57 protein-coding genes, 1 tRNA gene and 2 pseudogenes (1 of these 60 running past the window's edge) are annotated in these 57,671 nt (G+C 39.1%); 51 read left to right on the forward strand and 9 right to left on the reverse strand.

The genetic code is table 11. The features are described 5' to 3' along the window. Together EWM59_RS28285 and EWM59_RS19330 are read left to right on the forward strand one after the other, a co-directional pair. Positions 1-294 (forward strand): annotated as a pseudogene (locus EWM59_RS28285) (hypothetical protein); the annotation flags it as partial. 110 nt (positions 295-404) lie between these two features. Further along, on the forward strand, positions 405-821 hold the full coding sequence (locus EWM59_RS19330; protein WP_262709290.1) for an IS1 family transposase: 417 nt from the start codon (positions 405-407) through the stop codon (positions 819-821). A 105-nt stretch (positions 822-926) separates the two neighbouring features. On the opposite strand, the gene EWM59_RS19335 is transcribed toward EWM59_RS19330, so the two are convergent. From EWM59_RS19335 to EWM59_RS19345, 3 genes are all read right to left on the reverse strand, one after another. Further along, positions 927-1,000 (reverse strand) — tRNA-Ala (locus EWM59_RS19335). 104 nt (positions 1,001-1,104) lie between these two features. Beyond that, the gene (locus tag EWM59_RS19340; RefSeq protein WP_130022903.1) at positions 1,105-4,230 is read right to left on the reverse strand and encodes a PD40 domain-containing protein; all 3,126 of its coding nucleotides are present in this window, start codon (positions 4,228-4,230) and stop codon (positions 1,105-1,107) included. Positions 4,231-4,322: 92 nt separating this feature from the next. Next, a complete protein-coding gene (locus tag EWM59_RS19345; protein ID WP_229239395.1) occupies positions 4,323-4,916 on the reverse strand; it encodes a C40 family peptidase in 594 nt (197 codons plus the stop codon). Between the two features lie 212 nt (positions 4,917-5,128). On the opposite strand from EWM59_RS19345, the gene msrB reads away from it, so the two are divergent. The 8 genes from msrB (at position 5,129) to EWM59_RS19385 (ending at position 13,537) form a co-directional block, all read left to right on the forward strand. Then, positions 5,129-5,632 carry a peptide-methionine (R)-S-oxide reductase MsrB gene (msrB, locus tag EWM59_RS19350; RefSeq protein WP_130022904.1) on the forward strand — a complete coding sequence of 168 codons (504 nt, stop codon included), beginning with the start codon at positions 5,129-5,131 and terminating at the stop codon, positions 5,630-5,632. Positions 5,633-5,783: 151 nt separating this feature from the next. Beyond that, entirely contained in the window at positions 5,784-7,334 is a 1,551-nt protein-coding gene (locus EWM59_RS19355; protein ID WP_130022905.1) for an SBBP repeat-containing protein, read from the forward strand. A 724-nt stretch (positions 7,335-8,058) separates the two neighbouring features. Further along, positions 8,059-9,717, forward strand: coding sequence for a DNA repair protein RecN (gene recN, locus EWM59_RS19360; RefSeq protein WP_130022906.1), 1,659 nt, complete (start codon positions 8,059-8,061; stop codon positions 9,715-9,717). 30 nt (positions 9,718-9,747) lie between these two features. Then, the gene (locus tag EWM59_RS19365) at positions 9,748-10,140 is read left to right on the forward strand and encodes a hypothetical protein (RefSeq protein ID WP_130022907.1); all 393 of its coding nucleotides are present in this window, start codon (positions 9,748-9,750) and stop codon (positions 10,138-10,140) included. A gap of 67 nt (positions 10,141-10,207) precedes the next feature. After that, the gene (locus tag EWM59_RS19370) at positions 10,208-10,816 is read left to right on the forward strand and encodes an SCO family protein (protein WP_130022908.1); all 609 of its coding nucleotides are present in this window, start codon (positions 10,208-10,210) and stop codon (positions 10,814-10,816) included. An 80-nt stretch (positions 10,817-10,896) separates the two neighbouring features. After that, on the forward strand, positions 10,897-11,301 hold the full coding sequence (locus EWM59_RS19375; RefSeq protein WP_130022909.1) for a c-type cytochrome: 405 nt from the start codon (positions 10,897-10,899) through the stop codon (positions 11,299-11,301). A 235-nt stretch (positions 11,302-11,536) separates the two neighbouring features. After that, positions 11,537-12,706, forward strand: coding sequence for an FG-GAP repeat domain-containing protein (locus tag EWM59_RS19380; protein WP_130022910.1), 1,170 nt, complete (start codon positions 11,537-11,539; stop codon positions 12,704-12,706). Positions 12,707-12,847: 141 nt separating this feature from the next. Then, the gene (locus EWM59_RS19385) at positions 12,848-13,537 is read left to right on the forward strand and encodes a 3-keto-disaccharide hydrolase (protein ID WP_130022911.1); all 690 of its coding nucleotides are present in this window, start codon (positions 12,848-12,850) and stop codon (positions 13,535-13,537) included. Between the two features lie 92 nt (positions 13,538-13,629). On the opposite strand, the gene mnmE is transcribed toward EWM59_RS19385, so the two are convergent. After that, positions 13,630-15,555, reverse strand: a complete 1,926-nt coding sequence (mnmE, locus tag EWM59_RS19390) for a tRNA uridine-5-carboxymethylaminomethyl(34) synthesis GTPase MnmE (protein ID WP_130022912.1) — start codon at positions 15,553-15,555, stop codon at positions 13,630-13,632. A gap of 171 nt (positions 15,556-15,726) precedes the next feature. On the opposite strand from mnmE, the gene EWM59_RS19395 reads away from it, so the two are divergent. Further along, complete coding sequence (locus EWM59_RS19395) at positions 15,727-18,444, forward strand: hypothetical protein (protein ID WP_130022913.1); 2,718 nt, start codon at positions 15,727-15,729, stop codon at positions 18,442-18,444. 54 nt (positions 18,445-18,498) lie between these two features. Next, on the forward strand, positions 18,499-19,326 hold the full coding sequence (locus EWM59_RS19400) for a DNA/RNA non-specific endonuclease (RefSeq protein WP_130022914.1): 828 nt from the start codon (positions 18,499-18,501) through the stop codon (positions 19,324-19,326). 28 nt (positions 19,327-19,354) lie between these two features. Here EWM59_RS19400 and EWM59_RS19405 read toward each other — a convergent pair whose 3' ends face one another. After that, a complete protein-coding gene (locus EWM59_RS19405) occupies positions 19,355-20,839 on the reverse strand; it encodes a TlpA family protein disulfide reductase (RefSeq protein WP_130022915.1) in 1,485 nt (494 codons plus the stop codon). A 192-nt stretch (positions 20,840-21,031) separates the two neighbouring features. Then, entirely contained in the window at positions 21,032-21,925 is an 894-nt protein-coding gene (locus EWM59_RS19410; RefSeq protein WP_130022916.1) for a thioredoxin family protein, read from the reverse strand. A 351-nt stretch (positions 21,926-22,276) separates the two neighbouring features. On the opposite strand from EWM59_RS19410, the gene EWM59_RS19415 reads away from it, so the two are divergent. The 35 genes and pseudogenes from EWM59_RS19415 to EWM59_RS19580 all read left to right on the forward strand — a co-directional run bounded on the left by EWM59_RS19415 (position 22,277) and on the right by EWM59_RS19580 (position 49,061). Then, positions 22,277-23,506, forward strand: coding sequence for an exo-beta-N-acetylmuramidase NamZ family protein (locus tag EWM59_RS19415; RefSeq protein ID WP_130022917.1), 1,230 nt, complete (start codon positions 22,277-22,279; stop codon positions 23,504-23,506). A 733-nt stretch (positions 23,507-24,239) separates the two neighbouring features. Continuing rightward, the gene (gene rplC, locus EWM59_RS19420; protein WP_130022918.1) at positions 24,240-24,860 is read left to right on the forward strand and encodes a 50S ribosomal protein L3; all 621 of its coding nucleotides are present in this window, start codon (positions 24,240-24,242) and stop codon (positions 24,858-24,860) included. Between the two features lie 115 nt (positions 24,861-24,975). Then, positions 24,976-25,602 (forward strand): 50S ribosomal protein L4, encoded by a 627-nt coding sequence (rplD, locus tag EWM59_RS19425; protein ID WP_130022919.1) that lies wholly within the window; start codon positions 24,976-24,978, stop codon positions 25,600-25,602. A 35-nt stretch (positions 25,603-25,637) separates the two neighbouring features. Beyond that, the gene (gene rplW / locus EWM59_RS19430) at positions 25,638-25,925 is read left to right on the forward strand and encodes a 50S ribosomal protein L23 (RefSeq protein WP_130022920.1); all 288 of its coding nucleotides are present in this window, start codon (positions 25,638-25,640) and stop codon (positions 25,923-25,925) included. Between the two features lie 86 nt (positions 25,926-26,011). Beyond that, a complete protein-coding gene (rplB, locus tag EWM59_RS19435) occupies positions 26,012-26,836 on the forward strand; it encodes a 50S ribosomal protein L2 (protein ID WP_130022921.1) in 825 nt (274 codons plus the stop codon). A 26-nt stretch (positions 26,837-26,862) separates the two neighbouring features. Further along, positions 26,863-27,141, forward strand: a complete 279-nt coding sequence (gene rpsS, locus EWM59_RS19440) for a 30S ribosomal protein S19 (RefSeq protein WP_116982338.1) — start codon at positions 26,863-26,865, stop codon at positions 27,139-27,141. Between the two features lie 20 nt (positions 27,142-27,161). Next, entirely contained in the window at positions 27,162-27,506 is a 345-nt protein-coding gene (rplV, locus tag EWM59_RS19445) for a 50S ribosomal protein L22 (protein ID WP_130022922.1), read from the forward strand. A gap of 83 nt (positions 27,507-27,589) precedes the next feature. Then, entirely contained in the window at positions 27,590-28,480 is an 891-nt protein-coding gene (rpsC, locus tag EWM59_RS19450) for a 30S ribosomal protein S3 (RefSeq protein ID WP_130022923.1), read from the forward strand. A 111-nt stretch (positions 28,481-28,591) separates the two neighbouring features. Then, the gene (gene rplP / locus EWM59_RS19455; RefSeq protein WP_130022924.1) at positions 28,592-29,020 is read left to right on the forward strand and encodes a 50S ribosomal protein L16; all 429 of its coding nucleotides are present in this window, start codon (positions 28,592-28,594) and stop codon (positions 29,018-29,020) included. Between the two features lie 79 nt (positions 29,021-29,099). Beyond that, a complete protein-coding gene (gene rpmC / locus EWM59_RS19460) occupies positions 29,100-29,282 on the forward strand; it encodes a 50S ribosomal protein L29 (RefSeq protein ID WP_116982602.1) in 183 nt (60 codons plus the stop codon). 41 nt (positions 29,283-29,323) lie between these two features. Next, positions 29,324-29,581 carry a 30S ribosomal protein S17 gene (rpsQ, locus tag EWM59_RS19465; RefSeq protein WP_116982342.1) on the forward strand — a complete coding sequence of 86 codons (258 nt, stop codon included), beginning with the start codon at positions 29,324-29,326 and terminating at the stop codon, positions 29,579-29,581. Between the two features lie 52 nt (positions 29,582-29,633). Then, on the forward strand, positions 29,634-30,002 hold the full coding sequence (gene rplN, locus EWM59_RS19470) for a 50S ribosomal protein L14 (protein WP_116982343.1): 369 nt from the start codon (positions 29,634-29,636) through the stop codon (positions 30,000-30,002). A gap of 104 nt (positions 30,003-30,106) precedes the next feature. Next, positions 30,107-30,445 (forward strand): 50S ribosomal protein L24, encoded by a 339-nt coding sequence (gene rplX / locus EWM59_RS19475; protein WP_130022925.1) that lies wholly within the window; start codon positions 30,107-30,109, stop codon positions 30,443-30,445. Positions 30,446-30,519: 74 nt separating this feature from the next. Next, complete coding sequence (gene rplE, locus EWM59_RS19480; RefSeq protein WP_130022926.1) at positions 30,520-31,071, forward strand: 50S ribosomal protein L5; 552 nt, start codon at positions 30,520-30,522, stop codon at positions 31,069-31,071. 34 nt (positions 31,072-31,105) lie between these two features. Beyond that, entirely contained in the window at positions 31,106-31,375 is a 270-nt protein-coding gene (gene rpsN / locus EWM59_RS19485; RefSeq protein ID WP_130022927.1) for a 30S ribosomal protein S14, read from the forward strand. A 193-nt stretch (positions 31,376-31,568) separates the two neighbouring features. After that, on the forward strand, positions 31,569-31,970 hold the full coding sequence (gene rpsH, locus EWM59_RS19490; RefSeq protein ID WP_207220027.1) for a 30S ribosomal protein S8: 402 nt from the start codon (positions 31,569-31,571) through the stop codon (positions 31,968-31,970). 194 nt (positions 31,971-32,164) lie between these two features. Beyond that, positions 32,165-32,725 (forward strand): 50S ribosomal protein L6, encoded by a 561-nt coding sequence (gene rplF, locus EWM59_RS19495; RefSeq protein WP_130022928.1) that lies wholly within the window; start codon positions 32,165-32,167, stop codon positions 32,723-32,725. A gap of 55 nt (positions 32,726-32,780) precedes the next feature. Next, positions 32,781-33,128 carry a 50S ribosomal protein L18 gene (gene rplR / locus EWM59_RS19500; protein WP_130022929.1) on the forward strand — a complete coding sequence of 116 codons (348 nt, stop codon included), beginning with the start codon at positions 32,781-32,783 and terminating at the stop codon, positions 33,126-33,128. 18 nt (positions 33,129-33,146) lie between these two features. Continuing rightward, positions 33,147-33,650 carry a 30S ribosomal protein S5 gene (rpsE, locus tag EWM59_RS19505; RefSeq protein ID WP_101727426.1) on the forward strand — a complete coding sequence of 168 codons (504 nt, stop codon included), beginning with the start codon at positions 33,147-33,149 and terminating at the stop codon, positions 33,648-33,650. Positions 33,651-33,732: 82 nt separating this feature from the next. Next, a complete protein-coding gene (gene rpmD / locus EWM59_RS19510) occupies positions 33,733-33,912 on the forward strand; it encodes a 50S ribosomal protein L30 (RefSeq protein ID WP_130022930.1) in 180 nt (59 codons plus the stop codon). A gap of 128 nt (positions 33,913-34,040) precedes the next feature. Beyond that, a pseudogene (gene rplO / locus EWM59_RS19515) lies at positions 34,041-34,478 on the forward strand (50S ribosomal protein L15); the annotation flags it as partial. Between the two features lie 84 nt (positions 34,479-34,562). Then, positions 34,563-34,889 (forward strand): helix-hairpin-helix domain-containing protein, encoded by a 327-nt coding sequence (locus tag EWM59_RS28885; protein WP_510186007.1) that lies wholly within the window; start codon positions 34,563-34,565, stop codon positions 34,887-34,889. A 32-nt stretch (positions 34,890-34,921) separates the two neighbouring features. After that, the gene (gene secY, locus EWM59_RS19520) at positions 34,922-36,256 is read left to right on the forward strand and encodes a preprotein translocase subunit SecY (protein ID WP_130022931.1); all 1,335 of its coding nucleotides are present in this window, start codon (positions 34,922-34,924) and stop codon (positions 36,254-36,256) included. 17 nt (positions 36,257-36,273) lie between these two features. Beyond that, positions 36,274-37,095, forward strand: a complete 822-nt coding sequence (gene map / locus EWM59_RS19525; RefSeq protein WP_207220028.1) for a type I methionyl aminopeptidase — start codon at positions 36,274-36,276, stop codon at positions 37,093-37,095. Positions 37,096-37,153: 58 nt separating this feature from the next. Continuing rightward, positions 37,154-37,372, forward strand: a complete 219-nt coding sequence (infA, locus tag EWM59_RS19530; protein WP_130022932.1) for a translation initiation factor IF-1 — start codon at positions 37,154-37,156, stop codon at positions 37,370-37,372. A 142-nt stretch (positions 37,373-37,514) separates the two neighbouring features. Then, positions 37,515-37,631 (forward strand): 50S ribosomal protein L36, encoded by a 117-nt coding sequence (gene rpmJ, locus EWM59_RS19535; RefSeq protein WP_015027349.1) that lies wholly within the window; start codon positions 37,515-37,517, stop codon positions 37,629-37,631. 6 nt (positions 37,632-37,637) lie between these two features. Next, positions 37,638-38,012 (forward strand): 30S ribosomal protein S13, encoded by a 375-nt coding sequence (gene rpsM, locus EWM59_RS19540; protein ID WP_130022933.1) that lies wholly within the window; start codon positions 37,638-37,640, stop codon positions 38,010-38,012. A gap of 171 nt (positions 38,013-38,183) precedes the next feature. Then, positions 38,184-38,579, forward strand: a complete 396-nt coding sequence (rpsK, locus tag EWM59_RS19545) for a 30S ribosomal protein S11 (RefSeq protein ID WP_130022934.1) — start codon at positions 38,184-38,186, stop codon at positions 38,577-38,579. 229 nt (positions 38,580-38,808) lie between these two features. Beyond that, positions 38,809-39,414, forward strand: a complete 606-nt coding sequence (gene rpsD / locus EWM59_RS19550; RefSeq protein WP_130022935.1) for a 30S ribosomal protein S4 — start codon at positions 38,809-38,811, stop codon at positions 39,412-39,414. A 119-nt stretch (positions 39,415-39,533) separates the two neighbouring features. Continuing rightward, a complete protein-coding gene (locus tag EWM59_RS19555; RefSeq protein ID WP_130022936.1) occupies positions 39,534-40,523 on the forward strand; it encodes a DNA-directed RNA polymerase subunit alpha in 990 nt (329 codons plus the stop codon). Between the two features lie 158 nt (positions 40,524-40,681). Next, the gene (gene rplQ, locus EWM59_RS19560; protein WP_130022937.1) at positions 40,682-41,293 is read left to right on the forward strand and encodes a 50S ribosomal protein L17; all 612 of its coding nucleotides are present in this window, start codon (positions 40,682-40,684) and stop codon (positions 41,291-41,293) included. 295 nt (positions 41,294-41,588) lie between these two features. Further along, on the forward strand, positions 41,589-42,716 hold the full coding sequence (locus EWM59_RS19565) for a hypothetical protein (protein ID WP_130022938.1): 1,128 nt from the start codon (positions 41,589-41,591) through the stop codon (positions 42,714-42,716). Between the two features lie 32 nt (positions 42,717-42,748). Next, positions 42,749-45,844 carry an SBBP repeat-containing protein gene (locus EWM59_RS19570; RefSeq protein ID WP_165372231.1) on the forward strand — a complete coding sequence of 1,032 codons (3,096 nt, stop codon included), beginning with the start codon at positions 42,749-42,751 and terminating at the stop codon, positions 45,842-45,844. A 383-nt stretch (positions 45,845-46,227) separates the two neighbouring features. Beyond that, the gene (locus tag EWM59_RS19575) at positions 46,228-48,090 is read left to right on the forward strand and encodes a T9SS type A sorting domain-containing protein (protein WP_165372232.1); all 1,863 of its coding nucleotides are present in this window, start codon (positions 46,228-46,230) and stop codon (positions 48,088-48,090) included. A 110-nt stretch (positions 48,091-48,200) separates the two neighbouring features. After that, positions 48,201-49,061, forward strand: a complete 861-nt coding sequence (locus EWM59_RS19580; protein ID WP_130022941.1) for a glycosyltransferase family 2 protein — start codon at positions 48,201-48,203, stop codon at positions 49,059-49,061. A gap of 55 nt (positions 49,062-49,116) precedes the next feature. Here the strand turns inward: EWM59_RS19580 and EWM59_RS19585 are convergent, their stop codons facing one another. The 3 genes from EWM59_RS19585 to EWM59_RS19595 all read right to left on the reverse strand — a co-directional run bounded on the left by EWM59_RS19585 (position 49,117) and on the right by EWM59_RS19595 (position 53,978). Continuing rightward, on the reverse strand, positions 49,117-50,214 hold the full coding sequence (locus EWM59_RS19585) for a hypothetical protein (protein ID WP_130022942.1): 1,098 nt from the start codon (positions 50,212-50,214) through the stop codon (positions 49,117-49,119). A gap of 323 nt (positions 50,215-50,537) precedes the next feature. Beyond that, a complete protein-coding gene (locus EWM59_RS19590; protein WP_130022943.1) occupies positions 50,538-52,139 on the reverse strand; it encodes a tail fiber domain-containing protein in 1,602 nt (533 codons plus the stop codon). 141 nt (positions 52,140-52,280) lie between these two features. Continuing rightward, complete coding sequence (locus EWM59_RS19595; protein ID WP_165372233.1) at positions 52,281-53,978, reverse strand: tail fiber domain-containing protein; 1,698 nt, start codon at positions 53,976-53,978, stop codon at positions 52,281-52,283. 264 nt (positions 53,979-54,242) lie between these two features. Here EWM59_RS19595 and EWM59_RS19600 point away from each other — a divergent pair, with 264 nt between their 5' ends. The 4 genes from EWM59_RS19600 to EWM59_RS19615 all read left to right on the forward strand — a co-directional run. Continuing rightward, positions 54,243-55,190 (forward strand): Ig-like domain-containing protein, encoded by a 948-nt coding sequence (locus EWM59_RS19600; protein ID WP_130022945.1) that lies wholly within the window; start codon positions 54,243-54,245, stop codon positions 55,188-55,190. A 225-nt stretch (positions 55,191-55,415) separates the two neighbouring features. Beyond that, complete coding sequence (locus EWM59_RS19605; protein WP_130022946.1) at positions 55,416-55,964, forward strand: RNA polymerase sigma factor; 549 nt, start codon at positions 55,416-55,418, stop codon at positions 55,962-55,964. An 11-nt stretch (positions 55,965-55,975) separates the two neighbouring features. After that, the gene (locus tag EWM59_RS19610; protein ID WP_130022947.1) at positions 55,976-57,517 is read left to right on the forward strand and encodes an outer membrane beta-barrel protein; all 1,542 of its coding nucleotides are present in this window, start codon (positions 55,976-55,978) and stop codon (positions 57,515-57,517) included. Between the two features lie 127 nt (positions 57,518-57,644). Next, positions 57,645-57,671: the 5' portion of a hypothetical protein gene (locus tag EWM59_RS19615; RefSeq protein WP_130022948.1), read on the forward strand. Its footprint extends 384 nt past the window's final position; the window shows 27 of its 411 coding nt (coding positions 1-27); it begins with the start codon at positions 57,645-57,647; its stop codon lies off the right edge, out of view.

A 57,671-nucleotide genomic window follows, 5' to 3' on the forward strand; every position in this document is an offset into this window, starting at 1 on the left:
GGTCAGGATTGGTTTGTGAATGAATCCGATAAAATTCTTATTAACAAACTACTCTTGGAGAGAATATCTTTATCCGGTATTTGTCGAGTATGTGATTTGAGTCAGCAGTGGCTATTATCTTACATCAAAGACTTATATAAATCCCTACCCGATGATTTAAACGCTGATTTGACTTTGCCGGATATTGAATCTTATTTAGGAGATAGAATGGATGAAGAAATCGGAAGGATAGAGGTTATAAAAAAAATTCGATTGCATTACAAGAGTACATTCAAGTATCAGATAATGAGGTAGTTATAGAAGATGTAGTTACTAATTATTACTTATCTGACATAGAAAATAACGATTTATTAGTCAATGAATTATATAGTAAACAGAGAGGGGTAAGGGTTGAGTATTATGGTATTCAATTAGATGAGATGTGGACTTTTGTAGGTAAGAGAGCCAATAAACAATGGTTATGGTTAGCACTAAACCCTATTAATAGACAAATTATTGCCTTTCATATAGGCAGTCGTTCAAGCAAAGATGCACAAGTTTTCTATGAAAAAATACCTGCTGTTTTCAAGAGTAATACTGGTTTTTTCTCTGACTACTGGCAAGCATACATAACTACTTTTGAAAAAGAGAATCATTTTGGAGTAGGAAAGGATAGTGGTTTGACGGCATATATTGAACGTTTTAATGGAACATTAAGACAAAGGGTAGCCAGATTAGTTAGAAAATCATTAAGTTTTTCTAAATCTTTAGAAAACCATATAGGAGCAATAAAGTATTTTATTTGCAATTACAATCTTGAAATAAAAGCATTACATTATTAGGATTACCAAGATTTGATTAGAATTGATTGGTAGAGGAGTTGAAACCATAAAATGGATAAAACAAAAAAGTCTCACAATCATTTGATTATGAGACTTTTAATGATGTGGAGAAGATGGGACTCGAACCCACGACCTCTTGACTGCCAGTCAAGCGCTCTAGCCAACTGAGCTACATCCCCGACTGGTGTCCCCGACTTGGCGTCCCCGACTTATTGTACCAGAAAAAATATTACTATTTTCTTAGGGAACGCAAAAATGCAAATTTTCTTTTAAACTCCAAACATTACCAGCCCGGAATCATAAAATTAATTCCTGTAACTGCCCTCTGCACTTTTCCATTATAAATCGGGAAAGCCAGATAAGGCTCTAAAATCAGATAGCCCAGCGCATTGATACGCAAACTTAAACCTGTACTGATAATCGGTTTTAAAGCTAAGCGTTGTTTTTCGCCATCGCTGAAAATATACTCATAGGTTTTACCGGGCGAACGATTATCGTCCCATGCCATGCCCATATCAAAAAAGAAATTCAAATCGGTTGGCACATAGGCAAAATCTATCAGGGCTAATTTCTTAGGACCCGTAAAAGGCAATCTTACTTCAATATTGGTTAATCCCATCTGTGAGCCTTTGAGTTGCTCTTCGCTCAGGGCTAAAGTAGAGGTCTGGTTGCCCAAAGCTTTGCCCCAGAAACCGTGCATATACCACGGGTACCCCAGAAACATCGGGTATAAACGGTTATAGTCTTCTATATTTTTAGTGCCCAGGCGGCCATAATAATACAGCCTCGCCGCCACTGTAACAGGTTTCAGGTATTTATACCGACGGTAATCGGCAGTAATGCCATTATGGGCAATATCACCAAAATAACGGGAGAACTCAAAGCGATAACGATAACCATTGAGCGGAGCAGTAGTACCGAAAGTTGTATTATCACCTACATAAGCCACATATAACTGTTGCAGGTTAAAAGGTTTGAACCCTTTCTCCAGTAATTCTGCCTGTGGAATCCGGCGAGGGGTTTCGCTACCCCGGTAATAACTTCCTACGGCATCGTTGGCACCATAATAATCACTATAGATGCGTCCGCTGTAACTATACCAGTTTGCGCTGCCACCTACCTCAATACGATTACTTTTGCTGAGTGGATAAAAAGCAAAAAGTCCTACTTCATTGATAAATAAACGATACAGATTATAACTCGACTGAATCAATGAATCAGTAGCCGGAATACCCAGGCTTGCTTTTACCTTGGGGTCAGTTATGTATTTGTTGGTAAGTTGATAGTCAGAAAAGCGATAAGGAATACGGGAGATACTGGCACCCCATTGCAAAGGTTTTTTCTGATTCAGATAGGCAAATTGTCCGCCAAAATCCTGCAACTCACCATTCAAAGCCAATACACCCGATACCTGGTTATTATTGAGCATATCGCTGGCTAAACCTACAATACCCCCGCCAAGACCTGTTCCCCAACGACTGGTGGACATGCCTACACCCGAACTACCCAGATAATCTAATTTGAATTTCGGATTATACCTCAGTGTTTGCAGTTTATCGGTTTGTATTCTCCCTAAAATATTCTGTTTATTCAGGTTGGTCTGTACAATGTTTCTGCCTTCTTTCCAGTCAATAGGTGCCAGTGTAGCAGGTGTTTTATCAATCTTATTGTCAACAGGTTTCCCTGTCAGTTCTCTTTCTTTTACTACATACAGATTGTATTTGCCTCCCTGAAAATACGAATACACCAGCGTTCCTGTTTTAGAAGCCATACTCACTGCAGGAGAATACATCGTAATACCACTAATGCCCGTAAAATAGTTGGTCAGTTTTTCGATACTACTTTCGGCAAGCGAGTAGCGATACAGATTTCTGAAGCCATCGGCATCAGATAAGAAGTAGATAAAATTGCCTGTGGGGTCAACCAGAGGGTTCAGGTTATCAGCCCCTTGAAAGAAAGCAAAAGTTTCTACTTTTGAAGAACCTATTTCTAACCTTGAAATAGAAAAATCAGCTTTTTCTAAACGGGCAAAGTTATGCGCACGGTCGGATACGAAATAAATCCACTTGCCATCGGGCGACCATGTAGGTTGCAGGTCTGAATGCTCATCATTAGTCAGGTTTCTGACTGTTTCTTCTTTAATATTAAAGGCATACAAATCACTTACCCCGTTCATCAGGCCGGAAACTACAATGGTGCTACCATCGGGCGACCAGGCAGGGTTTGAAAACGAGTCAACACCTTTCAGTTCAAAAGTGCGTTTATTCCCGTTAGCTACATCAATAATCGATAATTTATTACGCCCTTTGCTCTGAATCACCAGAGCTAAGTTGCGGCTATCGGGCGACCACGCTCCGGCGGTCTCTAAAAAACTATAAGAATCTACATGTGAACCAAATGAAGTGCTTTCAATCTTTCTGACGATTTTACCAGTATGGGCTTCTGCAATAAAAATATCTAAAGAAATAACATTTTTGGAAGAGATATAGGCAACAAAATTACCGTCAGGGCTAATAGTAGGGGAGAGGTTCATTTCCCCTGCATTTTTAGACGAAGCTACCTCTTTTCCGACTGGAATGGTAGAGGTGCCTTGCCGTAAGGGGATATAGGTATCAACCAATGCCTTTTTCCATCTGGTCGAAAAACGCTCAATATCCATTTTCAGGTTCCGCTTAAAAGCTGCTTCAATGCCATATTTAGCCGTTTCTCTGAATAGCGGACGAATCATGTCATCTCCATAAGTTCCGGCAATATAAGCCCAGAAAGCCTGCCCCCAGCGGTACGGAAAATATTTATATTCTTTAGTTACCAAATCTCTGATAGTTGGAATATCGTCGCTCATCACGGCATCACGCATCCACATAGCGGTATGTGCGTCTACTCTACCCAGCGACATATATTCTGCCAGCCCCTCTACCATAAACAAAGGTAGGTTCTGAATATTGGCTAAAGAAGTAGAGTCTCCGGCGGTCATTAACTGGTACTGAAACGCATGCACCAGTTCATGTCCTAACACATGGTCGGTCTGGCGTTTAGAATACATCATGGGCATTACAACCCTGTTGCGAAGCCCTTCGGTTACGCCACCTGTGCCTTCGCCTATTTGTCCGTTGATTGCTGTAGTTTCCTGAAAATCGGGGTGATTCTGATAGATAATGAGGGGATTGGGTTTGATAAAAGCGAGCTTGAAAACTTCCTGATGAATTTTGTACCAATGTTCACTATTCACAATCAGGTCGTTCGGTATGGTATTATCTTTAAAATAGTGGTATAACTCAAAGTGTGGGCTTTGTAAAACTTTAAATCCGAATGATTTGTAACGAGGTTTGTTTTGTCCGAAATATTGTGATTGCGAAAATGATAAGTTACTGATAATCAGGCTTATCATTACCAACAAGGCTTTTCTCATACTCACGATGTAGTGTTATTTTCTCTTTATAACGAAATTTAAGAGAAAATAGCTTAACAGCCTATCTAAAAATTATCATTCGGCCTGAAAATTTATTTACCGAAATCAGGGCGGCAGGCACTGGCAAATCTGGCTTTCCAGTAATTGGTCATCATATTATCTTCAATCACGCCCTTGCTGGTAGAAGCATGAATAAAAATAACCTCATCTTCACTTCGTACTTCGGTTACAATACCTGCATGATTCACTACTTTTCCGTTGACAGAAAAGAAAACCAGGTCGCCTGTACGAATATTCGGGATATCAATGGCAGGAAAAAACTCTGATTGCTGCCATGAAACACGAGGAAGTTTAATGCCAAATTCTTTGAAAGTATTGCATAACAGACCCGAGCAGTCAATGCCTTGCTCGTCATTACCACCGATACGGTACGGTACACCTGTATACGAGCGAGCTATCTTAATCAGGTTTCGGGTATTGGCCGATACATATACTTCAGGTTTTCTGACCGTGCGTTTTTCGGCAGTATGTTTCTCGACAGTCTTTTTTTCGTAAGTAGATTTAGGCTTATTTTTAGCGGCCAGTTCTTCTGCTTTGCTTTTGGAACGCAAAACTTCGCAAGACGAAACGCTCGACAATATACTTATCAAGCATAGGAATCTGATTAGTTTTTTTGAGTTAAGCACGTTTGGAAAGCATTTTTTTATTCTAACGTTAAAATTATGCCAAAGTATAAAATTTCAAAACTTTTTATTTTAATTTATCGTAATTATAAATGTATCACGATTTTCCAAATCGTCGTTAGTAAATAGGATACAACTAAAATACGGGCCTGTTTTTTAGTGAATACAAGTCTATCAATTGTGCAGCGTTCGCATACATAAAACTTATAAAAACAATGAAAAATAAAACATTCTGGAAAAATATCACACTCATGATAGGTGTGTTGCTGACAGTCCAAACCTACGCACAAAATAAAACCAAAGCCAATGCAAAACCCGATTGCAAGATTGCCGTAATACAGAAATCGGAAGAGGAATGGAAAAAACAATTGAGCCCGGTGCAGTTTGCTGTTGCCCGCAAAGCAGGTACTGAACGTGCGTTTACAGGTGAATACTGGGATAACCACGAAAAAGGCATTTATAAATGTGTCTGCTGCGATTTAGACCTTTTCAGTTCAGATACCAAATTTGAATCAGGCACCGGCTGGCCCAGTTTCTATAAACCGCTCAACGATTGCGCTGTAGAAAATAAAGTAGATGCCAGCCACGGCATGGTGCGTACTGAGGTGGTTTGTAACCGTTGTAAAGCCCATTTAGGCCACGTTTTCGACGATGGCCCTAAACCTACAGGCTTACGGTATTGTATGAACTCGGTATCAATGAAATTTGTGAAGAAGTAGGAAAAGCAATAAAGGTCTCTCAGAAATGGGAGACTTTATTAATATACTTCCGTAAAATAAGTACTTTGCCATAAAATAAGTTTTTGCACGGGTTGATTTGGATAGTGCCAATAAAGGCGATAATCTTGCCTTTATTATAAACCTCCGAATCATGAAACTGTCTTTTACTATTGCTGTGTGCTTCTTTTTTACAGTTAGCTGTCTGCAAGCTCAGAATTTAACACTAACTCCCGGCAATCAGGGGAAATTAAATTTACCAAGGCTTAATTATGAGCAGATTCTGGCTATTCCTTCACCTGAAAGTGGCAGTATTGTCTACGACCTCACTACCAATTGTATCCGGTTCTTTAATGGTACAAAATGGATTCGGACTGACCAGAAAAGCGGTGATTTTGCGCCTACCGCACTTTCTGCCTGGAAGGTTTCTGAATTGAATCCTCAAAATGGTTTTCAGTCTAATCATATTGCTGTCGATAATCAGGGTAATATCTATATTACCGGTCTTTTTATGGACAATTTCAAAATTAAAGGCGTTACCTACCAGGCATTGGGCTATGGCGATTTTTTTGTGATAAAATACAACAATGCAGGTGTACCGCAATGGGTAAAGACCGGAGGCAGTCAGAATAGTTATGCTACTGCGGCTAATGTAGAAGTTGATAATCAGGGAAATGTTTTTTTTGCGGGAGGCTTTTTCAATACTTTAGTTTTTGATGGTAGTTCTTATCCTGCCAATAATTCGTCAGAAGATATATTCGTCTGCAAATTATCTGCTGCTGATGGCAGTGTGTTAGCCATGAAAACCTTTGGCGGCAGCAATTATGATACCATAGGCAGAATTTTTGTCGATAACCAAAGTAATGTCTATGTAACAGGCACTTTTGTGGGAGCTTGTAATTTTGATGCTTTTTCGGTAACAGGGATTGATAATAACGATATATTTATTGCAAAATGCAATGCCAATCTGCAATTTCTGTGGGTAAATAAAATTGTAGGAGTTAGTTCCGATTATGGCAGTCGTATCTATGGAGACAATGCCGGAAGTGTTTATATTACAGGAGCTATTGGGTCTGATGCCACTTTTGCTCCGGGCTATACATTCTCTCCGGGTATGCAAACCATGTTTGTGGCTAAATACGATGCTTCTAACGGAAGTTATCTCTGGCATAGAAACCAGACTAATACAGGGTTTATGAGTTATGCCCATAATATTGTGGTAGATAGTGAAGGAAATGCCTATATAGGGGGATACTTTTTTACCTATATTGATTTAGGAGGCCTACAATTCAATGCATCAGGAAGTGCTTCTGACCTGTTTTTAGCTAAAATTTCAAAAGATGGTGTCTGGCAATGGTGTCAGAAATCGCTGAGCAATGACTCTTATGATACCGAATATTTCAGTGATTTGAAAATAACTTCCACTGATGAGTTGTTTTTAGTTTGTAAAACTTCTTACAACCCGAATTTCGGGTTTGGTGATAAGCGATATGCAGGTAATAATTTTATATTCAAGTTTGATAAAAACGGAGGTGTAAAAGGAGGGAACGCCATTCAGTCAGGTATGAATCAGTATATTCAGAGTGTAGCTATTGGCGGCAATTACCATTACCTGACGGGTTATTTTCAGAGTTCTATCTCTTTTGGTAACATTTCGTTGGCATCTCCTTCGTATAACGGTTTTGTGGTGAAATTGGTGGAATGATTAGAAATTAATTGGGTGATGTTAATTCGCTCTCAGAAATTAAAAGACTTTACTGCTGATAAATTGGGGTTCAAAATTTTGAACCCTAACAAAAAACTGCTATTCCCATAAGCAAATATCAATAGTCATTCAAAACATTTTGTATTACATCTTCTATTAGTAAAGTGAATCTTCAGAAATGATTAATTTTTAGCCCTTTGTAATCTGTATTCTCTTCTTCAATAATTAATTGGCTCAAAACTCAATCTTTTTACAAAAAAATCATCTGAGTTTTTACTGCTTTTACAATTAAGGTTCTAAATTTGCCCTATTAACCGACTAAATTTTTTTAAACAATTTGGCGTTAAATTTGTATATATTACTCTGTCCGAAGTCAATTATCTGGAATAGAATTGTGCCAATAAAAACCTTTTTCAATCGTTATTATTAGCTATTTTAAAAAGCATTATTATTGGGCTTGTTGTGAAGGAGCAAAGGTGATTTAGTAAAATTTATCGGATTTCGTAGAGACGACATGCTTGGCGTCTCAAAAGGCTGTGGGTATAGTAGAATTATCTATTGTAATTTCATCTTCACAAACAGCATTTGTTGGATTGCATAACCCCTTGGAGACGCCAAGCATGTCGTCTCTACGAAAAAAAATGAATCCGATAAGAAATCCATTTTATTCGCTCGCTTCAAACAAGTTCTTTTAATAGCTTAATCACTCAAAAAAGCTTTTTTCATGCTTTCACATCTTCTGATTAAGAATTATGCCCTGATTGAGCACCTCGAGCTTTCTCCTGATGCTCATCTGAATATTGTAACAGGCGAAACCGGTGCAGGAAAATCTATTATGCTGGGTGCAATAGGTTTATTGTTAGGGAATCGTGCTGATGTAAAAACACTTTACAATGAAGCCGAGAAATGTATCATTGAAGGTACTTTTTCTATGGATGGCTTCTATGTACAAAATATATTCGACGAAGAAGAACTCGACTTCGAAAACCCCTGTCATATCCGTCGCGAAATTGCGCCAAGTGGTAAGTCCAGAGCCTTTATCAATGATACACCCGTAACCCTTGAAACGCTTCGCAAAATCACTTCACAGTTGATGGATATTCACTCACAGCACGACTCTATCCAGTTGGGTTCTAACGAATATCAGTTGACTATTGTTGATACGTATGCCCAGTCGTACGATAAACTGGTAGAGTATCAGGATAAATACCGCACCTATAAAAAACTACAGGATGCGTATGAGCAATTACAGGCCGAATCTGACCAGAACAAGAAAGAATTTGAATACAATAGTTTTCAGTTAGACGAATTGTTGAAAGCAAAACTGGAAGCCAACGAGCAGGAACTATTAGAGCAGGAACTGAATATTTTAGAGCATGCCGAAGAAGTAAAGCAACGCTTACGTACGGCCTATGCCTACTTAACAGATACCGAACAATCGGTACTTTCGGTTTTGCAAAGTACTATTGGTAACCTGAATCCGATTTCTACGTATTCGCCTGAATATCAACAGTATAAAGACCGTATTCAGTCTTGCCTGCTTGAATTGAAAGATGTAGCCCGTGACATTGAATCGGAAGAAGAAGGGATTGAATTAGACAGCAGTCAGATAGAGACTATCCAGACCCGTCTGGATTTACTGTATAAATTGCAGCAAAAACACGCAGTGAAATCAAACGGGGAGTTATTAGAAATACAGGCGATTTTAGAAGAGAAAGTAAGTAAAGTATTGAATCTGAGTGAAAACCTGGCGGCTGCCAAAGAGCGTGTGGATAAGGCTTTTGAAACAGCCACCAAATCGGCAGAGGTATTGTCAAAAGCCCGTCAGAGAGTATTACCCGAAGTAGAAAGACGTGTAGTAGGTTTGCTCGTAGAATTAGGAATGCCCAATGCTACATTGAAGATTAACCATGATACCGGAAAACTTACCAACGATGGTATTGACCAGATAAACTTCCTGTTCAGTGCCAACAAAGGCATTACCCCACGTCAGTTAAAAGATGTAGCTTCGGGGGGAGAGTTTTCTCGTCTGATGTTAGCAATTAAATATGTTTTGGGTGATAAACGCTCGTTGCCTACTATTATTTTCGATGAAATTGATACAGGTATTTCGGGCGAGGTTGCCATTAAAGTGGGTAAAATGATGCGTGAAATGGCACAGAGTTTACAGGTAATTGCTATTACCCATCTGCACCAGATAGCAGGCCGGGGAACCAGCCATTTCTTTGTCTATAAGGATAATAGTTCAGCAAGAACGGTGAGTAGAATGCGTGAACTGAAAGCCGACGAACGTATTGTGGAAATAGCCAAAATGATTGGTGGCGAAAACCCCTCAGAAAGTGCCATTCACAGCGCTATAGAGATTTTAGGAGTCAATGTATAAAATAATCAATAAACCAACACACCCATTACAATGAAAGCACTATTGTATGTATTTACCATTATTTTTGCTGTTGCCTGTGCCAATAAATTTGCAGACGAATCGGCTAAACTGACAAAAGAAACGTTCGACCTGCATGATGAAGTAATGCCCGTTACGATGCAATTAGAAGGTCTTCGTTCAAAAGTCATGTCAAAAGCAGAAACGATGGATACTACTTCTAAACAACAGGCATTAGAAATTTCGAAATTGCTTAATGAAGCCGAAACCGAGATGAACGAATGGATGCCCAAATTGGCTGACCTCGAAAAAATGAAAGATAACCAGGAAAAGATTGATACATTAGTTGAATTGAAAACCGAAGGCGATAAAATCAAACAAAAAACGCTTGATGCCAAGAAAAAAGCTGAGGATTTTCTGAAGTAATACCATTTAATTATTGATAAACCCTCTCGTTTCAGAACAGCCTGTTATAGAGAGGGATTTTTACTATATGAAGTACTTATTGATTATATGTATTGGCTTGTTTATAATTGCAGGCGCTTGTCAACCTAAAAAACTACCGATTTTAGGCGACCGTGATTTTGTGAATGGAGATTCTGTCTATCATACTATTCCTGATTTTCAATTGGTTGACCAGGATAGCAATGTAGTTACTAACAAAACCTACGAAAACAAAATTTATGTAGCCGATTTCTTCTTTAGCACTTGCCCCACCATCTGTCCGATAATGAAAACTCAGATGCTACGCATATATGATAAATTCAAGGATAACCCTGAGGTAGGTATTCTTTCACATACCATCAACCCCAAATACGATTCGGTGGCTGTGTTGAAAGCATACGCTGACCGTTTGGGTGTTCCAGCCAGTTTCTGGCACTTTGTAACAGGCGACAAAGAGAAAATTTATGAATTGGGCGAGAAAGAGTATTATGTAACCGCAGGTGAAGATTCTACCGCCGCAGGTGGGTATATACATAGTGGAGCTTTTATATTGGTTGATAAAAAACGTAGGGTAAGAGGCATGTACGACGGTACCAAAGAAGACCAGGTAAGCCGCCTGATGAAAGATATGGATATTTTGTTGAAGGAAGAGGAATGATTAGGACTTTGTACAGATTGATATACATATTCAAAAAAAATCTTACCAATCGTATTTGTTTTGGCGAACTGCACAAATTCATGATAAAAAAAATAAAATATCTTCCTTTATTAACTCTCTTGGCTTCTTGTCAATCGGCAGAAAAAGTAAAGTTAGAGCAATATTATATCGGAGGAAAAGAAATATTTGAAAAGAATTGCGCTAACTGCCACCAGAAAGATGGAAAAGGCTTACAAAACCTTTATCCACCTATTGCAGGTAGCGATTATCTTGATGACAAATCAAAGGTAATTACAGCTATTAAATACGGTCTGGTGGGTGAATTAAAAGTAAATGGCAAGACGTATAACCAGCCTATGCCTGCCAATACCCACTTGCAGAATTTAGACATTGCCGAAGTAGTTACCTATATCTATGCTGAATGGAGAAATGAAACAGCAGTCACGAGTGTTGAGGAAGTAGAGAAGGCTTTGAAGAATAAATGATTTCGCAAAGGTAGAGGTTTTAGCTGATTTGGTTATGTGTGTAATGAACAGGATAATATTTGATAAATGAAAGTCAAATATTGTTTAATTAATCGGTTTTATCGTCTGAATTATAGTAACTTACCAATCCGAAAAACTAACTGCTATAGCCGACTATTCAAACATTTAAAATATCTGCTTTGGCAGACTTATTAACGACAAAACCCCAATAACCGGAATAAAACTGAACACTGATATGAAAACAAACATAAAGTTTATAGCTATCCTGATAGCTTGTTTTTGTACTGAATCAACTTTCGCTCAGACTTCGCCTGACTGGAAGAAAACGACTATTACAAGAGATTTTATTTCAGAAGGAGTGGCAGTGGCCGATTTGAATAAAGATGGCAAAATGGATATTGCGGCAGGCTACTACTGGTTTGAGGCTCCAAACTGGACACGCCATGAAATGGCTCCCTCACGTACCTTCGACCCTCGCAAAGAATACAGTGAGTCTTTTCTGAATCTGGGTATGGATGTAAACTTAGACGGTTGGGATGATGTGGTGATTGTGGACTTCCCCGGTAAAGTGGGTTTCTGGTTTGAGAACCCTAAAAACAAACCCGGACAATGGACTAAACATATTATTGATGACTCAGTAGGAATATCCAACGAATCGCCGGGTTTTATTGATATTGATGGCGATGGTCGTTTAGATATTCTTTGCGGAGATAAGAACAAAAAGCAGATTGTTTGGCTACAAGCGCCTACAAAAAAAGGCGAAACGACATGGAAACGTCATAACCTGACCAAAGAAAATGTAGCCGGAACAGAGATATTTTCTCATGGAATAGGTTTCGGTGATATAGATAAAGACGGTATTAACGATGTGGTTGTGCGTGAAGGTTGGTATAAAGGAACAAAAGATACTAAAGCAGGCAACTGGGTATTTCATCCGGCTAATTTAGGCGAACCTTGTTCGCACATGCAGATTCTTGATGTGAACGGTGATGGCAAGAACGATGTAGTAAGTGCTTCTGCTCACGCTTTGGGTATTTGGTTTCATGAGCAGGTGACTGATGAGCAAGGTAAAATCAACTTCAAAACTCACACCATGAGCAAAACTACTGCCCAGACTCACTCGTCTATCATGGCTGATGTGAATGGTGACGGCAAAAAAGAATATATTACAGGAAAAAGATTTCTGGCACACCACGGTCGCGACCCGGGTGATGCCGATGCTGCCTATTTATTGTATTTTGAGTTTACACCCGATAAAGCTCCTTACTGGAAAGAACACGTAATAGACAATGATTCAGGCGCAGGACTAAACATTGTAGCGCAAGACATCAATAAAGACAAAAAAATCGACATCGTAATAGCGAATAAGAACGGAGTGTTTTTATTTGAGAATGTGCGTAAATAATTGAGTGATTGAGCGATTTAGTGAATGAGTGATTATAATTTTGAGTACTCAATATGTATCTCGAATTTTAAATAACAAATAATCTGTTTTTAATTACTAAATCGCTCAATCACTCAATCACTCAATTTAAAGAATACATTCATGAAAAAACTCATACTTATACTATTAATCACATGCTATGGACTAACATCCTCGGCACAGACGCCCGGCAAATGGATAACCTTATTTGATGGAAAAAGTGCTGATGGCCTGAGAGGTTACAAAATGGATAAATTTCCTGATGGGGTTTGGGTTATCAAAGATGGCTCGCTGCAAACCATTCCGAAAGTGAAGAATGTTGATTTAGTTACTAAAGAACAATTTGGTAATTTTGAACTGGAATATGAATGGGCAGTGGATACAGCTGCTAATTCGGGTATATTTTTTCATTTGCAGGAAGACAAAGCAATGGTTTCTAACCACGGCAATAGCCCTAACTGGCTCGATAATTTTGAGATTCAGATATTAGATGATAAATATTTCAATGATACGGCGGCCGTTCGTTCGGCAGGTTCATTATACGATTTAATGAGACCTGTAAACAAAAAACTAATGCCTATCGGACAGTTTAACAAAGCTCGACTGATACATAAAGACGGTCATGTACAACACTGGCTGAATGAAGCAAAAGTACTTGATTTTGAAATCGGAAGTCAGGCAGTAAGAGAACTCATTATCAGAAGTAAATACAGTAAAAACCCACGTTTTCAGGCCTACAAAGAAGGCCATATCATGCTACAACACCACGGGCAGAAAGTTTATTTTAAGAATGTGCGGGTGAGGCGGATATAGTGGAGTTTATTTGCAGATTAATAATAGACAAAGGACTGATTTTAGTCTGGTCTTTGTCTATTATTAATCTGCCAACTGTTTTCATTTATGAACTATTTTCCAATACAAAACTTACTGAAAATATTTGCTAATAAATCATCGGTAGTTATTTGGCCTGTAATTTCTCCTAAATGATAGAGAGATAAACGAATATCCTGTGCCAAGAAATCGCCTGTGATGCCCGAACTTAAACCGTTTAAAACTTCACTTAAAGCATCGTGGGCTTTTATCAGGTGTTCGTAGTGACGTAAGTTGGTAAGCATAGTATCTGATTGCTTTTTTAGCTTGGACTTGGCTAAGATGGTGTTTTTTAAGTCTTCAATACCGATATTGTTTTTGGCTGAGATATGGATGGTGGAGTACACCTCACCCAACCCTCTCCTTGAAGGAGAGGGCTTAACAGCCTCTACCACGGATTCACTCCCCTCTCCTCCTTCAAGGAGAGGGGTAGGAGGTGAGGAGGCCGCCGCTGCGGAAAAACTCTCAGTTATCGTCTCTAAAACTTTCTCAATATTTCTTAGTACTTCCTCATTCGTAAATCTCAGAATCTTTATGCCATAAATAAACTCAATGTCAGTAGTTCTGGCTTTATCATATTTTTTTTGAGTTTCATTACCATGATGTACACCGTCTATTTCTATGCCTAATTTGCACTCATCGCAATAAAAATCGAGTATATAGTTTTCCTCTAATGGATGTTGTCTTCTAAATTTTTTGCCTCCTAATAGCCTGTCTCTCAATAATTCCCAAAGGATTTTTTCAGTCTCCGTTGAGTTCCTACGTAATTCTCTTGCTTTTTTTAGGAGATTTGTAGAGACGATATTAAAGGCAGATTTCACTTTCTCCGAAGTAACGCCCTCCTCACCCCCAACCCCTCTCCCTGAGGGAGAGGGGAGTTTTTTTAAGCCCTCTCCTTCCAGGAGAGGGTTGGGTGAGGCGGCCGCCGCTGTGGAATACAAATCAATCTTATTCCTAACCCAAATCACTTCCTTGTCTTTAACTATGTCAGCAAAAGTATTAGCCAGGAAAAGCTGGTCGATTTCGTTTTCAAAGAGTAGAATCACAATCTCAGCTTTTTCCATTGCTTGTTTTGAGCGTTCGATGCCGATGGTTTCTACTACGTCTTTGGTTTCGCGGATACCTGCGGTGTCGATGATGCGGAATTTCATGCCACCGATGAAAAGAATGTCTTCGATTACATCACGGGTGGTGCCGGCTATTTCTGTAACAATGGCTTTTTCTTCGTTGAGCAGGATATTAAGCAAGGTCGATTTTCCGGCATTAGGTGGGCCGATAATGGCTACCGGAATCCCTTCTTTAATAACATTGCCTGCATCGAAAGAATCTATTAGTTTTTTCAGAAAATTCTGAATTTTCAATATTAATTGTCTTAAATCTTCTCGCCCGGCAAATTCTACATCCTCTTCACCGAAATCTAACTCTAATTCTACCAGTGAAGCAAAATGGACTAGTTCTTCACGCAAGATTTTTAATTGGGTTGAGAACCCGCCTCGCATCTGGTTTAAGGCAGTTTTATGAGCTGCCTCTGAGTCTGCCGCAATCAGGTCGGCTACTGCTTCGGCTTGTACCAAATCAAACTGTCCGTTCAGGAATGCTCTTTGGGTAAACTCACCCGGCTTTGCCATGTGGCAGCCGTTCTGAATGAGTAGTTTAAGAATATATCTGATAATATAGTCGCTGCCATGACAGGAGATTTCTATGACATCTTCTTTAGTAAAACTACGAGGTGTTTTGAACACCGAAAGCAGCACTTCGTCAATGATTTTTCCTTTGGTGTTGTCAGTATAATCTCTGATAGTACCAAAATGAATGGTGTGTGATTCAACTTTAGTTAAATCTTTCCCTTTAAAAATCTTGTTTACAATTGCTAAGGTTTGCTCGCCCGAAACCCTGATTACCCCAATAGCCCCTACACCTTGTGGCGTGGCTAAGGCACATATTGTGTCTAACTGAACCATATTTTTTGATTGAAAACAGACTATTTAATTACATAAATTAGTCAAACTGGTCTGATTTCAAGGAAATTTGATTAAAATTTATTTACTTTTGCAAATCTACTTTTAAACTTTCTCGATTAAAAGTAGTTATGCTGTTGATGCCGTCTATACGAAGAATTACGTTGCTTTCTTATGATAAAAACTAAGTACCTGTGGTATATCAATGCCTTTCTGACATTGGTGGCGATATACATAGCCTACCGCATCTGGTTTGCTCCCCGAAGAGATGCCTGGAATTATATTCCTGACAACGCTTTTTTAGTGGTCGAAAGTTCGCAAATCCAAAGTTCGCTTTTCAATAAGAAAGGTCTCGATTCTACGCAACTGGCCGATATTCCATTTTTTTATGATGCGTTGCAACCTCTGAAACAAATTGCTCAAAGTATCGACGATTCTGTAGTAGCCCGTAAATTCTTAGCCCGTAAGCGTATTACTTATTCACTCCACAGAGAAACCAAGAAGAACCTCGAATACATTATTTATATCCCGACAGCCGCTTTCGGCGATGCCAATTTTCTTAATAAACTAACCTCTCCTGACCCTGCCAAAAGAAAAGGCTACGGGCGCACCTATAAGGGTGTCAGATTGGAAGAACTCTACAGTATCAATAACCAATTGTTGTTTAATTTTCTGTTGTACGACGATTATCTGATTTGTACGGGCTCGAAAGTATTACTGGAAGAAGTGGTAAATCGTATTAAGTTGGGTGCTCCTATCGAAAGCATGCCTTTTAAAGAAAGCCGTCGGGGGATAGCTCATATCTATTTTAAAAGCCGTAACCTGCAAGATGTGGCAGATATTCTGCCTTCGCAATTATCGCCTAATCTGATTGAGTTTTTTGGAAATATTACCCCAAGAAACCCTGATATTGTGTTTGAAAAGCCCAAAATACCAAATACCGTTTCAGCCTATATTTATTCGCAAGGCACCAATACAATTCCGTTTCTGGGTATTTTTGGTCAACAAATGCCGCAACCTTTTACCTGTACTGACCTGATTCCAGAAAATACTGCTATCACTTTTCGTGTCAGTTTCAAGAATAAAACCAAATTGGCGCAGGATTTCAATAATTATTTCAGGGGAAATGAACAGGCATTGCTGGCCGAACGTGACAGCCTGAATCGTTTTCTGAATATCAACCTGACGAGCCTCTACACCATCTTAAAAAATGAAATAGTATTGTGCGAAATGGAGACTTCATCAGATGAACCTTCAAAGAAGATATTGCTGATTAAAACAGAAGACCCCGCCGAAGCGCTGAATATGTTTGATGACCTGGCCGATAATGCCGGAAAACTCTCTTCGTATTTTAAACCACAGCCTTTCAGCTACCTGAATAATTATGTACGAAACATTCAGATAAGTCAATTGCCTGCTTTGCTTTTTGGCTCTATTTTCAGAGGTTTTGCCGACTGTTATTATACTCAGATTGGCGATTATATGATTCTATCAAGTGATGATGATGCCATGCGCGAATATCTGAATAGTCTGAATTTTGGGCAAACCTGGGCAAAATCGAATATATATACCGATTTTGTCAAAAAACTTCGTCCGCAGGCGCAGGTAACGGCCATTATCAGTCCGCAAAGAATCTGGAACAACCTTTATTACTCTTTGCCACAAAAATGGCGCAGTACTACTATTAAACATGAGCAACGAGCCAAAGCATTACGTTTTGTGGCGGTTGAAAACTTTGTGATTAACAATACTTTCGGGACAAAATTGCTGATTGAAAAAATTCCGCAAACACAAAAAGAGGTGTTAGTAAATCGTTTCTTTTTACAGGATAGCCTGAGTATAAACACGGCTTTTGTAGGTAAACCTTTTATTATTAAAAATGCCCATAATACCTCAGAAGAGATATTGCTTCAACGAGCCGACAATCAGGCAGTTTTGCTAAGTAATTCGGCTAAGGAAATTAATAAGATTCCATTAAGTCAACCACTGACGAGTGCTTACCTGTTGCCGACCGATTATTTTCAGAATGGTACATTGCATTATCTGGCTACTACTGCCGATAAATTGCTGTTTTTTACAAGAGAAAATGCAACAGGTTTAGTAGCCAACTACGCCGATATTGATTTCAGTGGGTCGATAAGAGCCGTGGCTGCCAGTGAAACGAAAATCTATGTAGCCGACGACGGGGGTAATGTTTTTATAATTAATGAAGAAACCCAAAAGATTAATAAGGTAAGAACTCCCGGACACCTGACTGATATTATGTGGATTCAGCCTGTGAAATTCAAAAACAACACCCATCTGGCTATTCTGCAAAAAGATGGTACACTCAATGTCATTTATGAAGACGGGCCATTCCTGAAAGGCTTTCCAAAAGTACCATTAGCTGCTCGTCCTTCTGAAATGATAATAGAAGAGGGGCAGGGGAAAAATTCTGTTATCACCCTGATTTCAGAAAACGGAGAGATAAAAAAAGTGGATATGAATGGAAATTCATTGAGTAGGGGTAATATTCAATTAGAACGACCGGATAAAGCGACTGTTTTTGAGGTGATTTTCGACCAAAACCATAAAGACTGGCTGATTGCCCGCCGAACGCCAACCTCTTTGTTGATTATGAATAAAGTAGGTGGGTCAATTATAGAAATAGGTAGTACCAATTTCATGAAATCGCAATTGCGTTATTTTGATTTAGGCAATGACCTGCGGTTTGTTAGCATTTTTGACGGTAAAAATAATACACTCTTCGATTTGAAAGGCAGAATGTTAGGCGATAAACCGCTACCTGCTACGGCTTTACCTGCCGTATCATATTCAGAAGCCTATAATAAACTCTTTATTTATAATGCTAATAAGACAAGGTTTGAAGTGTGGTCGGTTAAATTGAAGTAGAAAAAATTTGAAATATTTGACGGGTAGTGTAGCTAAAGTAATAAAGATTGAAGTATGTTTAAGAAAATCCTCATCACTTTTATAACAAGTATTCTCTTATTCTCGTGCGAAGATACTGAACTGATTGAAGGAAGAGATGATAACCTTGCTATAGGGAATCCTTCTGACGCAGGGGTGAATGAGAATAATTATTTGATGGAGAAAGCCCCATACGCCTTATCTTATAACCGTTCGAAGGGAACTGCTAATTGGGTTGCCTGGCATTTATCTAAAGGCTGGAAAGGAAATGCTGTAAAGGCAGATAATTTTAAATCAGATGAGTCATTACCTTCTGGCTGGTATAGGGTTAAAACAAGTGACTATGTAGGCTCCGGTTTTGACAGAGGGCATTTATGTCCGTCAGCTGATAGAGATGGTTCTACGCAGGATAATGAAGCTACTTTCTTAATGACCAATATAGTGCCTCAATCACCCAATAGTAACAGAGACACCTGGGTAGCTTTAGAAACTTATTGTAGAAAAATGGTTGATGCAGGTAACGAATTATACATTGTGGTCGGTGTCTTAGGACAGGGAGGCTCTGGCAGCAATGGCGGTACCACCAAAACACTGGCTGATGGGAAAGTGGTAGTACCGGAGTCTCTTTGGAAAGTGATTGTAGTTTTGCCTGTAGGAGAGAATGATATAGATAGAATTGACAGCGACACACGGGTAATTGCTATAAAAATACCCAATCGCCAGTCGATAAAAAGCGATTGGGGAGAGTATCGGCTAAGTGTTGATGAACTGGAGGCTTTAACGGGCTACGACTTTCTGTCAAATGTATCCAACACGCTACAAAAACAATTAGAAGGCAAAGCTGATAAAGGACCGACTTATTAACTTTTTCAGAGATGTGTATGTTATTACATTATCGCTTCAATACTTCTTCAATCTGTACATTCAAAATTCCTTTTTCTTCAAGAGAATCTGCTCTTGTTTTCTCAATTTTTCCGTATTTATCAATAATGGCATAGCTTGGGTAGGAGGTACTTTTTATTTTTTTCATGATTTCCTTGGTCAACTCTTCTGACGCAAAAATATGATTCCCTTCCAGTTTATAAAAAGCTATCAACTGTTTCCATTTTTCTTCATTGTCATAATTGGTTATGTACAGAAAAGTCAGGCCTTTATTTTTATACTGTTTTTTCAAATCAGCCGCATATAAACTTATCTCTTCTCTACAAGGTCTGCACCAACTTCCCCACATATCCAGAAATACAGTTTGCCCTTTGAAATGCGTCAGAATCTCATCCCAGTTTTTCATGGTTAAAAAGACTGTTCTTTTATTGAGTGTCCTTTCCGTATTTGAAATAGCTTCTTCGATAGGCTTCTTGAAATATTCATTGAATTTGCTACGGGGATACTGATTCCTGAAGTCGCTATAAATAGCCTCTACGTTTGTAAAGTCTTTGTTTCTAATCATTGAGTCAAACAGAAAAGCATACATCTGCTCTTTTACTTTACCTTCAAAGTACCTTTCAATGATTTTTTGTTTTAATTGATTACTGAAATCCTTTCGCATGGCTGTTTCTGCTTTCAGGCTATCACCACCATACCATTCTTTATAAAATTCGTGTTCACGATTCAGGTAATCATCATAGGCATCAATGTATTTTGTATTAAGAAACAGACTGATATAAGCATGGTAGGAAGGAGCAACCAAAGCCTTTTCATCAGACAAGGGTGCTTCTTTTTGTAAACTGTTAAATACATTCTGCCAGTATTGTCTGTTGTTTTTCAAGCCTTCTTTCTGGCTACTATTCAAATCGTCGTAGGTATAATATAATGATGATTGACGGGCATATTTCAGATGATAATTCCAGAATTCTATAAAATCATCGGAAGGCTTTTGTACAGTTATCACTGAATCGATGATTCGCTTATCTTTTTCATAAAACTGATTAACAATTGTAGCTATTCTGTCTGGTAAAGAGTCCTGTTTAGTTTGTCCATAATTATAAAACAGAGATATGCCTTTTAATTGATTATTGTTTGCTCCGGTGCCACTAATGGAAAGTAGCTTATCCTCATTTTCAGTAATGAGTAGTTTATCTCCTTTGGTAATAAAGAAAAACTGCTCGAAGAGTTTCCTGTTTCGTAAACTATCTTTGATTGAAATACTGATAATTTCTTTGTCAGCAACGTCTATATTCAAAACAAAATCTCCGGTTGGACTAATAAATTTCTCAATAAAAGGCTTTTGCGGGTCATCATTTTCCAGACGTTTTGTTGGCTGCTCAATAGTAAGTATCCCTCTTTTCATAGAAGGAATTTTGCCCGAGATAGTAGTTTTTTGTCCGAAAGCGTTGTAAAATGTCACGAAGCACAACAAAATAACGAAATAGGTTTTCATACTGTTAAGACTGAAAATGGGTGGATACTGAAATACTCTTAGTGTCTTAAAAGTACGTAATTTTCTTTTTCTACATTTATCTGGGCTAAGTTATTCGCTAATAAACTTATTTAAGGTTTATCAGGTCGCCAATTTAAAGAATAGTGCAAAATAAGCTGACTGTTTTACTTGGTAAAAACAATGTTGTCCGGCTTATCTGCTTAGTTGTGCTATCTTTTCTCTGGCGCTTGCTAAAGTGCCATCAATCTGTAAGGCCTTTTCATAATAATATAAAGCTTTCTTTTGATCTCCGGCTATCAGATACGCCTCTGCCAGACTATCAAAAGTATTGGCCTCTTGTAGATATACGTTGGTGTTGAATTCTAATACGGCAATGGCTTCTTTATAACGCTTTTGCCCCAGCAGTACGTAGCCATAAGCATTGAGTTCGCTTGAATTTCGGAGTAAAGATTTTATTTCGACACTTGCATGCTGTAATTCTCTGGCAATCTGCTTGGTAGCATAATTATAAACGATATGTGCTACTGTGGCCTGTGCCTTATAGGCTGGTTGATAAGGTTGATGTGTGAGGATTTTAGCTAAATCGTGCTCCAATGACTCCACAGGGCGCTCAATAATTCTACCGATTTCTTTACCTTTCTCTATGATAATAAAGGTAGGCACTCTGAAAATATTCCAGTTGACTTCTTCATGCGAAGGGCTTTGCTTGTAGCGTTCCGGCGCATTATCTACCATTATGAATCGGAGTTTGCTGTTAGGTACTTCTGCTTTTTCAAGAACTTTCAGGAAACGAGGCAGGTTTTGCTGGGTGTCTCCGCACCAGGTGGCACCAAAAATCAATACTTCTATGTCTTTCAGGTCTGTTTTGAGAGATTGTGTGGATATAGTATCGACGGCATATTCCTGATAGTATTTATCATACCATCGGTTATAGGGGAAACGCATAAAAGCTACCTTGGAACAAGGCCCTGCAAGCATGGTATTGCCACGGGCATCGAGGCTTTCCTGATTAATAAAAGGGCTTGAGTTTTGCGCAAAAGTGGCAAAACTCAAGCACAACAAAAGTAAAGTGTAATGCTTTTTCATAAAGATGTATTTTGTAAAACGAAGCTCAAAAGTAGCCTTATTACGTATAGGGAGGTGTTAAGGATTTCCTAACGATTTGTGAATATTTGTTAATGGGGGCTAACAACTATTGGCAGATGAATTTACTGGATGAAATGGCTGATTAATTCACTTGCTAATTATCCTCTTTATCAATTGTTTTTTGTGAAATATTATCGATAATCATATATATTGCGAGGATACTATCGTTTAGCATAGTAATTTTGATTGGTCGTGATTACCACTACCATATAACCCTATTTTATTTGTCCCATGTGGTCTGGAGGAATCCTGCATACCATTAACGGGGAAATTATAAACCTTCCAAAAACGATGAGATTTATTTCAATACTTTTTTTAACGCTTTTTGCAATTAGCAATAGTAGATGTACCGCACAAATTGCATCAGCAAAACAAAGTACATCCAGTAAGTCAGGAATTATTACAGGTGCCGACCAGACCGAAAAATATTTACCTTATCTGAAAGGAAAACGAATTGGTATGGTAGCCAATCAGAGTTCTATCATAGGCAAGAAAAGCAGTGTGGATAGCTTATTGAGCCTTGGCATTAACATTGTAAAAGTGTTTGGGCCTGAGCATGGTTTCAGAGGTAATGCCAGCAATGGCGCTGCGGTGAGCAATGAGATAGACGCTAAAACCGGTATCCCGATAATCTCTTTATATGGCAAAAACCAGAAACCAACCAAAGAACAACTGGCAGATGTTGACTTGATGGTCTTTGATATTCAGGATGTAGGTTGTCGCTATTATACCAATATTAATACACTTGAGTATATCATGGAAGCCTGCGCAGAAAACAATAAAGAACTGCTGATTCTTGACAGACCTAACCCAAACGCCTATGTAGTAGATGGGCCTGTAATGACTGATGATAAATTTAAGTCTGCTATAGGAATCCATTATACACCTATGACTCATGGCATGACTATCGGTGAATTTGCACAATACCTGAACGGCGAAGGTTACCTGAAAGAACCATGTAAACTCAATATTATAAAAGTTGCCAATTATAGTCATGATATGTCTTACGTATTACCGATAAATCCGTCACCGAATTTGAATACACAGCAAGCGGTAATGCTTTTTCCGAGCTTATGTATGTTTGAAGGAACGGCTATCAACGAAGGTCGGGGAACTTATATGCCATTTACTATATTGGGAGCACCCAAACTGAAAGACAAGTATTCATTCTCTTACAAACCCGTAGGTATTCCCGGCATGAGTGAGAGACCTAATCATAAAGATTCTGTTTGTTATGGTCTTGACCTTCGGAATTATGATGTTAACCAACTTCGGAAGAGTCGCCAGATTAACTTAAAGTGGTTAATTGAATTATACAATGCTTATCCGGATAAGGCTAAGTTTTTCACTCCCGGAAGACCGGGTCAGGATATATCAGCTTTTGATTTGCGCATAGGTACAGACCAATTAAGAAAACAGATTATAGCAGGCGTATCGGAAGAAGAAATCAGAAAAAGCTGGGAGCCTGAATTATCAAAGTTTAAAGCTATACGGGCTAAGTATTTGTTGTATGCTGATTGATTAATTTTGCATAGAATATCTCCGTTATTTCGGCATGTCAGCGACTGAAACGGTCCGCCGTGCGGTCGCCATCTAAATTAACAAAGCGGACGCCGCGCGGGACTATTTTTGTACACTAACCCGACTAAAGTCGAAAGTCGGGCTTATTATTATGTAAGCCGGACTTAAGTCCGGCGATGTAAATAAAAGCCACCCAATTCTATTGGGTGAACACGGGGTGTCGTGGATGGGCAACAGTAACCACCTAACCCCCTCACTACAAACAAAATAATCAAAAAACTTTTTTGATTTATGATTGCATGAATCAAAAAAAGCTGTACCTTTGCACCTCAATTGAAAACGGAGTACCCCTCATTTGGTTAAATGAAGTCCCGACTCATTCGGGAAACCAGTTTAACTTTGACTGTAACATCCTACGACCAACGTCGTAATATAACTCAGAACAGTCTCCGAAAGCTATGAATTTTACAGGAATCACTGCAAGGTAACAAGGAATCGTCCTGCACCTTTAGTTTTTTTTGACCTTACCGAAGCGAATTATTCGCAACGGTTTGCAGTGTAATGAACAAGTTGGCAGTGGCTAACCTCTGGAAATAGTAAATAATTTTTTGACCGATGTTTGTTTTCGTGCATAATTTTTCGGAATTTTGCACCCCCGTTCGAGTGCCGAATGCAAATGCGGCAGAAGAAGAAGCAAAATAGGTTATAATAGCAAAATAAAGCGTAAAATACCATGTCTGGAATTATCGGAAAGAAAGTTGGAATGACAACTATCTTCAACGCAGAAGGTCAAGCAGTACCTTGCACATTGATAGAGGCAGGTCCTTGTGTTGTAACTCAGGTTCGTACTGAAGAAAAAGATGGCTACAAAGCTATCCAGTTAGGCTACGGCGACAAGAAAGAAAAAAACACAAGCCGTCCGTTAGTAGGTCATTTCAAAAAAGCAGGCACAACGCCTAAACGTAAATTAGTTGAGTTTAAAGAGTTTGAAAAAGAATACAGCCTTGGCGATACTATTCGTATTGAAGATGTTTTTGCAGAAGGTGATTTCTTGGATGCAAGCGGAAACTCAAAAGGTCGTGGTTTCCAAGGGGTTGTAAAACGCCACGGATTCAGCGGTGTTGGTGGTCAGACCCACGGTCAGCACAATAGAGGACGTCACCCGGGTTCAATCGGTGCATGTTCATTCCCATCAAGAGTATTCAAAGGTATTCGTATGGCAGGTCGTATGGGTAACACACGTACTACTGTACAAAACCTTAAAGTATTGAAAGTATTGACTGAGCAAAATTTGATCGTTATCAGCGGTTCAATCCCTGGTGCGAAAAACTCATACATTACTTTACATAAATAAAAACACCCCCAGCCCCTAAAGGGGAGTGTTTAGAGTACATGTTTTAAAAGCTCCCTTTAGGGCGGGGGGCGTTTAGGTCGAAACCGGACGACATCGAAAAAATACGGCAAGCAAAATGGAATTATCAGTATTCAGTAAAGACGGAAAAGAATTAGGTCGTAAGGCTACATTAGCTGACGACATTTTCGGAATTGAGCCAAACGAACACGTGGTTTACCTTGATGTAAAACACTATCTGGCTAATCAGCGTCAGGGTACGCACAAAGCAAAACAAAGAGCCGAAATTGCACGTTCAACCAAGAAAATTGTTCGTCAGAAAGGTTCAGGAGGTGCGCGTCATGGTTCAACCAAAGCACCAACTTTTGTAGGTGGTGGTCGTGTATTCGGACCTACTCCACGTGATTACGATTTCAAATTGAATAAAAAAGTAAAAGTATTAGCTCGTAAATCGGTTCTATCTGCCAGAGCTAAAGAAAATAACATCTCAGTTATTGAAGACTTTACTTTTGACTCTCCAAAAACAAAATCTTACTTAGCATTTTTGGGTGCATTGTCATTAAGTGGTAGCAAAACACTTTTCATTTTGCCTGCTCATGATGCCAATGTGTATTTATCAGCTCGTAACATTCCTAAAACTAAAGTTTTGAGTGCTGACGAAGTAAGTACTTATGACTTAATCAATGCTGATAAGTTAATCATTAGCGAAGGTGCTTTGTCGAAAATAGAATCAATATTGAACTAAGAAGCTGCCAGCAGCTTTGCTAATAAATTAAGAAAATGAGTGTACTTAAAAGACCAATCGTCACCGAAAAATCACAAAAAGCTACCGCTAAAGGTAAGTTTGTGTTTGAGGTAGCTATCGATGCGAACAAAATCGAAATTGCAAAAGCTGTCGAAAAGATGTATGGTGTATCAGTTACTGATGTAAACACTATCCGTCAAATCGGTAAAAAGAAATCAAGAATGACTCGTAGCAGAGCTTCTTCAGGCGTTACGTCTACTTTCAAAAAAGCAGTAGTTACTTTGAAAGAGGGCGAAATGATTGATTTCTACGAAAATTTATAAGAATCGGTTCTGTGAGTTTTCTCACAAATCATTCCATCATTAAATTTCAAGTATAGCCTGTTAGGGCTGCAAAAGATTAAGTAAAAATGGGTATCAAGAAATTAAAACCAATCACCCCGGGTCAACGTCATCGTGTAGCTCCCGATTTCTCTGAGATTACTGCAAGTAAACCTGAGAAAAGCTTAACTACTACGATTAAGAAATCTGGTGGTCGTAATAATGAAGGACATCGCACAGCCCGTTATATCGGTGGTGGCCACAAACGCAGATATCGTATCATTGATTTCAAAAGAAGCAAAGTAGATGTTTCTGCTGAAGTAAAAACAATCGAGTACGATCCAAACCGTTCAGCACGTATCGCATTGGTACAATATACTGACGGCGAAAAAGCATATATCATTGCTCCACAAGGCCTTAAAGTAGGTCAGACAATCATCTCAGGTAAAACAGTTGCGCCTGAAATCGGTAACTCACTTCCATTAGGAAATATGCCGCTTGGTACAATTGTTCATAACATTGAGTTACACCCTGGCAAAGGTGCACAAATGGCACGTAGCGCAGGAACTTACGCTCAGGTATTGGCCAAAGATGGTAAATATGTAACCTTGAAAATGCCATCAGGCGAAATGAGAATGGTATTGGCTACTTGTATTGCTACAGTAGGTACCGTATCAAACGCCGACCATATGAACGTAACTTACGGTAAAGCTGGTCGTAAACGTTGGTTAGGTGTTCGTCCACGTGTAAGAGGTGTGGCAATGAACCCGGTTGATCACCCGATGGGTGGTGGTGAAGGCCGTGCTTCAGGAGGTCATCCACGTTCACGCAATGGCTTATTAGCTAAAGGCAAGAAAACACGTGACAAAACTAAGCCATCAACCAAGCTAATCGTTTCAAGAAGAAGTAAATAATCATCATAAAGGATATATAAGTATTTATGGCACGCTCACTAAAAAAAGGACCATATATTGATTACCGCCTTGACAAAAAAGTTGTTGACATGAACAACTCAGGCAAAAAATCAGTCATCAAAACATGGTCGCGTCGCTCAATGATTTCTCCGGATTTCATTGGACATACTTTCGCAGTACATAACGGAAACAAATTTATTCCGGTTTATGTAACTGATAACATGGTAGGTCACAAACTGGGTGAATTTTCTCCGACTCGTAACTTCCGTGGTCACATAGCAAAGAAAGATAAAGGAAAAAGATAATAATTGTACATTTGTAAAAAATGGAAGCAGTAGCAAAATTAAGTGATTATCCTACCTCGCCACGTAAGGCAAGACTGGTTGCAGACCTGATCAGAGGTAAAAAGGTAAGTTATGCGTTAGGTATCCTGAGTTTTCAGCCTCAACACGCATCACCTGTTATCAAGAAGGTCTTGTTATCAGCAGTTGCTAACTGGCAACAAAGAAACGAAGACCAGAAAATTGAAGATGCCGAATTAGTAGTGAAATCAATTTTCGTTGACGGTGGACGTATGATCAAACGTTTAAGACCAGCCCCTCAGGGCCGTGCTTACAGAGTACGTAAACGTTCGCATCACCTTACTATTGTAGTTGATAGTGCAGTTTAATCATTCATAAGCGAACGATATACTACTCGTATCGCATCAAATTACTACGACGTTGAAGTCGTAAAATCAAGAATTAAAAACTAATGGGACAAAAAGTAAATCCTGTCAGTCTTAGACTTGGATATATCAGAGGATGGGAATCTAACTGGTATGGTGGTAAAACATTTGCCGAAAAACTTGTCGAAGACCAAGAAATCCGTAAATACGTTGCAGCACGTATTCCAAAAGGAGCGATATCGAAAGTAGTTATCGAGCGTACCTTAAAACGTATCACCCTTACTATTCATACAGCCCGCCCAGGTGTGGTTATCGGAAAAGGTGGTAATGAGGTTGATAAGATTAAAGAAGAGTTGAAAAAACTGACCGGCAAAGACGTTCAGATCAACATCTACGAAATCAAACGCCCAGAGTTAGATGCCAAACTAATCGGTGAGTCTATTGCTCAACAATTAGAGGCTCGTATCTCTTACCGTCGTGCCATGAAACAAGCCATTCAGGCGGCTGTTCGTGTAGGTGCACAAGGTATCAAAGTAAAATTAGGTGGTCGTCTGGCTGGAGCTGAGATGGCACGTAATGAAATGTATAAAGAAGGACGTATCCCGCTTCATACACTTCGTGCTGATATTGATTATGCAGTATCAGAAGCCCTTACAGTATACGGTAAAATCGGTATTAAAGTATGGGTATTCAAAGGCGAAGTATTTGGCAAGCGTGATTTAACTCCTGCTGGTGGTGCGCAATCTCAAGGTAACGAAAGAGGCGGCGAAGGCGGTGGACAAGACCGTGGACGTGGCGGACGTGACGATAACAGAGGCGGCGGACGTGACAACAGAGGCGGTGGACGTGATAACAGAGGCGGAGACAACAGAGGTGGTGGAGATCGCAACAACCGTGGCGGCAACAACCGTGGTGGTGGCCCAAACAATCGTGGTGGCAACAACAACAATAATAGAGGTAATAATAATAGAAGATAAGAAGTTTTGAGTTTCAGGTTCGTAGGTTTCCTTGCTGGAAATTCATCCCTGAAACTTACGAATCTTAAAACTTGAAACGAAGCACAGCAGTGCTGAAAATATAATAGCGTCATGTTACAACCAAGAAGAACCAAATTCCGTAAGCAGCAAAAAGGCAGGATCAAAGGTCTCGCAACACGTGGACACGAGATTGCTTTCGGAACATTCGCTATCAAATCTTTAGAGCCGGGTCGTATCACTGCTCGTCAGATTGAGGCAGCTCGTATCGGGGTTACCCGTGCAATGAAACGTGAAGGTCAGGTATGGATTCGTATCTTCCCTGATAAACCTATCACTAAAAAGCCACTCGAAGTACGTATGGGTAAAGGTAAAGGTGCCCCTGAGTATTGGGTAGCAAGTGTAAAACCAGGTACTATTCTTTTCGAAGCAACAGGTGTGCCATTGGCAGTTGCTACTGAAGCGCTACGTTTGGCAGCCCAAAAATTGCCGGTACAAACCAAATTTGTAGTACGTAGAGATTATCAGGAAGAAGCAGAATAATTCAACAGGCGAGAGCCTGATGAAAGTAACCTGAATGAGAACCTTTATTTTTTTACTCATTCATTCATTCAAGAACAAAATGAAAAAGTCAGAAATCCAAGCATTGTCAGTTGAGCAGTTGCAGCAAAACATCGCTGTCGAAAAAGACAGAATCAATAAATTGAAGTTTGCTCATGCTATCACGCCTATCGAAAATCCGATGCGTATCCGTCAGTCTCGCAGATTGATTGCTCAAATGTTGACAGAATTGAATGCCCGTTAATATTTAAATACCCTGTTCAACAGGACATTAAGACAAATACAATGGAAGAAAGAAATCTTAGAAAAGAGCGTATCGGAACAGTAGTTAGCAACAAGATGGATAAATCTGGTGTGGTAGCTGTAGTTCGTAAACTGAAACACCCGAAATACGGAAAGTTCATGCTCAAAACCAAGAAATTCATGTTCCATGACGAGAAAAATGAAGCTGGTATCGGTGATACCGTAAAGATTCAGGAAACTCGCCCATTGAGCAAGAATAAGAATTGGAGATTAGTAGAAATCGTAGAAAAAGCGAAGTAATTTAAAGCTAATAGCTGTTAGCCTGATAGCTAATAGCCAACAAATTAAGACAATGTTACAGCAAGAATCAAGAGCAGGTGTTGCCGATAATAGTGGAGCAAAAGAAGTGCTTGTAATCCGTGTATTGGGCGGAACAGGTAAACGTTATGCTTCTATTGGCGACAAAGTTGTCGTATCCGTAAAATCGGCCTTATCTTCGTCAAACATGAAGAAAGGAACAGTATCTAAGGCTGTTGTAGTGAGAACCACTAAAGAGGTTCGTCGCAAAGATGGTTCATACATACGTTTTGAAGACAACGCAGTAGTATTATTAAACAACCAAGACGAGCCACGTGGTACTCGTATTTTCGGACCTGTTGCACGTGAATTACGTGAGAAACAATTCATGAAAATCGTTTCTTTGGCTCCTGAAGTTCTTTAATTTGAAAGCGGACCTTCAGTGAAAACCTGAACCCCGCCATCAGGACAGACTGCCACGCAGATTTGTCTGATGCTTAACTATTCAAATTTTCAAATTTAAAAGTAATGGAAAGAAAATTCAATAAGCAAAAGAAACAACACGTACGCACAGGCGATACAGTTGAGGTTATTGCAGGTAACTCTAAAGGCAAACGTGGTAAAGTAACTGAAATTCTTGCTGAGAAACAACGTGTAGTTGTAGATGGCGTGAACATTCAGAAAAAACACGTGAAACCTTCGGCACAAAACCCGCAAGGCGAAATCCGTGAGTTTGCTGGTCCGATTCACATCAGTAACGTAATGTTGGTTGACCCTGCAACAGGCAACCCTACACGCACTGGCCGTAAAGAAAACGACAAAGGCAAATTACAACGTTTCTCTAAAGAAACCGGTAAATTTATTTAAGGTATTATCATCTGGTTGTGAAACCGGATACATACAAGAGGGTCGGAAATCCTCGTAAAAAGCGATTTAAAAAAATGGCACGTTTAAGAGAAAAATATACAACAGAAGTAGTACCGGCTTTGAAAGACAAGTTCGGATACAAGTCAGTAATGCAGGTACCTGTATTGCAAAAAATCGTAGTAAACCGTGGTGTAGGTGCTGCAACAGGCGATAAGAAATTAATCGACAGCAGCTTAGAAGAAATTACAAACATCACAGGTCAGAAAGCCGTAGCAACTCTTTCAAAGAAAGCCGTATCAAACTTCAAACTTCGTGAAAATATGCCGATTGGTGTAAAAGTAACTTTGCGTGGAGAGAAAATGTACGAATTTCTTGACCGTTTGACAGCTATTGCGCTTCCACGTGTGAGAGACTTCAAAGGTATCAGCGACAAAGGTTTTGACGGACGCGGAAATTATACCTTTGGTATTAAAGAGCAAATTATTTTCCCTGAGATTTCGATTGATAAAATCTCTAAAATTCAAGGGATGGATATAACTTTCGTAACATCGGCACCAACAGATGCAGAGGCTTACGAATTATTAAAAGCAATGGGTCTTCCATTTGCAAGCAGTGCAAAAAAATAATTAAGAGATAACAGCTTAATCATAAAGTCATACAATGGCAAAAGAATCAATAAAAGCAAGAGATAGAAAAAAAGAGGCAGCCGTAGCAAGATATGCAGCTAAACGTGCCGCTTTGAAAGAAGCCAATGATTATATCGGATTGGACAAATTACCTCGCAATGCTTCTCCGGTTAGATTACATAACCGTTGTAAACTGACAGGTCGCCCAAGAGGATATATGCGTAAATTCGGTATCAATCGTGTTACTTTCCGTGAAATGGCAGGTAAAGGTCTGATTCCGGGCGTTACTAAAGCATCTTGGTAAGATAAGTAGTATTGTTTAGGAGAATTCCTTGAATAAATGTTTTTTATTCAAGAATCATGGGTTCTGCTAAATAATATTTGCTTATATATATACTATTTATTAAAAATATTTTCTAATTTTGCAGCCCAATTGAGAAAGTCGTGCTCACGATACTGCTCAATGTTGGCTTAGGTATCCAAAATTAAACAGCAAAATGATTACAACGGATCCAATAGCAGACTTCCTTACCAGAATCAGAAATGCCATCAAGGCACGTCACAGAGTGGTAGAAATTCCTGCTTCGAACATCAAAAAAGCGATTACACAAGTACTGTACGATAAAGGTTTTATTCAAAGCTATAAATTTGAGGAAACAGCTCCGCAGGGTGTTATCAAAATTGCGTTAAAGTACAATCCAGTAACCAAACAATCGGCAATCGTAGAATTGAAACGTGTTTCTAAACCTGGTTTACGTAAATACGCAGGTACAACTGAAATTCCACGTGTATTAAATGGATTAGGTATTGCTATCGTTTCAACCTCTAAAGGTGTAATGACAGACAAAGAAGCCCGTTCATTGAAAGTAGGTGGTGAAGTATTGTGCTATATCTATTAGTAGAACGGATTGTGAATCCGTCGCTTTTATAAAGTGTAATACGTCGGAATATAGTATTTTCAATATTTAGTAGATTTCGGCTTATTAATAAAAGTACCTCTCGTTGCAGCACTGCAACATAATTAAATGAATTGTTGACCGCTCCTGATAACTCGTGCTCACGAAAGTGTCTTGAAGCCTTAAACTCAAAAAAAATGTCAAGAATTGGTAAAAAACCAGTTGCTCTTCCAAGCGGAGTAAGTATCACAGTTGATGAATTTAACGTAGTAACTGTAAAAGGCCCGAAAGGAGAACTCACTCAGAAAGTTGATTCAGATATCAAAGTAGGTGTTGAAAACAACGAATTGAAAGTTGAAAGACCAACCGAACAAAAACGCCACAAAGCATTGCATGGCTTGTATCGTTCTTTAATCAATAACATGGTTATTGGTGTAAGTACCGGATACAAAACAACGATGGAAATTGTAGGGGTAGGTTATAAAGCGTCAAACAACGGAAACGTATTAGATTTGAGCTTAGGGTTCTCTCACAACGTATATTTTGTAGTTCCGTCTGAGTTGAAAGTAACAACTGCGATGGAAAAAGGTAAAAACCCTATTGTAACCCTTGAAGGAACTGACAAACAACTGATTGGGCTGGTAGCTTCAAAAATCAAAGGTTTACGTAAAGTTGAGCCTTACAAAGGTAAAGGTATCCGTTTTGCTGGTGAAGTTGTTCGTCGTAAGGCTGGTAAAACCTCAGGTAAGAAGAAATAATCATTAGACATACAGACCCCGAAATTCGTTTCAAAGTCTTAAAATATTTACAACAATGTCAAGTGTAAAAACTGATAGAAGACAAAAAATTAAGTGGAGTATCCGTAGCAAGGTTTCAGGAACCCCTGAAAGACCACGCTTATCGGTATTCCGCTCAAATACAGCCATATACGCTCAGTTAATCGACGACACCAAAGGCGTTACTTTAGCAGCAGCCTCTACAACAGGCTTAGGTTTGAAAGGTGTGAAAGTAGATAACTCTAAAGAAGTAGGCAAGAAAATTGCCGAAATCGCTTCTGAAAAAGGAATCGAAGCTTGTGTGTTCGACCGTAACGGTTATTTGTATCATGGTAATATTAAAGCCTTGGCCGAAGGTGCCAGAGAAGGCGGTTTGAAATTCTAATCTTGCAATTCTCAATCAATGAATAAAGCAAAAGTAAACGAGGCAGAACTTAAAGAAAGAGTTGTAGCCATTAACCGTGTAGCCAAAGTGGTGAAAGGTGGTCGTCGTTTTAGTTTCTCGGCAATCGTTGTGTTAGGCGACGGTAAAGGCGTAGTAGGACAAGGCTTAGGTAAAGCAAATGAGGTAACTGATGCTATTGCAAAGGCTATTGAAGATGCAAAGAAAAACCTGGTATCTGTACCTGTTATCAACGATACTGTGCCTCACGAAATTCACGGTAAATTCTCAGGTGGTTTTGTATTTGTAAAACCTGCAGCCCCTGGTACGGGTATTATTGCCGGTGGTGCGATGCGTGCCGTATTAGAAGCAGCCGGTATCCACAATGTATTGGCGAAATCGAAAGGTTCATCAAACCCACATAACGTGGTAAAAGCTACGATTGATGCTTTGAGCCAGATGCGTGCTCCACACGCAGTTGCGTTCCAACGTAGTGTTAAAATGACTAAAGTATTTAACGGATAATAGCCCCCAGCTTTTAGCCCTATGCCCCAAGCCCCATGCTTAGGCACAAAGCTCGAAGCTCAGGCTCATAGCTAACACAATAATGGCAAAGGTAAAGATTACTCAGGTAAGAAGTACAATTGGCAGACCAGAAGTACAAAAGCGTACCATCGCTGCTTTAGGTCTTGGCAAATTGAACCGTACAGTAGAAAAAGAATTAAACCCTGCTATGCAAGGCATGATTAACAAGGTAAAACACTTGTTAGTGATTGAAGAAGCATAAGCCGATTCTTCTCTGAAGGGTACCCCCTCAAGGAGTCCTCCAGACCGAGTTATGGGTAGGCGCATAAGCCGAGTGATTCCGAAAATCGGAATTGCGTATGTTTAACCGATTAAAATAATCGAATTACAATGAAATTAAGTTCATTACAACCTGCTAAAGGTTCAGTTAAAGCAAATGATAGAGTAGGCCGTGGACATGGTTCTGGCGGTGGTGGTACTGCGAAACGTGGTCATAAAGGTGCAAAATCTCGTTCAGGTTACAGCCAGAAACGTGGTTTTGAAGGTGGTCAGATGCCATTGCAACGCCGTGTGCCTAAGTTTGGTTTCAAAAATATTAACAGAGTAGAATATAAAGCTATCAATCTTGATACTATCCAGGCTTTGTTCGACAAAACTGGTGCAGCTAACATGGATTTAGGCTTCTTATATAACAACGGTTTGACTCAGAAATCTGACCGTGTGAAAATCTTAGGTCGTGGTGAGTTGACAGCAGCGGTTGCTTTAAAAGCAAATGCTTTCTCGGCATCAGCTATTGCAGCTATCGAAAAAGCAGGTGGTTCGGCAACTGTAGATGCAACTTTTGACCCATCAGCTTCGGCAGGTGCGGTTAAAACTGCAAAACCAGCTGAAAAATTAGTAGCACAAGAAGTGGTGGCTGCTCCGGTTACAACAGAAGAAACAGCAACAGAAGCAAAACCAAAAAAAGCTAAAAAAACAGCTGAAGGAGACGATTTAAAAATAGTTGAAGGTATTGGTCCGAAGATTGCAGATTTGCTTATTAACGAAGGAATCGTTAGCTTTGCAGATTTAGCAGCGACACCTGCAGAAAGAGTGAAAGAAATTCTTGACGCAGCGGGTTCAAGTTATGCAATGCACGACCCAACTACTTGGGCACAACAAGCGGAATTAGCGCGTGATGGCAAGTGGGATGAGTTGAAAGAATTGCAGGATAAACTTAACGCAGGTAGAGCTGAGTAATTTCAACCAAAAGCCTTGTTTCTCCTAACAAAATGAACAAATTTATAACAACACTCAAGAACATCTGGTCAATCGAGGAATTGAGGAAACGTATTCTTCAGACTCTTTTGATAATCGTTATTTTTCGTGTCGGATCCCATGTAGTTTTACCGGGTGTTGATGTGGCTAAATTAAAGGATTTAACAGCCGATAACGGTCTTTTAGGTCTTTTGAATACGTTGGTCGGTGGTGCGTTCCAGAATGCTTCAATCATGGCATTGGGTATTATGCCGTACATTTCGGCTTCAATCGCTATTCAGTTATTAACATTAGCATTGCCGTATTTCAGCAAATTGCAGAAAGAAGGTGAGTCGGGTCGTAGAAAATTAAATCAGATTACGCGTTGGTTAACTATTATAGTAGCCGCAGCACAAGGATTTACCTACGTTCAGACTACTATTCCGACAGATGCAATCATGGTTAGTCAGGGCTTATTTTATATCAGCTCAGTAGTATTAATCATTGCAGGAACTATTATGTGTATGTGGATGGGTGAGCGTATGACCGAAAAAGGTATCGGAAATGGTATATCAATGATGATTATGATTGGTATCGTATCAAGACTTCCGGGTGCAATTATCGGTGAGGCAAACTCAAGAGGTGGAAGCGGTCAGATTTTATTCTTTATTATCGAAATCGTAGCTCTATTTATGGTGGTTCTGTTTGCCGTAGCTATTACACAGGCAACACGCAGAATACCGGTACAATACGCTAAACAGATTGTAGGTAATAAAGTTGTAACAGGTCAACGTCAGTATTTACCTTTAAAACTGAATATAGCAGGGGTTATGCCAATCATCTTCGGACAAGCATTAATGTTTATTCCGGGTCTGATTCTGACTTACCTTGCAGAAAGCACTAAGAGTGATAATTTCCAGAACTGGGCAATTATCATGAATAGTCCAACCTCGTGGCAGTATTGTTTAATTTATGCGGTATTAATCATTGGTTTCACATTCTTCTATACAGCTATTTCGATTAACCCTAATCAGATTGCAGATGATATGAAACGTGGTGGTGGGTTTATTCCGGGTGTAAAACCGGGTCAGCCAACCTCTGATTACATTGCCAATATCTTAGACAGAATTACGCTTCCGGGTGGTATATTATTAGCAGTAATTGCAGTTTTACCAGCCCTTGCAGGATTATTAGGAATGACTCAGAACTTTGCTTCATTCTTCGGTGGTACATCCTTGTTAATTCTGGTAGGTGTGGTTTTAGATACCTTACAACAAATTGAAAGTTACTTGTTGATGAAACGTTACGAGGGCTTGATGCAATCAGGTCGTATTCAGGGACGTCAGACCGTATCAACAGTATCTATCTAATACAGGAGGGTAATACCATGAGCAAAAAGGATAGAATCATATATTTGAAATCGGACGAGGAGTTAGAGATTATCCGAAACAATGGCCGGATTTTAGGCAAAGCTCAGGCAGAAGTAGCGAAAGCAATTGCTCCGGGTGTTACTACCAAAGAATTAGACAAAATTGCTTACGAGTACATCAAAGACCAAAAAGGGCATCCGTCTTTTTTAGGGTATGATGTAGGAGGGCTTAAATTCCCTGCTTCGCTTTGTATTTCTGTGAACGATGTGGTAGTACACGGCATACCAAGTAACAGAACACTGAAAGAGGGAGATACCGTTTCGATTGACTGTGGTGTTTACAAAGATGGGTATCATGCAGATAGTGCTTATACCTATGCTGTAGGCGAAATAGCCAAAGATGTAGCAGACCTTTTGAAACGTACTTACGAGTCGCTTTTTAAAGGGATAGAGCAGGCAAAAACAGGTAATAGAGTTGGTGATATTAGTTTTGCAGTACAAGACCACGCCGAAAAACACGGATATGGCGTAGTACGCGAACTGGTAGGACACGGCGTAGGAAAATTATTACACGAGTCTCCGGAAGTACCAAACTTTGGCAAACGTGGCAATGGCCCGAAATTGCAGGAAGGCATGGTACTGGCTATTGAACCCATGATTACGCTGGGCCGCAGAAGTGTAGTACAGGAAAACGACCAGTGGACCATACGCACCGAAGATCGCAAAGCAGCAGCACACTTTGAACATACCATAGTAGTAAGAAAAGGTGCAGGCGAAATACTAACTACTTTTGAATACATTGAAGAAGTATTAGCCAAAAAGAATTTAGTAGTAGCATAGGAGATTAGCGTAGGAAGCCAGGAATGTAAAAACATATTTTCTGCGCAGTTTAAAATATATGGCAAAACAATCAAATATCGAAGTTGACGGCATCATCACAGAAGCTCTTTCAAACGCCATGTTTCGTGTGCGTCTGGAGAATAAACATGAACTGGTTGCCCATATCTCTGGTAAAATGAGAATGAACTACATTCGTATTCTACCAGGCGATAAGGTAAGATTAGAGATGTCTCCTTACGATTTAACAAAAGCAAGAATTACTTATCGTTACAAATAAGCCCCAGGCCCCTAAAGGGGAGAGAAGGCACAATTTCGACGATTGAATTATTTATAGAAAATTCATGTTTTATCATAACCCCTAAACATGAAGACTTTCGTACAAAATTCCCCTTCAGGGGTTAGGGGTGTGTTTTACTATTATGAAAGTTAAAGCATCAGTAAAGAAGCGCAGTGCTGAATGTAAAGTTATCCGTCGTAAGGGTAAAATTTACGTTATTAACAAAAAAAATCCGAAGTTTAAACAAAGACAAGGTTAATTATCTATGAGGATTGCAGGTGTTGACATCCCAGACAAAAAAAGAGGCGAGATCGCCCTTACGTACATCTACGGTATTGGTCGTAGCGCGTCAGTAAAGATTTTAGAAAAAGCAAATATTAGCTTGGATAAAAAAGCTGGCGAGTGGAATGACGCTGAAGCGAATGCTATTCGTGGTATTATCAGTGAAGAATTCACCGTAGAAGGTCAGTTGCGTTCTGAAGTGCAGCTTGCCATAAAACGATTAATGGATATTGGTTGTTACCGTGGCGTTCGTCACCGTAAAGGTTTACCACTTCGTGGTCAACGTACCAAAAACAATTCACGTACTCGTAAAGGTAAGCGTAAGACTGTAGCAAACAAAAAGAAAGCTACTAAGTAATCCCGGGTATCTGATAGTAGAACGGATTGTTAATCCGTTACTTATGTGGAAAATATATTATTTTTCATTACTAATTAGAATACTAAACAGGATTTTACGAATCACGGGAGTAAAATCGAACAGAATACAGGTATTTCTGTATTGCCTATCATTTAACACTGTTTTGTCACAATGGCACAAGCTAAAAGAAAAGATAAAGCTAAAAAAAGAGTTGTAATTGTAGAGCCGGTAGGTCAGGTACATATTAGAGCTTCATTTAATAATATTATTATCTCAGTTACCAACAGTCAGGGTCAGGTTATTTCCTGGGGTTCGGCTGGTAAAATGGGATTCAAAGGGTCAAAGAAAAACACCCCTTATGCCGCACAAATGGCCGCACAAAACTGTGCACAAGTGGCTTATGATGCAGGTATGCGTAAGGCAGAGGTTTTTGTAAAAGGACCCGGCGCTGGCCGTGAATCGGCTATTCGTACGGTACAAAGCACCGGTATTGAAGTAACTTCAATCACTGATGTAACGCCTCTACCGCACAATGGCTGTCGCCCTCCAAAACGCAGAAGAGTTTAGTTTTAAGCAGAAGAGTGAAAAAATTAAAATAAAGCCCGAAGAATTTCGTTTATTAGGGCAATAATGTTTTAAGTTTTTCATTCTTCTGTTTCTTAATTTTTAATAATCAACTATAAGTCCTTTAAAAGAAAGGCATCAGAAGTAACACATAGCAGTGATTGCTATACATAAATTGATAGTTTGGACATTGGGGCTAATCAATTTGTTACTTCATTTAACTCAAACAAAAATGGCAAGATACACAGGTCCGAAAGTAAGAATTTCAAGAAAGTTTGGCGAACCAGTAATGGGCCCAAGCAAAGCGCTTAGCAAAAAGAATTATGCTCCTGGCCAACATGGCAAAGGACGTAAAGGTAAAAAATCGGAGTACGGTCAACAATTAATTGAAAAACAAAAAGTAAAATATACTTACGGTATATTAGAGCGTCAGTTTGCTCGCTTTTTCCATTTAGCTTCAGTAAAACAAGGACGTACAGGTGAAAACCTTCTTCAGTTATGCGAAGCCCGCTTAGATAACACCGTATATCGTTTAGGTATTGCTCCAACACGCCGTGCTGCACGTCAGTTGGTTAATCACCGTCATATTACGGTTGATGGCGAAGTTTTAAACATTCCATCATCAATATTGAAACCGGGTCAGATAGTAGGTGTTCGTGAAAAATCAAAAGCTTTAGAAGCTATTACAGATAGCTTGAAAGCCCGTAATGCCAAACGTTATAACTGGTTGGAATGGGATAGCGCAGAATTAGCAGGTAAGTTTATCAATTTCCCTGAGCGTGATCAGATTCCTGAAAACTTCAACGAGCAAGCAATCGTCGAGTTATATAACAAATAATATTTATATAATAGTTGTGCCATTGCCGCCAAAAACGGTAGTGGCACAGCTACGTTTTTTTATTGGTGGGTATAGCTAACCACCTTTTTCGTTAACGAAAACAAACACACTGCATACGTATGTCAATATTAGCATTTCAAATGCCTGACAAGGTCGTCATGGAAAAAGCTGACGACTTCCATGGCTTTTTCGAGTTTAAGCCACTTGAAAGAGGGTATGGTGTGACCATCGGGAACGCCTTACGTCGTATTCTATTATCTTCATTAGAAGGGTATGCAATCACGTCGGTAAGATTTCCGGGGGTATTACACGAATTTTCGAGCATTGATGGGGTTGTAGATGATGTGACGGAAATCATCTTGAATCTTAAAATGGTTCGTTTTAAAAAAGTTTCTGATTATGTAGATAATAAATTCACCGTCAGAGTAAAAAATCAAAGTGTTTTAACTGCGGGCGACCTAAGTAAATTCACGCAAAGTTTCCAGATTCTTAATCCTGACCTGGTAATTGCCCGTCTGGACGACCAAAAGGAAATTGAAATTGAAATTATAGTAGATAAAGGACGTGGATACGTTTCCGCTGAAGAACATAAGCAAAACGATTTACCAATTGGTTTTATCTCGGTTGACTCAATTTATACTCCTATCAAAAATGTGAAGTATAGCATTGAAAATACCCGTGTAGAACAACGTACTGACTACGAAAAATTGTTGCTTGAAATCAAGACGGATGGTTCAATCCACCCTGAAAGAGCTTTGCAGGAAGCGGCTCATATCTTGATTCAGCACTTCCTGAAGTTTACTGATGAGAACATGGTGTTCGACACTAAGAAAGATGATGAAGACAATATCGTTGACGAAGAATTCTTACATATGCGCAAGCTATTGAAGACTTCTCTTCAGGATCTGGATTTGTCGGTTCGTGCGTACAACTGTTTAAAATCGGCAGATATTCGTACATTAGGCGACCTTGCAAGACTGGAAGTAGCCGATATGATGAAGTTCCGCAATTTCGGTAAAAAATCATTAACAGAGTTAGAGCAATTAGTAGCTGATAAAGGTTTGCATTTCGGAATGGACGTGCAAAAGTATAAATTAGACGAAGATTGATATTAATTCAATTCCCCTCTTCCTATTTACCAATAGCAGAGGGGAATTTTTTGTATAATCGAAACCGCAGTATTCGAATAAAATAATTACTAATCGTAATAGGTGGAGTACCCAAGACTGCGTAGGATATTCTGACCGTTACTTACGAAAATAATACAATGAGACACGGTAACAAAACCAATCATTTAGGTAGAACACATTCGCACAGAGATGCGTTATTGAAAAACTTAGCTATTTCATTAATCCAGTACAAACGTATTGAAACAACTTTGGCTAAAGCTAAAGAATTGCGTAAATATGTTGAGCCTTTGATTACAAAAGCTAAAAACGATACTACGCACTCACGCCGTACGGTATTCTCTTACCTACAAGATAAAGAGTCAATCAAAACTTTGTTTGGCGAAATCGCCGAGAAAGTAGCAAGCCGTAATGGTGGCTACACACGTATCATTAAATTGGGTTCTCGTTTTGGTGATAATGCAGAAGTAGCTTTGATTGAACTGGTTGATTACAACGAAGCGTTATTGACAGCAGTAGAAGAAAAAACTACTAAGACCCGTCGTAGCCGTCGTGGTGGTAAAAAATCTGAAGGCACTGCTGAAACTACTGCTACGCCAGTAGCTGCAGTAGATGAATCATCAGCAGAAGTAGTAGAAGACGAAACTCCTGTAGCAGTTGCTGAAGCGGAACCAGCTACAGAAAAAGTAGCAGACACTACTCCGGCACAAGATGAAACTCCAGCTTCAGAAGAAGATAAAAAAGAAGCGTAAGATTTCAGATACGTATACAGAAAGCCCCGTCATTTGATGGGGCTTTTTTGTTTTTTTTCAGAAGCAGGTTTAATGGTGATTTTTACAAAAAATGATTCTTTGCGTGATTGAATAAGAAACTTACTCCGACTTTAGCAGCACAATTTGTCTGCTCAGATCCAACATTGGTTAAGTATATCGTACCGCTTTTAAAATTATATTGAATTTTTCCCAATTTCATCCAACCTTTCGCACGTATAGACTGTCAATAGTATAGTTGAATTGCAAAGCTGTGCATACACGCAAAAGAGAAAAGATGGATACAATTAATTTGTGGTCATTATTTAACCCATTAGAATCGTTTTTAGAAAAATCAATCCTTAGCAGTAAATACTGGAAAACCAGAGTGCTGTTTTTTTCATGTCTTTTTAGTTTTACATGGTTATTTGTTTTTAACCGAGGGTATATATACGAGAATTTCAGAAGTTTTTATGCCGATGTAATTTTGCATAACCCGCAACCTTATTTTTTTTGGAATAGCATTATAGAGCAGGGAGAAGCACCGCTTACATTTCACAAATACGAATCAGGCTCACATGAGGCCAACCGTATTTTCAGACTGACTATTCCGATGGTTGCGCATTATTTACATCTGAATAGTCTGGGTTTATATATGTTGCAGGTGCTATTAGGGGGAGTTTTTTTGTATATATTAATAAAAATACTGAGCAGAATTCTTGATGATAAGTTATTGACTTTCTATTTGTTTTTTGCATTCGTTAATGTGTATGTAGGCTCATGTTTTTTCTTTAATTGTTTCGGTCATGGTGATGGTTATACTTTTTTCTTTATGCTGTGTGCTTTAATAGTAAGGGTACCATTATTAATGACTCTATTTTGTCAGTTGGCGTTCTGGTGCGACGAACGTAGTGTAGTGATGGCTGTGGCGTTATGGTGGTTTCATCATTTGTATTATCAACTCGGTAAAAAAGACTCTTCAAAGGTGTTATTATTGGTGGCAGGCAATGTATTGTTGTATTTGGGTGTGAGAGTCTATTTGTCAAGAGCATATCATCTGGCATCAGAGGACGTTGAGAATTTTAGTTTCGACCGATATCTGTATTTTATTAAATTTACAAGCTTGTGGTATGGTAAACGCAGCTCGGTATCGCTTGAGGGCTTTACTCTGGTGATTATGATGGTATTAATCATTTTGTATCGCGACAGACAGTATCTCAGAATATTGCTGGCATTAGGTAGCTGGTTGCCCATTGTAGCCATTAGTTTTTTGGTAGGAGATACCGTAAGAACGCTTTCATTTACCTTTGTGTTCTGGATGATAGCGCTTATGATTATCAAAGAGCGCATAAATTCAGTACAATTAAAGGTTTTAATAATAGTTATTGCCTTTGTTAATTTATTAATTCCTGTTTCATTTCCGTAGTAAAGACTGCTGTAGCAGCTTATTATATGCCCATGAGGATAATTTTTTTACTCACTCTATTTTTAATTATTTGTTTCACCAGCCTTGCGCAAGATGCCAGTAATATCACATTCGGGATTGGTGAAAAAGTGAATGTGGATTGTGCAATAGTTGATACACAAGACAACCTCATTGCCAGCGGCAATTATAAAAAAGACAATATAGAAAGCGACTTGATAATTGAGTCGAAACGCTTTGTAGTGCCTAAAGAAGGAGCGAGTTTTGTAGTGAAATTTGACCAGAAGAAAAATGTTCAATGGTTTCATTATATTACAAGTTACAGCAAGCCCGAAATTAGAATCCTGAGCGATGACAGCAGTAATGTATATGTAGTAGGAGTATACGAGCGTTTTCTGAATTTTGATGGTAAGTCAACTTTTCTGGGTGGATTGGATAAAGAAATTTTTGTTGCCAAATATAACGCTACCGGAGCCTTAATCTGGATAAAAAGATATGGCGGCAACTGGGATGAAACCATCGGTAAACCAACTATTGATAAAAACAGGAATCTCTACATTGTAGGACGATTTGATGGCAGAAACTTTGAGGCTGATGGCGAAACTGCAATGATAGACCCGAATGCGGAATGGAGGAACTCTTTTCTGCTAAAATTAGATAAAAATGGTAAACTGGTCTGGTTTCATAAATTTGATGATACAGGGATTGTTGTCAATGCAGTAGAGGTAAACCAGCAGGCTCAGATTTTTATTAGTGGAACATTCAGCGAGTCAAGGAATTTTGGGAATAATATTCTTCTTCAATCGAAAGGAAAGCAAGATGTATTTTATGCCCGATGCAGTCAGAATGGAGACATGGTATGGGTGAAACAGATTGGAGGAGCAGCCACGGATATGTGTCATGATATTGCCGTAGATAACAACGGGAATGTTTTTGTATCCGGCCAGAGTTCTGATAATATAGGGCAAAGAGGTATATTTCTGATAAAAGCCAATGAAACAGACGGGGTGCCAGTCTGGAGTAACACTATCCATACCAGCACTGATAAACTCCCGGACTATCTGCTGGTAAATGACCTGGCTATTAGCAAGGCCGGAGAACCGTATCTTCTGGGCTTTGCTGGAGGAACCGAACTGACCTTTAATGCGCAGATAAAGCTATCTCAGCCTAACCAGCGTTTTATCTTTTTAGCCAAATATACTGCCGATGGCAATGTAACGTATGTAGATAAAGAAGCCATTTTCGACCAGTTTGGCTATGCTACTTCAATGGCTCTTGATTCCCGTCGGAACGTTTATCTCACCAATTTCTATGAGTTTAATGGGTTTACTTATTCAATACTTAAACGAAAAACCGAATTAGATACTAAAAACTGCGCTTCTGCAAGCGTGGTAATTGCCCATGAGGAAAGCTGTAGCGGACAGGCAATGAAGCTATCAGAGAATGTAATTATACCAACGAGCGATTTTAATTTTCAATGGTATAAAAACGGTGAAATTATCAGACGGGCTACTCAGTCAAACTATCAGGGTTCGGAGGAAGGCTATTATAGTTTAAAGCTGATTAATAAAGCTGACAAAAACTGTGAGGTAAAAGCCATTAATCACGTATTGGTATCGTCTAAAGAAGTATATGCGCACAGAACTACCGATATAGTTTTTCATTATGAGCCGGATAATTCAAGACTTTATACCAATGGAGAGAAAGATGAGTGGTACAGGAATAATGAGTTAATTAGTGTTCCAGGAAATATGCTGGTAAATCCGCCTGATGGAAGGTATAAAATAAAAAGACCTATACCCGGTTGTGGAGTTACGGTTGAGTCGAAAGAAATTATTGTTGAGGATGGCTACGGGATTGAACTTCATAAAGAAAGTATAGACGGTTTAGGCAACCACTGCGAGCCATTTCCGTATTTTAGAATTGCTACCAATATTACAGGAGAAGGGTTATTGTACCGATGGTTTTTAAATGACCAACTAATACCAGATTCTACCGAGACGCACCTGATGGCCGTTGCTTCGGGCGATTATCACGCCAGTATTATTAATCTGAGTACCGGAAAAGTCTATGCCTCTGGCAAATACAGATTAGACCGTAAAGATTACCTGCAGGCATTGCCACTCTCGAAAGTAGATAATGGATGCGGTACAGCTGCAGTTATTAAGATTGATGATGCCTTTGCTGCCAAATATCTGATAGAAGACATTACCTGGAAACTGAACGGGCAGGAATTACCCAATGAAAAAAGCCTGTTTATCAGAGCTACTGTTAGTGGAGATTATACTTCTTCGGTCAGGTACACAAGCTTTTATTCAGACAAGGCTTCATGTAAGTATAATTCATTTACCCATTTTGAAAAGAAGCCCGATTTCAATGTAAACATCGGCTATGGTTATGCAGGCTCAGGGTGCAAGGTTGATTCTTTTAAGGTGTTTCTTGAAGCGAATAAAGAATATACCTATGAATGGACGAGAAATGATACGCTACTCAGTAACCGGACTTCTAACGAATTGTTTATTAAAGATAAAAACATTTACAGAGCGTATGTAAATAGGGGAGACGGGTGTATTAAAGAAACTGATGAGATAAGCCTGACAGGTTGCGCTTCTGATGCCTTTAACCAGTTTGTGATGCTCAATCCGCCCCTAATCAGTGCTGAAAAAACAACTGTTTTAGCCCACGAGAAAAGTTTTATCAAAGCAGAGGGATGTACCGATGTGAATTTTCAGTGGCTGAAAGACGAAATGCCGCTTATTGGAGCAAATCAGTCGGCTCTTGAACTGCGGCAGACCGGAACATACAGTTTGCAGATTGAAAAGTTTGGCTGTAAAAGTGTTTCAAATACCATTGATATTGTTGTGGAAAGTATATTATCAGAAGAAGGCACAGCCGACATACAAATCAAGGCTTTCCCGAATCCGACGAATGAAATTCTACAAATAGTACTACCCGACTGGCATGAAGGCAAGGCTTCGTTAACGCTACTTAACAGTAAGGGCGAAGTGCTCAGAAAAGATTCTTTTACTGACACTACTACCTTAGACTTAAAAGGAACCCCGGAAGGGGTTTATCTGCTCACAATCGATACGCTCAAACAGCGTTTTGTAAAAAAAATCATTAAAAAATAGCAGGAGTAGTTTGTTATATGTCCCAGTGCGTCTCAAAAATTCGAAACCTTAATTGAGATGAAACTTTATCCACACAACTCTACTTTTACGTATATATATTTTTATCGCCTCTTACAACTTTATCAATGCTTATAAAGTCATTATTATATTATTTTAATCTTTGCCTAAGCGATAAATAAGTAATTTTGAGATTTTAATGAGGTATTACCTTATGCTATAATTATGTTTATTATTTGATAAACTTTGTGTTGATAACATTGCCAGGCATGAAGTAAGCGTTTTATAAGAAAATGGGTTGTCTGTACTAAGGTATCAGTTAATTTAAACTTGTATTATTAAGATTGATGTAAGCTTATGCCTTGCGAATGCAATCATTCAGTTTTATGAGGAAAACACTACTATGCACATATTTCTGTATCTGTTGGTGTCAGTTAGCTTTCGGGCGAAGTGATATGACTGATAGTATGCGTATGGGTGCAAGTTTTCTGCCTGTTAAAACTGAGGTTGATACCTGTAATAGTCCGGCTTTCAGAATAGAAAGAACAGGTGACGTATTGAAAATTGCTGGCTCTGTATTGGCAGAGAATGATTTTACCTACCAGTGGTATAAAAACGGAGAAGCTATACCCAACGCCACCGGAAAAACATGGCAGACAAAAGAAGCGGGCTATTATACGCTGAAACTGACTACTAAAACAAGTCCTGCTTGCGTAAAAACTTCTGCTAATTTTATTAGTATATATGCTCCTGCGTCTGATACCTCTCTGATACTTTTTGTTGATTATAGAGCCAACAAACTGACCACTATCCCTACCATAGCCGGAAGTTCTTTAGAATGGTACAGGGATAATCAGTTGCTGGTGGGCGAGACCTCAAATGCGATTGATTATCAGGCTACCGGAACCTATCAGGTTAAAGAACGATATCAGAATATTACGAGGGAGTCGAATGAATTAGTTTTGAATACAGGCGTAGCCATAGAAATAGTGAAAGAAACTTATTTACAGTTAGGCGACCCTTGTCGCCCCGGCCCGTATCTGAAAACTAATTTTTTGTCTGATATTCCTGTACAATATCAATGGTATCTCAATGGAAATCCTGTGAAAGATTCAACCAACAGTCACTTTAATCCGATTACTATCGGTGAATATCAGGTAAGTGTATATATACCCAGCCGAAACAGAACGTATGTGTCAGGTAAATATAAATTATTACCTATTGACTTCCCGAAATCGTTGCCTATCAGTGTTGAAGAAGCCTGTAGCGGTAATGCCTTATTAAAGGTGAATGATGCTTTCATGCAGAAATATCAGTTTCAGAGCATTATCTGGCGATTAGACGGGCAGGAAATACCCAATGAAATTTATCCTTATTATAGGGCTACAAAAAGCGGATACTATACTTTTTCCGTGAAGTATTTGGTTAATGCCCAAACCCAGGAATGTACCTATAACTCGTTTATAGAATATACTAAAAAAACGGACTCTGACCTGAATGTAGGGTATGCTTATGCAGGCTCAGGCTGTGTGGTTGATTCATTCAAGATATTTGTGGACTATAACAAAAGCTATACGTATTCGTGGATGAAAAACGATACCTTACTTAAAAATCAGACCACTCATGAGTTGTTCATCAGAGATAAGAGTATTTATAAATCTTTTATCAACAAGGGCAATGGTTGTATTAATGAAACAAATCCTATTACCTTGAAAGGCTGTACGCCCGATGAATCAGGCCAGTTTCTGCTGTTGAATCCGCCTGTGGTGACGGCAGATAAAACAACAGTGTTTGTGAATGAACAGAGTTATATCAGAGCCAATGGTTGTAGCAACGTAAGTTTTCAATGGCTGAAAGATACTGAACCGATTGTGGGAGCTAATAAGGCTGAGTTTGAAATCAAGCAGAGTGGCACGTACCGTTTGCAGATTGAGAAATCCGGTTGTAAGGCTGTTTCGGAACCTGTCAGAATTGTGGTTGAAAATCTGCTTTCGGAAGAACCTGACATAGATTTACAAGTAAAGGTTTTTCCTAATCCTTTCAATGAGTCGGTGATTATTGAACTACCTACCTCGGTAGGTAAAGAAACGGAAGTAAAACTGACCGATGTAACTGGAAAACTGGTAAAAAACCAAAAAGTAGATAGTAAACATAGCTTAGAATTAAGCAATTTGCCTGATGGGGTATATTTATTAAGTTTTTATATAGGGGAGAAGCGTGTTGTGAAGAAGATTGTAAAAAGGCATTAGCCCCATGCCACACAAAGCCTTAAACATTATTCCACTATTTATACCAATACCCAACTGATATTCATTAATTTTACGGCTGATTTCTCATAGCTACCTCGTATTTTATCATCATGAGTGATATTTCTATCGTTATTCTGACCTACAACGAGTCTGTACACATCAAAAGATTATTGTCTAAAATTGCCGGATTGCAAGCACCTATTTTTATTGTGGATTCGGGTAGTACAGATGATACTGTAGCCATTGCGGAACAGTACGGAGCTATTGTAAAGTTGAACAAGTTTGAAAACCACCCGAAACAATGGGATTTTGCTTTAAAAAACTGCCCCATTACTACCCCCTGGATTGTAGGTCTGGATGCCGACCAGTATCCGTCAGAAGAATTATTTAATAAACTCAAATCTTTTTCAGATACGGCTGTTCCGGCTGATGTGAATGGGATTTATCTGAATCGACATAACTATTTTCAGGGCGAAAGATTGAAGTATGGCGGGTATAGAAATTTTTATATGCTAAAAATGTTCAGAAATGGCAAAGGCTGGTCTGACCTGAACGAAAACATGGACCACCGTTTTGTGATAGAAGGCAAAGCCATTATCTGGAAAGATGAAATACTGATAGAAGACAACCTGAAAGAGCATGACCTTGATTTCTGGTTACATAAACAGATTCGCTACAGTAACCTGACTGCGCAGGAAGAGTTTCAGCGTAAAAAAGGATTGCGAGGACAAACCTTAAAACCTAATCTCTTCGGAAGTCCAGATGAAAGAAAGGCGGTTTTTAAGAAAATATGGTGGAATATGCCACTCTTTGTCAGACCGATGATATACTTTTTCTACCGTTTTGTAATTCGTTTGGGCTTTTTAGAAACCACCTCCGGCCGTACTTTCCATTATCTGCAAGGTTTCTGGTTTCGTTTTTTAGTTGATGCTAAAATCAATGAAATGGAAAAGAAGGAAAAGAATAAATAGGTGTTCTTGTGTATCACGATTTTTTAAATCGGTTTATCGTCATACATACGAATGCCTACTCATCAAGCGCAGAAGTTTTGATTTTTCCTGATGATAACTGGCTCAGAAAATAGACAAAATAGATGCATAGCCCTAAATACACCAATTGCAAGAGGTATTCTACTACATTCAGGAAATTCCACCCGTTGAAAGAGTCATAGTATTTCCCACCTAAATAATACCAGAGTGAGGGATGAACAGCCCCGATGATATTCAGCAGTATCAGCAAAGTCCATTGTCTGGTTTTAAACGACTCCCCAAAGAAATAGATAACAGGTAACAGAATGGTATATAAGTAATTCGGTAACGAATTTTTATGTACAATAATGGTAATCATATTGGTGAGTATAAAGGCAAATACCAACAATTTGGTTTCGCTATATGGTTTCAGGTTTTTCAGATAATAGAACGCACCTGCCAGAATAATCAACAATCCTCCCCAGTTAAGTACCTTACTTTGCGGTTGTACACCCCCAATAAAAGGACTCAGAATACTTACTAAATTAGGAGCAAAAGGTAAATCGCCTAATTGGAGCGGAGCCAGAATTTTTTCGCCAACCAGATATAGCATAACACCCAAGGAAGGAATACCAACGAGTACAAGCCCTACAATGATTTTGCTCCTGTATTTAGAAAAAATCAATACTAAGGCTATAGGAATAATGAGCAGAATTTTGGTACATAATATCCCAACGGCCAATATCAAACCTATGTGTAACGCATTAGCAGTTTTTTTGTAATACCAGATAGCCAAAGCAATAAACAACCACAGAAATATGTCTTCTTGTCCGCCGAATAGTAGAAAGATAAACGGCGCAGGTAGAGCGAGATAAAGTACGATATAGAAAACGCTGTATTTATTGCTGAACAGGGCTTTAGTAAGATAGATGGCTATTAACTCATAAATCATCATCAGGAAGATAATAGATTTAGGAGAGTCAATAATGGCTAAGGTAATGGCATTCAGATACGGGAATAGGGGAGAATAAGGTTGCCAGAAATCACGGTAAACTATCAGCCCGTCTAAGGCCAGTTTGGCAGTGTCATAAAAAAAGATAACATCAGACTTTACCGCAAAATTCAGTATAATGTAAACAATACAAAAGGGGAGCAAACGTAAACCAACCCAGGCACCAATGATAGATAATTGACTGTTAGCAGAGAAGAAATTGTTGAATTTTTCCTTTTTGGCAAGTAAAATAATGGTAATCAGGCTTAAAAAAAAGAGATAGCTACTTTCCCTAAAACTACAGACATCGGTAAATGATTTTTACGTTGGTTCGCAAAGGTACGATTGAAATATTGATTTTACCAATATGCGCTTGTGTGAATTAGCGATTAGGGTAGTAATGAATGGCAAATAGTAAATAGAGTTAAAGTAAGACTTCTGTTTAACTATTGCCTTCAACCGCATAGTTGAAGGCAATAGAATATATATCACTTTCCTGTAGGTGTTTTAGTCAATTGTGCTTCAATCGCTTCCAATCGGGCAGAGAAATCAGACTTCATTTGTTTCAGTTGCAGCTTTAGTTCCTCATTTTCTTTGGCCAGTTGCTGAATGGCACTGATACCTAACATTGAAAGTGCTTCGTAATCAACACTACGGAAGTCATTCACCTCACGGCCATAGACAAAGATTTTATCTGTCGGGTGCTCCCAGTCTTTTACGGTAAAACTATTACCTGAAACTTCAATCACTTCGACTTTTAGTTTGCCTTTCTCCGGGTGAATAAACTGTAGCTTTTCACCCACTTTTATATTATACAGTTTTGTTAAACTACAAGTTAGGGTTTTGCTTTTTTCATTAAAAACAACCTTTTCTGCTAAAGTATAAATATCGGGTACTATATCTGTAATTTGACTTACAGCTTGAGGATATACCTTTTCTACCTGTTGTGCTATCACTTTCTTAAAAGATTGAGTGCCATATTGTAATTGGTCTTTCATAGTATAGTCGGTTATCTGCAAGGTCTTAATGGTTTCCAAGTCTTGTGCTGAATTACTGATACCAACAATGTTTTTGATACGTGCATCTGAAACTGCAATGAACTGAGTGGATAAAATACCCGCTTGCGCATAAATTGAAACAGCTGCAGTACCTGTTGAACCACTATTTACAACAGGCGCACCAGTCTCATTATTACGTAGAAAGTAGGCATAAGGTGCTGCGGCGCTCGTCCAACTTCCAACATCTAATGGTCCTCTTGGTGTGCTGGTAAGGATACCAACGAAAGCTTCACTTCCGCCTGGGAACAAAAGGATTTTAGTGGTGGAGTTTATGAGCATATGGGTACTTGCTTGATAAAACCCTGTTGCATGCGTGCCATTGCCTATAGCAATTTCATAATTAGCATAGCCTGTTGAACCTACCGATCCGATTTGCAATCTGTTGACAGGATTAGGGACATTGATGCCTACATAACCACTTGAAGAAGCACGAGGTCTTAGAACAATATCTGATGTAGAGGCTATAATGGTAGTAGAGCTGGATTGAAAAAGCCCTGTAGCATGTGAGCCGTTGCCATAGGCTATATGGTTGCCGGCATAACCTGTTGAACCTACTGAACCGATTTGTAATTTATTTTCAGGATAGGCTGTATTAATGCCCACATTCCCGCTTCCAGAACGGGGATATAATGAAATATCAGTTGAACTATTCATCAGACTTGAATAATATCCTTGCAAAATTCCGAAGGCATCATAGCTGTCTCCCACCGCAAAATGATAACCACTAATTCCTGATGAGCCTACAGAGCCGATTTGCAGCTTATTGTCGGGATTAGTAACGCCAATGCCTACGTTGCCAGTATTGTTATTTCTGATATGCGTACCATTTAATGCCCAACCTGTTCCGGAGGCAGCATTGGTAACAGGTATCCAGGCAGAGCCATTCCAGTATTGGAGTTGGTTGGTAGTATTGTTATAGACTACCGTACCCTTGGTAGGGTTAGCTGTTGTAGTAGCTAAAGTAACCGATTGTGCATAAGCTAATTGACTTATCAATAATAGACTGCCGAAAAGTAAAGTTGTTGTTTTCATGGCTGATTTTAGTTTGTAAATTAATAGATAATCTGTTTACAGATTACTTCAAATTTACAAGGCTTCAGCAAATGAACCAACTAAACTTACTGAGTGGTTATTTCAATTGTAAAATGAGCTAAAAGACTGAAGTAAGCCCCATTAATTGCCTGTTGGTGTTTTAGACAACTGTGCTTCAATGGCTTCAAGTCTGGCAGAGAAGTCAGATTTCATTTGTTCCAGTTTTCTGTTTAATTCATCATTCTTTCTGTTTAATTCATTATTCCTGAGTCTTACTTCCTCATTTTCTTTGGCCAGTTGCTGAATGGCACTAATACCCAACATCGAAAGGGCTTCATAGTCCACACTTCTGAAATCGTTTACCTCACGGCCATAGACAAAGATTTTATCGGTAGGATATTGCCAGTCTTTTACGGTAAAACTATTGTCGGATACTTCAATAACTTCGGCTTTTAGTTTGCCTTTCTCCGGGTGAATAAACTGGAGTATCTCACCAATTTTTAACTCATAGTTTTTTTCCAATAGGCATTGTAGTGTTTTGTTTTTCTCATCAAAAACAGCTTTTTCTGCCAGTGCATAAATATCCGGTACAACATCGGTTATATGAGTTACTGCTTGCGGATATACCTTCTCCACCTGTTGGGCTATCACTTTTTTATAAGTTTTAGTGCCATGTTGCAGGTGGTCTTTCATGGTATAGTCTGTTATGTGCAAAGTCTTAACTGTTTCTAAATCTTTTACTGAACTGCTGATGCCTATAATATTTTTGATACGGGCATCGGAAATTGCTACAAATGCTGTTGATAAAACACCGTTATCTGCATAAATAGAAATAGGGGCAACATAGGATGAATTACTACTCACTACTGGGTTGCCGGTACTTGAACTCCTAAAAAAATAGGCAACAGACAAGGGTGCCGTATTTGAATAACTTGCCACATCTAACGGCCCACGTGGCGTAAGGGTGTTTATACCTACCCGACCACCACCAATACCTACCTGAGTAGTATTATTATTAGCTCTGAAAACAACATCAGTGGTAGTAGCTATTGTGAGTGCAGCATTGGTCTGAGAAATACCTGTTACGTTTGAGCCATTGCCAAAGGCAATATCATTACCGGCATAACCTGTTCCACCCATTGAACCGATTTGCAGTAAGTTGGCAGGAGAAAATGTATTGATGCCAACATAGCCACCCCCGGATGAAAAATAGCGAGGGTTCAAAATAATATCTGTCGAGGAACCTAAAAATGCTACTGAATTTGTCTGATTAATTGCCATAGCATGCGTTCCATTACCAAGTGCAAGTTGATTACCGACAAAGCCATTTGAACCTAATGAACCTATTTGTAATTTATTATTAGGTGTCGGAGTGCCAATGCCAATATTCCCACTATTATGTTTTATATACACCCTGGGGCTACCGTTACCTGTAGCAAAAGTTAAATCATGAGGGGTATGGGTTTGTACGGTGGCCACACTACTACCTTCCGTATAAAAACCCATTCTTACTTCACTACCATTAGTTTCCTGGCTTATGCCTATCCCTTCTGCTCTTACCGATAACGGTGCCTCAGGAGCCGGAATTCCAATGCCTACAAAACCTGTATTAGTAGTGCGGAGATGAGTGCCGTTTAATGCCCAACCTGTGCCTGAAGCAGCATTAATAACAGGTATCCAGGCAGTACCATTCCAGTATTGTAATATATTGGTGCCGTTGTTATATACTACAGTACCCTTGGTGGGGTTTAGGGTGCTGGTAGCTAAAGTTACCGATTGGGCCTGAACAAATGCGTTTGTCAGTAGTAAAACTGTAAAAAATAAAGATATATTTTTCATGACTTGTTTTGTATGTTGGTTTATGATCATACTTTAGAAGTTCTGATGAAATTGATTGAGAAATCTCATAAATTTCTGATAGAAAGATAATTAATAAAAACCTGATATGTTGAGTATTAAGGTTAAATCTTTCTAAGTGGTAATCAGACGTGAAAGAATTCAGGTAATTGCCGGATAGAATTTGGTGATAATTCATAATTTTTTTTTATATTCATTACAACCTTTTCAAAGGGCTGGCAGTCAAGTCAGTAATTAACCAGAAAAATGCTTCGGAGATTATATATACTTATATTGTTGGTAACAGTTACCTCTTGCGACATCGCTAAGGAAGATGCAGTAGCACCGGATATCGGAGACGAGAATCCGGCTAATATTTTCTATACCTTGCAGGAGAATAACCTGACCATAGACCCCACTGCGTTTGCTGAACTAAAGGAAGCTACTTCTCTTTCGATTAGCCAATTGCCAAAAAACGGTGAGGCAAAGTTTATAGAAAATGGGTTTATTTTCTATCGTCTTACCAATAAGGCGGCTACATCAGATGCTTTCTCTGTTGAGGGTAAAACTGCAACCGGAGGAAGCATCACAGAAGAAGTAAAAATCAACTTTGTCAGCAACCCCTCAGACCTGCCTTGCTATGCAGGTGCTTTAGGCGATAATGCCAGAACCGAACCCGAAAAAGGCGTTGAAGTGAATGTAATGCTGAATGACAAAACCTGTAGTTCGATTGCAGATAACTCGTTGGTGATTGAGATTCCGCCTAAAAATGGTAAGGCTGAAGTGATGAATCAGCGGATTGTTTATACGCCTAATAAAGATTATGTAGGCGACGATATTTTCTTTTATCGGGTGGGTATCAATACCAAAAAGAACCCTGTGGCTTCGGTTGATTTAAAAATAGCCGAATCGGCAGAGTGTACCAGTAGTATCATAGACGATATTATTAATATATTGAGCTATACGCCTAATTCTGAATTGCCATTAGACGTTTTACAAAACGACAGGCTGTGTGTCTTGTATAAAGATGCCGAGTTGAAAATTCTGACGAATCCGACTGTCGGAACACTCAGAATTGACAAAACAGTTGGCACACGCCCTGTAATTATGTATAAATTAACAGAACCATATAAAGGTCAGCAAAGTTTTGAATATGCCTTGTATCGTTCTGAAAAGCTTTTTATTAAAGCAAAAGTAACTGTGAACTTTAATTAGGGATTTGTCTGAACTTTGATTTACCTGATTCATGTGATTTAAATGATTTTTATAAATTTCAGAATTTCATTATTAAAATCATTGATTTATAATGTTGGTGTATTAATAATCAGTGTAATCACATGAATCAGGTAAATCAAAGTTCAGACAATTAGTCACTCAATTTTACCGCCCAGGCGGCCACAAAAATAAATTTATTATTAGCCTCGATTTTTACCAGCTTTTGTGCAAACAAAAAGTGACCTTGAACTCTTAGAAGGGTGCTTAAGAAGAGATTCTAAAGCACAAGCGGCTCTTTACCATCAGTATAAGGGTCGCTTTTTCGGTATTTGCCGAAGGTACGCACAAAGTAAAGAAGATGCCGAAGACATCTTTCAGGACGCTTTCGTAAAGATTTTCCTTAACCTTAAAGAGTTGCGTAGCGCCGACCAGCTAAGTGCCTGGATTCGTCGTGTGGTGGTTAATGTATGTATTGACTACTACCATAAACGCGTCAATTTTGTGGACATAAGCGAAATACCCGAAGCTATGCCGACAGACTGGCAGAGTGAGTCGGTGATTTCACAGATGAGTAATCAGGAATTATTGAGTGCGGTGAACGAGTTGCCCGACGGCGCTCGTATGGTATTTAACCTATATGTGATTGATGGTTACAGCCATCAGGAAATAGCCGAGATGATGAAGATTTCAGAAGGCACTTCTAAATCTCAACTATTCTTTGCGAAGAAAGTACTTAAAAAAAAATTACAGACCATTGGGGTAGCCATTGATTAGCTTGTTAAAAGATGGAAAATTTTGATGAAAACTTAGAAAATGAGTATCGGAAGCGTTTCGAGAATTTTGACGAAATGCCTGACGATATGTTATGGGAAAAGATACAGGCACGCATAAAACCTGAAAAGGAACGACCATTTGTTGTATGGTGGAACAATATGCGTAGCCCGGCCATGCGTGGCCCGATAGGTATTGCGGCAAGTGTATTGATAGGCTTGCTGATAGGTGTTTATTTCTTTGTAAAAACAGACAATACCCAACCATTAGGTGATTTGCCTGAGAAATCAGATACGAGTGCATCGCAACCCAAAAATCCGGACGTAACCCAAAAGGTAAATCCTGCTGAGTCGGAGACAAAATCGACTGATAAAATAGGTAATAGTATTGCTAACGAATCGCACTCGTTGGCATCAACAAAAACCAGTAAAGACAAAACGGCTATTGATGAATCTAATCAGGCTCTGAAAAACAAACAATTGCCAACCGTGAGTAAAGAAAATAACGATGCAATAGCACAGACACCTGTTGAGAAGAAGACTGCAAACACAGAAGAAAACAAACCGGAAGTTATAGTTAATCCGATTACAGCTAAACCTGAAACTATGCCATCAGTTATAGCAGAGTCTAACCAAATTGAAGAAGAAAAAGCAGTACTGGCACAAAACACTGAAAAGAAAGTAAACAAAGACGCAACAACCGTAGCGGAAGAAAAGGCTGGTGAAACCAAAGTTGCCTTGAGTACTAAGTTAGAGAATGCAATGCCAAATGGTGCAATTGTAAAGAATGAGCCTTCTGAAGTTTTTGGCGTGAAAGATACTTTGTTTCAAAATATGCAGATTAACTCACTAAACAGAAAAGAAGCGCAACAACTGGCTGTAACCGGAAAGAAGCCTGAAGCACCTGAATTGCCGGAAGCAGAAATGCCGATGGTTGAAGAGGAAAGACGCAGACTGGTATTTATACCACCATCAGAGATATTTGCCAATGTTACTTCTACCCTGAGCTATTATATGTTTTCGCCTAATAAGGGCGACAAGATAATGGTAAATAATTTTAGTAGTTCTTCGCAACGTTTAGGGTTCGCCGCCCAGTTAGGTTTTGTTTATCCGATTGCCAGAAAGATGGATTTACGCACAGGACTCAGTTATTTTCAGGGCAAATCACGTATCAGCTATGGTGTAACTGATGATTCGCAGAAAAGTATAACGGTGCTAAATAATAACTCGATTCAGATTAATCCTGGTAAATCGACAAAAGACGAAAACAGAAACTGGCAATATCTTGAATTACAAAGCGATGTGCTGTATGAAGTAAAGAAAATGCAGGCGTTATCGTTAGGAATGAAGTTCGGAGTACAGACTTCTGCTGTTAATAAACCGTTGTTGCAGGCCCGCTTAGGATACAGAGTAAGCAAGGCCATTGCCGACCATTGGGCGCTGTGGTTAGAGCCAACTGTATCTGTATCTTTATCTTCTCATCAGGCTTTAGAAAATCTGTTCATGTATCGTACTACAGGTTTTGGCTTGAATATGGGCGTGAGTTTGTTAAGATAAATTCAGAGTAACTATTTCGTTAGACAACTGGCAGCGATTGAACTTTCGCTGAAGGGGATTGCTATTTGTAAACTTTCTGTGCTAAAATGAATTTTCTTCTCATCTGCTTTAAAAAACGCTCAAACTCATGAAAAAAATCATCTATTGTTGTGTA

The organism is Emticicia agri, from assembly GCF_004168285.1.
In the GTDB taxonomy this organism is placed as follows: Bacteria; Bacteroidota; Bacteroidia; order Cytophagales; family Spirosomataceae; genus Emticicia; species Emticicia agri.

Bases quoted from the DNA above. Each gene is read 5' to 3' on its own strand.
- EWM59_RS19400 (WP_130022914.1), top strand. From the start codon at position 18,499: ATGTTTAAGAAAATCCTCATCACTTTTATAACAAGTATTCTCTTATTC.
- rplB (WP_130022921.1), top strand. From the start codon at position 26,012: ATGGGTATCAAGAAATTAAAACCAATCACCCCGGGTCAACGTCATCGT.
- rpmC (WP_116982602.1), top strand. From the start codon at position 29,100: ATGAAAAAGTCAGAAATCCAAGCATTGTCAGTTGAGCAGTTGCAGCAA.
- EWM59_RS19610 (WP_130022947.1), top strand. From the start codon at position 55,976: ATGGAAAATTTTGATGAAAACTTAGAAAATGAGTATCGGAAGCGTTTC.
- recN (WP_130022906.1), top strand. From the start codon at position 8,059: ATGCTTTCACATCTTCTGATTAAGAATTATGCCCTGATTGAGCACCTC.
- rpsQ (WP_116982342.1), top strand. From the start codon at position 29,324: ATGGAAGAAAGAAATCTTAGAAAAGAGCGTATCGGAACAGTAGTTAGC.
- EWM59_RS19565 (WP_130022938.1), top strand. From the start codon at position 41,589: ATGGATACAATTAATTTGTGGTCATTATTTAACCCATTAGAATCGTTT.
- EWM59_RS19340 (WP_130022903.1), bottom strand. From the start codon at position 4,230: ATGAGAAAAGCCTTGTTGGTAATGATAAGCCTGATTATCAGTAACTTA.
- rplW (WP_130022920.1), top strand. From the start codon at position 25,638: ATGAGTGTACTTAAAAGACCAATCGTCACCGAAAAATCACAAAAAGCT.
- EWM59_RS19370 (WP_130022908.1), top strand. From the start codon at position 10,208: ATGAAGTACTTATTGATTATATGTATTGGCTTGTTTATAATTGCAGGC.
- rpmJ (WP_015027349.1), top strand. From the start codon at position 37,515: ATGAAAGTTAAAGCATCAGTAAAGAAGCGCAGTGCTGAATGTAAAGTT.
- rplN (WP_116982343.1), top strand. From the start codon at position 29,634: ATGTTACAGCAAGAATCAAGAGCAGGTGTTGCCGATAATAGTGGAGCA.
- EWM59_RS19410 (WP_130022916.1), bottom strand. From the start codon at position 21,925: ATGAAAAAGCATTACACTTTACTTTTGTTGTGCTTGAGTTTTGCCACT.
- mnmE (WP_130022912.1), bottom strand. From the start codon at position 15,555: ATGGTTCAGTTAGACACAATATGTGCCTTAGCCACGCCACAAGGTGTA.
- infA (WP_130022932.1), top strand. From the start codon at position 37,154: ATGGCAAAACAATCAAATATCGAAGTTGACGGCATCATCACAGAAGCT.
- rplE (WP_130022926.1), top strand. From the start codon at position 30,520: ATGGCACGTTTAAGAGAAAAATATACAACAGAAGTAGTACCGGCTTTG.
- EWM59_RS19395 (WP_130022913.1), top strand. From the start codon at position 15,727: ATGATAAAAACTAAGTACCTGTGGTATATCAATGCCTTTCTGACATTG.
- map (WP_207220028.1), top strand. From the start codon at position 36,274: ATGAGCAAAAAGGATAGAATCATATATTTGAAATCGGACGAGGAGTTA.
- EWM59_RS19355 (WP_130022905.1), top strand. From the start codon at position 5,784: ATGAAACTGTCTTTTACTATTGCTGTGTGCTTCTTTTTTACAGTTAGC.
- rplC (WP_130022918.1), top strand. From the start codon at position 24,240: ATGTCTGGAATTATCGGAAAGAAAGTTGGAATGACAACTATCTTCAAC.
- rplV (WP_130022922.1), top strand. From the start codon at position 27,162: ATGGAAGCAGTAGCAAAATTAAGTGATTATCCTACCTCGCCACGTAAG.
- EWM59_RS19385 (WP_130022911.1), top strand. From the start codon at position 12,848: ATGAAAAAACTCATACTTATACTATTAATCACATGCTATGGACTAACA.
- rpsK (WP_130022934.1), top strand. From the start codon at position 38,184: ATGGCACAAGCTAAAAGAAAAGATAAAGCTAAAAAAAGAGTTGTAATT.
- rpsN (WP_130022927.1), top strand. From the start codon at position 31,106: ATGGCAAAAGAATCAATAAAAGCAAGAGATAGAAAAAAAGAGGCAGCC.
- msrB (WP_130022904.1), top strand. From the start codon at position 5,129: ATGAAAAATAAAACATTCTGGAAAAATATCACACTCATGATAGGTGTG.
- rplQ (WP_130022937.1), top strand. From the start codon at position 40,682: ATGAGACACGGTAACAAAACCAATCATTTAGGTAGAACACATTCGCAC.
- EWM59_RS19590 (WP_130022943.1), bottom strand. From the start codon at position 52,139: ATGAAAACAACAACTTTACTTTTCGGCAGTCTATTATTGATAAGTCAA.
- rplX (WP_130022925.1), top strand. From the start codon at position 30,107: ATGGAAAGAAAATTCAATAAGCAAAAGAAACAACACGTACGCACAGGC.
- rpsC (WP_130022923.1), top strand. From the start codon at position 27,590: ATGGGACAAAAAGTAAATCCTGTCAGTCTTAGACTTGGATATATCAGA.
- EWM59_RS19575 (WP_165372232.1), top strand. From the start codon at position 46,228: ATGAGGAAAACACTACTATGCACATATTTCTGTATCTGTTGGTGTCAG.
- EWM59_RS19405 (WP_130022915.1), bottom strand. From the start codon at position 20,839: ATGAAAACCTATTTCGTTATTTTGTTGTGCTTCGTGACATTTTACAAC.
- rplD (WP_130022919.1), top strand. From the start codon at position 24,976: ATGGAATTATCAGTATTCAGTAAAGACGGAAAAGAATTAGGTCGTAAG.
- EWM59_RS19570 (WP_165372231.1), top strand. From the start codon at position 42,749: ATGAGGATAATTTTTTTACTCACTCTATTTTTAATTATTTGTTTCACC.
- EWM59_RS19365 (WP_130022907.1), top strand. From the start codon at position 9,748: ATGAAAGCACTATTGTATGTATTTACCATTATTTTTGCTGTTGCCTGT.
- EWM59_RS19555 (WP_130022936.1), top strand. From the start codon at position 39,534: ATGTCAATATTAGCATTTCAAATGCCTGACAAGGTCGTCATGGAAAAA.
- rplP (WP_130022924.1), top strand. From the start codon at position 28,592: ATGTTACAACCAAGAAGAACCAAATTCCGTAAGCAGCAAAAAGGCAGG.
- rpsM (WP_130022933.1), top strand. From the start codon at position 37,638: ATGAGGATTGCAGGTGTTGACATCCCAGACAAAAAAAGAGGCGAGATC.
- EWM59_RS19375 (WP_130022909.1), top strand. From the start codon at position 10,897: ATGATAAAAAAAATAAAATATCTTCCTTTATTAACTCTCTTGGCTTCT.
- rplR (WP_130022929.1), top strand. From the start codon at position 32,781: ATGTCAAGTGTAAAAACTGATAGAAGACAAAAAATTAAGTGGAGTATC.
- rplF (WP_130022928.1), top strand. From the start codon at position 32,165: ATGTCAAGAATTGGTAAAAAACCAGTTGCTCTTCCAAGCGGAGTAAGT.
- rpsS (WP_116982338.1), top strand. From the start codon at position 26,863: ATGGCACGCTCACTAAAAAAAGGACCATATATTGATTACCGCCTTGAC.
- EWM59_RS19580 (WP_130022941.1), top strand. From the start codon at position 48,201: ATGAGTGATATTTCTATCGTTATTCTGACCTACAACGAGTCTGTACAC.
- rpmD (WP_130022930.1), top strand. From the start codon at position 33,733: ATGGCAAAGGTAAAGATTACTCAGGTAAGAAGTACAATTGGCAGACCA.
- EWM59_RS19380 (WP_130022910.1), top strand. From the start codon at position 11,537: ATGAAAACAAACATAAAGTTTATAGCTATCCTGATAGCTTGTTTTTGT.
- EWM59_RS19595 (WP_165372233.1), bottom strand. From the start codon at position 53,978: ATGAAAAATATATCTTTATTTTTTACAGTTTTACTACTGACAAACGCA.
- rpsE (WP_101727426.1), top strand. From the start codon at position 33,147: ATGAATAAAGCAAAAGTAAACGAGGCAGAACTTAAAGAAAGAGTTGTA.
- secY (WP_130022931.1), top strand. From the start codon at position 34,922: ATGAACAAATTTATAACAACACTCAAGAACATCTGGTCAATCGAGGAA.
- rpsD (WP_130022935.1), top strand. From the start codon at position 38,809: ATGGCAAGATACACAGGTCCGAAAGTAAGAATTTCAAGAAAGTTTGGC.
- EWM59_RS19600 (WP_130022945.1), top strand. From the start codon at position 54,243: ATGCTTCGGAGATTATATATACTTATATTGTTGGTAACAGTTACCTCT.
- rpsH (WP_207220027.1), top strand. From the start codon at position 31,569: ATGATTACAACGGATCCAATAGCAGACTTCCTTACCAGAATCAGAAAT.
- EWM59_RS19415 (WP_130022917.1), top strand. From the start codon at position 22,277: ATGAGATTTATTTCAATACTTTTTTTAACGCTTTTTGCAATTAGCAAT.